General features: G+C 48.4%; 51 protein-coding genes, 3 pseudogenes and 1 riboswitch (2 of these 55 running past the window's edge). Of the genes and pseudogenes, 6 read left to right on the top strand and 48 right to left on the bottom strand.

All coding sequences use genetic code 11. The features are described from left to right. From DWZ61_RS01335 to DWZ61_RS01320, 4 genes and pseudogenes are all read right to left on the bottom strand, one after another. Nucleotides 1-311 (bottom strand): annotated as a pseudogene (locus DWZ61_RS01335) (hypothetical protein) (its annotated part extends 144 nt beyond the left edge of the window); the annotation flags it as partial. A gap of 287 nt (nt 312-598) precedes the next feature. Further along, nucleotides 599-1,045 (bottom strand): alkaline phosphatase, encoded by a 447-nt coding sequence (locus tag DWZ61_RS20030; protein ID WP_118503236.1) that lies wholly within the window; start codon nt 1,043-1,045, stop codon nt 599-601. Next, on the bottom strand, nt 1,042-1,284 hold the full coding sequence (locus tag DWZ61_RS01325; RefSeq protein ID WP_117922525.1) for a hypothetical protein: 243 nt from the start codon (nt 1,282-1,284) through the stop codon (nt 1,042-1,044). Before DWZ61_RS01325 ends, DWZ61_RS20030 begins: the two co-directional genes overlap by 4 nt. Nucleotides 1,285-1,413: 129 nt before the next feature. Continuing rightward, nucleotides 1,414-2,910 (bottom strand): glycoside hydrolase 43 family protein, encoded by a 1,497-nt coding sequence (locus DWZ61_RS01320; protein WP_118537182.1) that lies wholly within the window; start codon nt 2,908-2,910, stop codon nt 1,414-1,416. Between the two features lie 188 nt (nt 2,911-3,098). Between DWZ61_RS01320 and DWZ61_RS01315 the strand changes: the two are divergent. Further along, nucleotides 3,099-3,413: pseudogene (locus DWZ61_RS01315) on the top strand (DUF1003 domain-containing protein); the annotation flags it as partial. A 21-nt stretch (nt 3,414-3,434) separates the two neighbouring features. Here DWZ61_RS01315 and DWZ61_RS01310 read toward each other — a convergent pair. The 8 genes and pseudogenes from DWZ61_RS01310 to DWZ61_RS01270 all read right to left on the bottom strand — a co-directional run bounded on the left by DWZ61_RS01310 (nt 3,435) and on the right by DWZ61_RS01270 (nt 14,486). Further along, entirely contained in the window at nt 3,435-4,700 is a 1,266-nt protein-coding gene (locus DWZ61_RS01310; RefSeq protein ID WP_055264003.1) for a glycoside hydrolase family 27 protein, read from the bottom strand. Between the two features lie 104 nt (nt 4,701-4,804). Then, nucleotides 4,805-4,959 (bottom strand): annotated as a pseudogene (locus tag DWZ61_RS01300) (AAA family ATPase); the annotation flags it as partial. An 8-nt stretch (nt 4,960-4,967) separates the two neighbouring features. Continuing rightward, nucleotides 4,968-6,443, bottom strand: a complete 1,476-nt coding sequence (gene rlmD / locus DWZ61_RS01295; protein WP_118537181.1) for a 23S rRNA (uracil(1939)-C(5))-methyltransferase RlmD — start codon at nt 6,441-6,443, stop codon at nt 4,968-4,970. A gap of 3 nt (nt 6,444-6,446) precedes the next feature. After that, nucleotides 6,447-6,743: a DUF4366 domain-containing protein gene (locus tag DWZ61_RS01290; RefSeq protein WP_118502764.1), complete on the bottom strand. Its 297-nt coding sequence runs from the start codon at nt 6,741-6,743 to the stop codon at nt 6,447-6,449. A gap of 146 nt (nt 6,744-6,889) precedes the next feature. Further along, a complete protein-coding gene (locus DWZ61_RS01285; protein WP_117464879.1) occupies nt 6,890-9,274 on the bottom strand; it encodes a UvrD-helicase domain-containing protein in 2,385 nt (794 codons plus the stop codon). A 3-nt stretch (nt 9,275-9,277) separates the two neighbouring features. After that, nucleotides 9,278-12,139, bottom strand: coding sequence for an EAL domain-containing protein (locus DWZ61_RS01280; RefSeq protein WP_118537180.1), 2,862 nt, complete (start codon nt 12,137-12,139; stop codon nt 9,278-9,280). A gap of 21 nt (nt 12,140-12,160) precedes the next feature. Beyond that, complete coding sequence (locus tag DWZ61_RS01275) at nt 12,161-12,922, bottom strand: zinc ribbon domain-containing protein (RefSeq protein WP_022313486.1); 762 nt, start codon at nt 12,920-12,922, stop codon at nt 12,161-12,163. Nucleotides 12,923-13,127: 205 nt separating this feature from the next. Further along, nucleotides 13,128-14,486, bottom strand: coding sequence for an SPFH domain-containing protein (locus tag DWZ61_RS01270; protein ID WP_022313487.1), 1,359 nt, complete (start codon nt 14,484-14,486; stop codon nt 13,128-13,130). 192 nt (nt 14,487-14,678) lie between these two features. Here DWZ61_RS01270 and DWZ61_RS01265 point away from each other — a divergent pair, with 192 nt between their 5' ends. After that, entirely contained in the window at nt 14,679-15,176 is a 498-nt protein-coding gene (locus DWZ61_RS01265; protein ID WP_022313488.1) for a helix-turn-helix transcriptional regulator, read from the top strand. A gap of 31 nt (nt 15,177-15,207) precedes the next feature. On the opposite strand, the gene DWZ61_RS01260 is transcribed toward DWZ61_RS01265, so the two are convergent. The 4 genes from DWZ61_RS01260 to DWZ61_RS01245 all read right to left on the bottom strand — a co-directional run bounded on the left by DWZ61_RS01260 (nt 15,208) and on the right by DWZ61_RS01245 (nt 18,212). Then, a complete protein-coding gene (locus DWZ61_RS01260) occupies nt 15,208-16,221 on the bottom strand; it encodes an ABC transporter substrate-binding protein (protein ID WP_118537179.1) in 1,014 nt (337 codons plus the stop codon). Nucleotides 16,222-16,287: 66 nt separating this feature from the next. After that, complete coding sequence (locus DWZ61_RS01255; protein WP_118537178.1) at nt 16,288-16,707, bottom strand: HIT domain-containing protein; 420 nt, start codon at nt 16,705-16,707, stop codon at nt 16,288-16,290. 78 nt (nt 16,708-16,785) lie between these two features. After that, nucleotides 16,786-17,544 (bottom strand): phosphatase, encoded by a 759-nt coding sequence (locus DWZ61_RS01250; RefSeq protein WP_118537177.1) that lies wholly within the window; start codon nt 17,542-17,544, stop codon nt 16,786-16,788. A gap of 29 nt (nt 17,545-17,573) precedes the next feature. After that, nucleotides 17,574-18,212, bottom strand: coding sequence for a DUF1836 domain-containing protein (locus DWZ61_RS01245; RefSeq protein WP_022313492.1), 639 nt, complete (start codon nt 18,210-18,212; stop codon nt 17,574-17,576). A 329-nt stretch (nt 18,213-18,541) separates the two neighbouring features. Between DWZ61_RS01245 and DWZ61_RS01240 the strand changes: the two genes are divergently transcribed. Further along, the gene (locus DWZ61_RS01240; protein ID WP_022313493.1) at nt 18,542-18,850 is read left to right on the top strand and encodes a YerC/YecD family TrpR-related protein; all 309 of its coding nucleotides are present in this window, start codon (nt 18,542-18,544) and stop codon (nt 18,848-18,850) included. A 66-nt stretch (nt 18,851-18,916) separates the two neighbouring features. Here the strand turns inward: DWZ61_RS01240 and DWZ61_RS01235 are convergent, their stop codons facing one another. Next, nucleotides 18,917-19,465, bottom strand: coding sequence for a polymer-forming cytoskeletal protein (locus DWZ61_RS01235; protein WP_022313494.1), 549 nt, complete (start codon nt 19,463-19,465; stop codon nt 18,917-18,919). A 23-nt stretch (nt 19,466-19,488) separates the two neighbouring features. Continuing rightward, a complete protein-coding gene (locus tag DWZ61_RS01230) occupies nt 19,489-20,214 on the bottom strand; it encodes a peptidoglycan DD-metalloendopeptidase family protein (protein WP_022313495.1) in 726 nt (241 codons plus the stop codon). A gap of 262 nt (nt 20,215-20,476) precedes the next feature. Between DWZ61_RS01230 and DWZ61_RS01225 the strand changes: the two genes are divergently transcribed. Next, nucleotides 20,477-20,677: a cold shock domain-containing protein gene (locus DWZ61_RS01225; protein WP_022154906.1), complete on the top strand. Its 201-nt coding sequence runs from the start codon at nt 20,477-20,479 to the stop codon at nt 20,675-20,677. A 58-nt stretch (nt 20,678-20,735) separates the two neighbouring features. Here DWZ61_RS01225 and hisA read toward each other — a convergent pair whose 3' ends face one another. After that, nucleotides 20,736-21,515 (bottom strand): phosphoribosylformimino-5-aminoimidazole carboxamide ribotide isomerase, encoded by a 780-nt coding sequence (gene hisA / locus DWZ61_RS01220; RefSeq protein WP_022313496.1) that lies wholly within the window; start codon nt 21,513-21,515, stop codon nt 20,736-20,738. A 135-nt stretch (nt 21,516-21,650) separates the two neighbouring features. Between hisA and DWZ61_RS01215 the strand changes: the two genes are divergently transcribed. Then, nucleotides 21,651-22,097 carry a hypothetical protein gene (locus DWZ61_RS01215; RefSeq protein WP_022313497.1) on the top strand — a complete coding sequence of 149 codons (447 nt, stop codon included), beginning with the start codon at nt 21,651-21,653 and terminating at the stop codon, nt 22,095-22,097. A gap of 1 nt (nt 22,098) precedes the next feature. Here the strand turns inward: DWZ61_RS01215 and DWZ61_RS01210 are convergent, their stop codons facing one another. The 5 genes from DWZ61_RS01210 to DWZ61_RS01190 all read right to left on the bottom strand — a co-directional run bounded on the left by DWZ61_RS01210 (nt 22,099) and on the right by DWZ61_RS01190 (nt 27,675). After that, nucleotides 22,099-24,042, bottom strand: a complete 1,944-nt coding sequence (locus tag DWZ61_RS01210) for a fructose-1,6-bisphosphatase (protein ID WP_347475404.1) — start codon at nt 24,040-24,042, stop codon at nt 22,099-22,101. A 284-nt stretch (nt 24,043-24,326) separates the two neighbouring features. Next, entirely contained in the window at nt 24,327-25,091 is a 765-nt protein-coding gene (gene dapB, locus DWZ61_RS01205) for a 4-hydroxy-tetrahydrodipicolinate reductase (protein WP_118537175.1), read from the bottom strand. A gap of 164 nt (nt 25,092-25,255) precedes the next feature. After that, nucleotides 25,256-26,140, bottom strand: coding sequence for a 4-hydroxy-tetrahydrodipicolinate synthase (dapA, locus tag DWZ61_RS01200; RefSeq protein WP_118537174.1), 885 nt, complete (start codon nt 26,138-26,140; stop codon nt 25,256-25,258). Between the two features lie 59 nt (nt 26,141-26,199). Beyond that, a riboswitch (Lysine riboswitch) is annotated at nt 26,200-26,376 on the bottom strand. A 36-nt stretch (nt 26,377-26,412) separates the two neighbouring features. Further along, complete coding sequence (locus DWZ61_RS01195) at nt 26,413-26,910, bottom strand: cob(I)yrinic acid a,c-diamide adenosyltransferase (protein WP_118502776.1); 498 nt, start codon at nt 26,908-26,910, stop codon at nt 26,413-26,415. Nucleotides 26,911-27,021: 111 nt separating this feature from the next. Continuing rightward, nucleotides 27,022-27,675, bottom strand: a complete 654-nt coding sequence (locus DWZ61_RS01190) for a single-stranded DNA-binding protein (protein WP_022313502.1) — start codon at nt 27,673-27,675, stop codon at nt 27,022-27,024. Nucleotides 27,676-27,961: 286 nt separating this feature from the next. Here DWZ61_RS01190 and typA point away from each other — a divergent pair, with 286 nt between their 5' ends. Next, nucleotides 27,962-29,800 (top strand): translational GTPase TypA, encoded by a 1,839-nt coding sequence (typA, locus tag DWZ61_RS01185; protein WP_118537173.1) that lies wholly within the window; start codon nt 27,962-27,964, stop codon nt 29,798-29,800. 515 nt (nt 29,801-30,315) lie between these two features. Here the strand turns inward: typA and DWZ61_RS01180 are convergent. The 24 genes from DWZ61_RS01180 to xseA all read right to left on the bottom strand — a co-directional run. Further along, nucleotides 30,316-30,978 (bottom strand): InlB B-repeat-containing protein, encoded by a 663-nt coding sequence (locus DWZ61_RS01180; RefSeq protein WP_118537172.1) that lies wholly within the window; start codon nt 30,976-30,978, stop codon nt 30,316-30,318. Between the two features lie 182 nt (nt 30,979-31,160). Continuing rightward, nucleotides 31,161-32,264, bottom strand: coding sequence for a hypothetical protein (locus DWZ61_RS01175; RefSeq protein ID WP_022313676.1), 1,104 nt, complete (start codon nt 32,262-32,264; stop codon nt 31,161-31,163). A 12-nt stretch (nt 32,265-32,276) separates the two neighbouring features. Continuing rightward, nucleotides 32,277-33,776, bottom strand: coding sequence for an ATP-binding cassette domain-containing protein (locus DWZ61_RS01170; RefSeq protein ID WP_117464867.1), 1,500 nt, complete (start codon nt 33,774-33,776; stop codon nt 32,277-32,279). Between the two features lie 75 nt (nt 33,777-33,851). Further along, a complete protein-coding gene (locus tag DWZ61_RS01165) occupies nt 33,852-34,946 on the bottom strand; it encodes a galactose ABC transporter substrate-binding protein (protein WP_117464866.1) in 1,095 nt (364 codons plus the stop codon). Between the two features lie 303 nt (nt 34,947-35,249). Beyond that, nucleotides 35,250-36,233, bottom strand: a complete 984-nt coding sequence (locus DWZ61_RS01160; RefSeq protein ID WP_182426962.1) for a substrate-binding domain-containing protein — start codon at nt 36,231-36,233, stop codon at nt 35,250-35,252. After that, nucleotides 36,230-37,948 (bottom strand): sensor histidine kinase, encoded by a 1,719-nt coding sequence (locus DWZ61_RS01155; RefSeq protein WP_118537170.1) that lies wholly within the window; start codon nt 37,946-37,948, stop codon nt 36,230-36,232. Before DWZ61_RS01155 ends, DWZ61_RS01160 begins: the two co-directional genes overlap by 4 nt. A 3-nt stretch (nt 37,949-37,951) precedes the next feature. Further along, nucleotides 37,952-39,511: a response regulator gene (locus DWZ61_RS01150; RefSeq protein WP_118537169.1), complete on the bottom strand. Its 1,560-nt coding sequence runs from the start codon at nt 39,509-39,511 to the stop codon at nt 37,952-37,954. Between the two features lie 22 nt (nt 39,512-39,533). Next, on the bottom strand, nt 39,534-41,666 hold the full coding sequence (locus tag DWZ61_RS01145) for an ATP-dependent helicase (protein WP_243026327.1): 2,133 nt from the start codon (nt 41,664-41,666) through the stop codon (nt 39,534-39,536). After that, a complete protein-coding gene (locus DWZ61_RS01140; RefSeq protein WP_118537168.1) occupies nt 41,663-42,196 on the bottom strand; it encodes an 8-oxo-dGTP diphosphatase in 534 nt (177 codons plus the stop codon). The genes DWZ61_RS01145 and DWZ61_RS01140 overlap by 4 nt, the downstream gene beginning before the upstream one ends. Before the next feature lie 49 nt (nt 42,197-42,245). Beyond that, complete coding sequence (locus DWZ61_RS19555) at nt 42,246-42,383, bottom strand: hypothetical protein (RefSeq protein ID WP_182426961.1); 138 nt, start codon at nt 42,381-42,383, stop codon at nt 42,246-42,248. Nucleotides 42,384-42,454: 71 nt separating this feature from the next. Then, entirely contained in the window at nt 42,455-43,807 is a 1,353-nt protein-coding gene (spoIVB, locus tag DWZ61_RS01135; protein WP_182426960.1) for a SpoIVB peptidase, read from the bottom strand. Between the two features lie 110 nt (nt 43,808-43,917). Further along, nucleotides 43,918-44,661, bottom strand: a complete 744-nt coding sequence (locus DWZ61_RS01130) for a DeoR/GlpR family DNA-binding transcription regulator (RefSeq protein ID WP_118537167.1) — start codon at nt 44,659-44,661, stop codon at nt 43,918-43,920. Beyond that, nucleotides 44,655-46,307, bottom strand: a complete 1,653-nt coding sequence (gene ptsP, locus DWZ61_RS01125) for a phosphoenolpyruvate--protein phosphotransferase (protein WP_118537166.1) — start codon at nt 46,305-46,307, stop codon at nt 44,655-44,657. Before ptsP ends, DWZ61_RS01130 begins: the two co-directional genes overlap by 7 nt. A 37-nt stretch (nt 46,308-46,344) precedes the next feature. Next, nucleotides 46,345-46,602 carry an HPr family phosphocarrier protein gene (locus DWZ61_RS01120; protein WP_022313664.1) on the bottom strand — a complete coding sequence of 86 codons (258 nt, stop codon included), beginning with the start codon at nt 46,600-46,602 and terminating at the stop codon, nt 46,345-46,347. Between the two features lie 89 nt (nt 46,603-46,691). Beyond that, complete coding sequence (locus DWZ61_RS01115; protein ID WP_118537165.1) at nt 46,692-48,608, bottom strand: fructose-specific PTS transporter subunit EIIC; 1,917 nt, start codon at nt 48,606-48,608, stop codon at nt 46,692-46,694. Nucleotides 48,609-48,644: 36 nt separating this feature from the next. Continuing rightward, nucleotides 48,645-49,553 carry a 1-phosphofructokinase gene (pfkB, locus tag DWZ61_RS01110; RefSeq protein ID WP_118537164.1) on the bottom strand — a complete coding sequence of 303 codons (909 nt, stop codon included), beginning with the start codon at nt 49,551-49,553 and terminating at the stop codon, nt 48,645-48,647. Nucleotides 49,554-49,735: 182 nt separating this feature from the next. Beyond that, on the bottom strand, nt 49,736-51,424 hold the full coding sequence (gene recN, locus DWZ61_RS01105) for a DNA repair protein RecN (protein WP_117464858.1): 1,689 nt from the start codon (nt 51,422-51,424) through the stop codon (nt 49,736-49,738). A 15-nt stretch (nt 51,425-51,439) separates the two neighbouring features. Next, nucleotides 51,440-51,892, bottom strand: a complete 453-nt coding sequence (gene argR / locus DWZ61_RS01100) for an arginine repressor (protein ID WP_022313659.1) — start codon at nt 51,890-51,892, stop codon at nt 51,440-51,442. 31 nt (nt 51,893-51,923) lie between these two features. Continuing rightward, nucleotides 51,924-52,793 carry an NAD(+)/NADH kinase gene (locus tag DWZ61_RS01095; RefSeq protein ID WP_117568638.1) on the bottom strand — a complete coding sequence of 290 codons (870 nt, stop codon included), beginning with the start codon at nt 52,791-52,793 and terminating at the stop codon, nt 51,924-51,926. A 20-nt stretch (nt 52,794-52,813) separates the two neighbouring features. Next, nucleotides 52,814-53,695 carry a TlyA family RNA methyltransferase gene (locus DWZ61_RS01090; protein WP_117464857.1) on the bottom strand — a complete coding sequence of 294 codons (882 nt, stop codon included), beginning with the start codon at nt 53,693-53,695 and terminating at the stop codon, nt 52,814-52,816. A 17-nt stretch (nt 53,696-53,712) separates the two neighbouring features. After that, nucleotides 53,713-55,566, bottom strand: a complete 1,854-nt coding sequence (gene dxs / locus DWZ61_RS01085; RefSeq protein WP_117464856.1) for a 1-deoxy-D-xylulose-5-phosphate synthase — start codon at nt 55,564-55,566, stop codon at nt 53,713-53,715. Nucleotides 55,567-55,580: 14 nt separating this feature from the next. Then, entirely contained in the window at nt 55,581-56,504 is a 924-nt protein-coding gene (locus DWZ61_RS01080; protein ID WP_118537163.1) for a polyprenyl synthetase family protein, read from the bottom strand. A 43-nt stretch (nt 56,505-56,547) separates the two neighbouring features. Then, nucleotides 56,548-56,787, bottom strand: a complete 240-nt coding sequence (xseB, locus tag DWZ61_RS01075) for an exodeoxyribonuclease VII small subunit (RefSeq protein WP_227061530.1) — start codon at nt 56,785-56,787, stop codon at nt 56,548-56,550. A gap of 58 nt (nt 56,788-56,845) precedes the next feature. After that, a protein-coding gene (xseA, locus tag DWZ61_RS01070) for an exodeoxyribonuclease VII large subunit (RefSeq protein ID WP_347475399.1) crosses the window boundary here: on the bottom strand, nt 56,846-57,671 show its 3' portion. 398 nt of this gene lie beyond the right edge of the window; 826 of the gene's 1,224 nt are visible here — the last part of the coding sequence; the start codon falls outside the window, past its right edge; the stop codon is at nt 56,846-56,848.

Raw genomic sequence — 57,671 nt, 5'->3', positions numbered from 1 at the left:
CGCAAACACCGAAAAGATAATGCAGGCAAGCACGATGATTGCACCCTCAAGGCACACGGCACAATAACTCTTGATAAAGCTCCTGCCGACATTCTGGCTCGGCTCTCCCGCAAAGAAGAAAGAGGGACGGGAGCGATTGCGGTATAAAGGTACAGCTTGAAAAACCTGCCGTACACCGACATTATCATAATGAACGACAGCACTGTGATGAACAGCCCGCCGATGAGCGTCACCGCCCATAGGGGAATGCTTTCAAAAAAGCCGCAGTCCTCCACGGCTGTCACAATCTCCGTCGGCAACACCGTCTTTTTGCGATTTGACATAGATGCGTCCTCCTTTCGCATAGTTTTAGCCACTTTGTCAAGGTGGCTATGTAAACAAGTACAAGAGAACGCAAAAAACCGCCTACTCTTAAAATCAATAAGAATAAGCGGCTTTGTAATTTGCCTTAGACATATTCAATTTTCATTCTCTTGGTCGGTGCATTTATGACCTTAAAAATAAGCTCGTCAACAAAATCCGTATCTTTTCCTGACTTAATATCCTTCATCATCTGATTAAATGAAACTCTTCCTTCCCATAATATGAATACCGAATTTTAATCCAAGTTCATGTACATAAGAAGCAGGTGTGTAAATCCGCTTCCGTCTGCTGATGACGGAAATCTGCCGGGACTGGGCTGAAAACATGCCCAGTCAATCTTTCCACCTTCACACATCATAAAGAATCCGGTGCCATTATCCAATACTTCAATACCCTTTTGTACATAGTCAGATAATGCCCATTCTCCATCTGCACGATCCATATCATAATCCATAGCGTCGGAATCTGCCAGATGCTCATCCATCAGAATAACCCTTCCATCTTCAGCCGTAACCGCTTCTGCATCAGCCTGTGTATAGGTAACCTTGTATCCTGCTTCCGGTCCGTCCAGTACTGCTCCTCCACGGTCTTCATAGCTATTGCTCGGAAGTACCTTGACATAATCTTCATCTGCTATTGCTCCAAGATAGTCAGATGCTGCCTGAAACTGGGGATAGCTCATACCATCACCAATAAACAGAAAACATATTTCGGTGCTTTTGCTGTTTCTTCTTGCGTCTGCGTTTCTGCAGATACTTCTGTTACGATTGTTTCCTGCTCTGTTGCTGCTGTACTTTCTGTCTGTGCCGGTGACGGTGACTCAGAAGAAGTCTGGTCTGCTGCAGGTGCTCCGGAGCATGCTGCCATAGACATTGCCATTACAACAGCAAGCATACCCTTCATCATACTCTTAATTCTCATAATCGTTTTTCCTCTCTGAAACATGTTTTGTTTTTCCTCTGCTTCACTATACAATACCGTTGTAAAAACCAATGTCCAAAGTAGGAAAAATTGAGTAAATTCCGACACTTATTTTATGCAGTTCTATCTTTATGAGATTTCATCAACATCATAATACTTAAAATCCCGGAAGCAGGCACTTCCTCCTGTTTCCTCTGCCGCATAGCAGAACAGACCAAACCGGCAACCAGTAAAATGATCCAGTTTGAAGTACAGCTTATGCACGGTTCCGATGGGTAGCCAGTCTCCCTTATTTACCCGGTAATAGCAGCGTGCTTCATCCTTCATGTTACAGAAATCTGCTTCAAGACGAAAATCCATCTGGTGTGATTCAACAACAGTTCCTTCCGTCATATCCAATATACCATCTTCTTTTTTATCCAGCATAAGGACTTCATATTTTCCATGATGTTTTGTAATGCCAACTGCAACATAACAGCTCTGCAACGCACACAAACCTGCGACATCGCCCTCTTTCAATGCAGAAGCATCAACAGTAACCTCAGCTGCGCAGGACGGATAACTCATCCTTTGCGTAAGCGTATTTACTGCCTGTGTAAGCTCTGTACAAACTTCCCGTGTTGTAATTGTATAGGTTCCCTGCAATGCATCCAGATGATAGTACCGTGGATCTGGATCATGATTAAACTGCCAACGCGGAAGCAGCCCATTACAGAAATCATCACTTCCCACTAATGGCTGATAAATATATCCTGGTCTGGTACTGTGAACCTCTATTTCTTCCGGCACATGTCCGTTCTGTCCAAAAAACGGAAAATGATCCTTCCAGGTAACCGGAAGCAGAATAGGAATCCGTCCAACTGCTCCGGAATCCTGAAACAGCATTGCATACCACTTTCCATCCGGCGTATCCACTATTCCTCCCTGTGCCACGCCCTGTCCACAATATCCACGATCATCACAAAGTACATCTCCACCCGTGAATTCTCCTTCCAGAGAATCACTGTAAAAGCATGCTTCCGTCCGCATCCAGCGGTCTCTCAGGGAATGAATCAGAAAAATATAATAATAGCCGTTTATTTTTTGAATATGAGAACCCTCATAGCCTAGCTCCGGGTTCTTATGATCACTGACTAAAAGACGATGTAATCCGTCCTTCTTTGGTGCAGTCAAATCTTCATTCAATTCTGTAATCCAGATTTCATCATTTCCATATACAATATAGTTTCTGCCATCCTCATCAAATAATAAAGAGCCGTCATGATAAAAGCCTTCTATCAGCTGCTTTTTCCATGGACCATCTATTTTTTCCGAAGTATACAAATAAGTCTTACGGGTATCATTTGCCACAAAGCAGATACAAAATCGGCCTTCATGATAGCGCAGGGAAGCTGCCCACATGCCCTGTCCGTAAATATTCTGACCGCTTTTCAGTTGCTGCGCATCCGTATGATCCAACGTCTCATAGACATAAGTCACATGCTCCCAGTGCACCAGATCAAAAGACTGCAGAATCTCACAGCCCGGCATAAAGTGCATGGTTGTGGATACCATATAATAGGTGTCTTCTACGCGGATCACGTCCGGATCTGGATAATCCAATCTTGTTATAGGATTTACATTCATTGTTTATTCCTTTCTGTTTTATCTCCATATTCTTTCTTTGTTCTATTCTATTTTTACTATTTTATCTTTGTTTCTTATCCGTCTGCCTTTTCAACTCTTCTCTGCCCCATTTCACTATTGCTAATATCACAATCTCACAGTAAAATATAATAATCGAAAACGATCCTGCACCATGTTATTCATCAGAAATTTCCGGTTTGCACAGATTTACCGGGAATAAACAGAAGGAGACCAGCATGAAGGAAAACCGCAAACTATTAAAAGAAGTGCTTAAAGAAATTCGCCATGATATGACCAATGAGGAGGTTCTGAATCTGCTTGCCGTCAAAGCCTTTGATCCATTCCCTTTTATCCTGCTTAATCTCGTGCTGTCCTGTGTAGCTGCGATTCAGGCACCTCTTATCATGATGAGTCAGAACCGGCAAGAAGAAAAAGATCGCCAACGTGCTGAAAATGACTATAAGGTTAATCTCAAAACTGAGATCATGATTGAAGATCTCTATACATTAACAGTAGTATGCTTTTTAGTTGTACGTAAAATGATATGCCCTAGCACCATGACTCTTTAATGACACACTAAGGCTCTTTGGCTCTTCCACGTGCTCTCCGCTCCAAAGCTCCGTTCCATTTACTCCATCATAAATCTCCAGATCGGCAAGCGGTATGGATATGTCACTGTCTTTATCACCCAGATTAAATACCGCGACATAATATCCACCCTTTGTATCTGCTGCAATCCACAATGCATGCTCTATACCATCGATTTCACGTCTCCACACCTGATGCGAATGCCGTGCATTTGCATGCATGGCAAGTATTTCAGAATTGGTTACCAGATTCATAGTGAATTCGTCAAACCCTGTCAGCTCTCCTCCCAGCATCAAAGGAGAACGCATGATACTCCAGAGTGTCAGCATGGTGATCTGCTCATCCTGTGTGAAATTCGTCCAGTTATTCACATCATATACCTGCCGTATCGGTCCGACCGGAAGCATATCGGCATCCGGCCAGTGCCCTGCACCTGCATGGGTGCACCATTTTTCTGCTCTTGAAAACATATCATATAACAGTTCCCACTTATCCCAGAAATCATCGGTGATTCTCCACATATTGGAAATCTGCTTATAAAGCTCTGCCTTTTCTAAAAGAGCAGGTCCCGGCGACAGACTTAAAACCATGGGTCTTCCGCAACCATGCAATGCTTTGCTCAGCATAATCAGTTCGGATTCCTCATGTGGCAGTTCCCGTGCAATATCATCACATTTAATAAAATCCACACCCCAGGAAGCATATAATTCAAAAATACTGTTATAGTATTCCCGTGCCCCGTCTTTCTCAGGATCTACACCATACATATCCGTATTCCAGGCACAGATACTGTTTGTTTTGGCAATTTCCCGGGCATGTCTGTCACTGTTCATGATTTTTGTGTTCTGATGTACAGCCTGTCGTGGAATCCCTCTCATAATATGAATGCCGAACTTCAATCCAAGAGAATGGACATATTCTGCCAATGGTCCAAAGCCCGCACCGTTTGCTGCGGAAGGAAAACGATTTACTGCGGGAAGCAGTCTTCCATACTCATCCATTACTACATCCGCAAAAGGATGATACTCATTGGTTGCAGCATAAGGCTCATACCATTGGATATCCACCACAATATATTCCCAACCGTACTCCTTCAGATGCTCAGCCATAAATTCAGCGTTCCGTCGTACGATATCTTCTGTAACAGCCGCTCCATAACAATCCCAGCTGTTCCACCCCATAGGTGCTGTTTTCATCTTCATCTGTTTTATACCCTCTCGATATCCTGTTAATTCTGTCCGTAATATGCATCTGCACCATGCTTACGGAAATAATGCTTATCCTGTAATTCCTGCGGAGCAGGTGCTACCTGCGGATGAATCAGCTCGGTTCGATATGGGAATAACTCATATCTTCAAAGTTAATGGAAATAAACTGCATCGGACTGACACCGGACTCTGTAAGCTCCTGTTTAATCAGCTCCAGCATGACCGACTTTCCGCAGCGGCGGATACCGGTCATAACCTTGATCAGCTCCGTTCCACTTCGGTCCGCGCTGAGCAAAGGTCCACCGGACCTTTAGCGCCCTTGGAAAGCAAGACAACCGTCTCGACATTTGCGGTCCAGGGGAACTGGTCCACGGCCACGGCCTTGTCCACGCAGTAACCGTTCTCCAGAAACACTTCCAGATCCCGCACAAGGCTGGTGGGTTTGCAGGAGATGTAGACAATATGATCCACGCCGTAAGCAATGATCTTCGGCAGTGCCTTGGGGTGGATGCCGTCTCTGGGGGGATCCAGGATGATCATATCCGGCTTCTCTTCCACTTCGTCCAGAACCTTCAGTACATCTCCGGCGATGAATTCGCAGTTATCCAGTCCGTTGGCAGCGGCATTTTTCTTTGCTGCCTCTACGGCTTCCTCCACGATTTCCACGCCGATAACCTTTCCGGCCGCCGGTGCCATGAGCTGTGCGATGGTACCGGTGCCGCTGTAGAGGTCGAACACAGTCTTGTCACTGCCGCCCAGGTCGCCCACATAATCTCTTGCCGTCTGGTACAGTACCTCCGCACTGTAAGAGTTGGTCTGGAAAAAGGAGAATGTGGAGATCTTGAATTTCAACCCCAGCAGTTCCTCATAAAAATACTCCTGTCCGTATAACAGCTCCGTACGATCACTCTGCACCACATCTGCAATGGAATCATTAGTAATATGTAAGATTCCTGCGAATTTTCCGGCTAGCTTCCTATCCTGTTCCAGGGAAAGCAACAGATCCTTAAATCCTGTGATCAGCGCATCCACATCCAAGCTTCCTTCCACCGCCGTCTCTCCCTGCCAGGGATCCTGTGAGGTCGTCACCAGTGCCACCAGAATCTCTCCGGTGCGGGATGCCTTACGTACCAGCAGGTGACGTAAGTACCCCTCATGGCTCATTCTGTGGAAAAAGCTTACCTTCGCCCGGGCAAAGTAATCTCTCACTGTCTGTAAGATCAGGCGGTAATCCGCATCCACGATCTCACAGTCCGCTACGGTCACTATATCGTAGAAGCTGCCTCTCTTATGCATGCCCAGCGCCAGCGGTCCGTCCTTGTACTCGTCTCCGAAGGAAAATTCCATCTTATTACGGTATTCATAAGCCTTCGGGCTGCCCTTGATGCCCTCAAAAGCCCAGGCTTCCTCCTGCTTGTTTAACACACTGTCCAGCAGGCGTTTTACCTGTTCCTCCTTGACTTTCAGCTGTTCTTCATAGGGAAGAGACAGATAGGTACATCCGCCGCATAACCCAAAAAGGGAACACGTCCGTCCGGTTTCCAGAGGTGACTTCTCCGTCACCTCTAAAAGCCTTCCTTCCGCCTTCCCTTTGCGTACTTTATTCACTGAGAACTTGACTTTCTGTCCGGGCAGGCCGTTCTTGACTACAGCAGTCTCATCTCCCACACAGACGATCCCTTTGTTGGGAAAATCAACCCTTACAACAGATCCTTCATATACCTGTCCTTTTTTCATGGGTTAGTTCTCTCCTTCATCCTCGAAGAAGTCGTCATCCTCTTCCACGTCATCTGCTTCGTCTTCGAAATCATCCTCGAAGTCTTCCAGATAATCCTGTGCGAAGAAGAAACGATATACGGCATAAGCTACGGCTGCAACAGCTGCTACGGCGCCGATGATGGCCAGTACCCATAACAGGATATTGCGTTCCTTCTTCTCTTCTACTTCCTTGCCCAACAGCTTGTTAAGCTTCTTCAGTTCGCTGACTTTCAGCTCATTTAATTTGTCAAGATCTACCAGATTTTCAATTCTGTTCATATTATTTACCTGCCTTTCCTGCATCTATTCGTATTTATGGATACAAAGCATTTTGTTTTCATTCCTTTATATGATACCATATTTTCATCAAAAATACTATAGAAAAACCATATTTGAGGAAATACATTTCTTATTCTTATAATTTCCTACAACTGCTTTAGTTTTGCAAAAGACGCATACATGATCTTCTGTCCCGCTTGGTCAAACGCTACGGTGACTTTATAGTCTCTGGGTTCTCTCACGATATTTAGTACCGTGCCCTCGCCGTATTTGATATGGCGCACTCTGTCACCTACCTCGTAGTCCAGTTTCTCCGGTGCCTTGAACTCCGTGCCCTTCTGCAGTCCGGCCAGCTGGTTCAGTCCGCTGATGCCCTTGGAAATATAAGGTTTATCCGCCTTTGCCGTAACACGGGGTTTTAAGGTCGCCTTGGGTCTTGGATCAAAGCCGGTATTACCGAAGCCGCCAAAACCACTGTCCGAGCCGGATCCAGACCGGGGAGATGCAATCGCCTCCAGTCCCATGGCACGAAGAGCTGCTTCATTGGCTCTTCTCGCCTGAAAATCTTCCAGATCATCGTCCCGGTATCTTCTGCTGGGCGGCAGGGTATTATCCAATAATTCCTTCGGAATCTCCCTCACAAAACGGCTCACCGGATTGTACTGGGTCTCCCCACGCAGCATTCTGCTCTTTGCACAGGTCAGCGTCAGATCCTCCTTGGCTCTGGTGATTCCCACATAAGCCAGTCTTCTCTCTTCCTCGATCTCCAACGGGTCATCGGAAGCAATGGTCATAAAGCTGGGGAATAATCCATCTTCCATGCCGGCGAGATACACCACCGGGAATTCCAGGCCTTTGGCACTGTGCAGCGTCATGAGCAGCACCCGGTTGTCACCGTTCTCCACATTGTCAATGTCTGCCACCAGCATGATTTCTTCCAGAAATTCCGACAGAGAAGGCTCGTCGTGAGTCTCCTCATATGCGGCCGCCTTGGTGATCAATTCATCTACGTTCCCCAGACGATCCTCAGCGGATTCCTCATCCTGATCCCGCAGATATTCTGCATAATCGATCCGTTCCAGCAGAGATTTGATCAGATCCGGCAATGTATACGAAGATAATCCGCTGCGAAGTACCTCGATCAGATTCACAAATCCACGGATCTTGGGCTCCGCTCTTCCCAGTCCCTTGATCTGATCTGCTTCACACAATGCATCAAATAAAGTAATATCCTTCATCTGTGCATAGTCTGCTACCTTTTCCAAGGATGCCGCACCGATGCTTCTTTTCGGCACATTAATAATTCTGCGCAGAGCCACTTCATCCCTGCCGTTATCAATAGTTTTCAGATATGCCAGAATATCGCGGATCTCCTGTCTGGCATAGAAGTTCACTCCACCTACCACATGATAAGGAATGCCCTCCACTACCATACGTTCTTCCAGAAGTCGCGACTGGGCATTGGTACGGTACAGCACCGCACAGTCCGCATAGGCAATGCCGTCATTTTTCACCTTGTCGGCAATATCGTCCGCAATGTATTCCGCCTCTTCATAGGCATTGTCAAACTGCCTGAAATGTACCCGGCTGCCTGCTCCTTTTTCCGTCCAGAGGGCTTTTTCCTTACGACCTCTGTTGTTGCGGATTACCGCGTTGGCCGCATCCAGGATGTTCTGGGTGGATCGGTAGTTCTGTTCCAGCTTAATCACCTTTGCATCGGGATATACCTTCTCGTAGTCCAGAATATTACGGATATTGGCACCGCGGAATTTGTAGATGGACTGGTCATCATCACCTACCACACACAGATTGCGATAACCGTCCGCCAACAGACGGATCAGTTCGAACTGCGCTGTATTGGTATCCTGGTACTCATCCACCATGATATATTTGAAACGTTCCTGATAATTATAAAGTACTTCCGGGCAGCTTTTGAACAGTTCCACAGTCTTTACAATAATATCATCAAAATCCAGTGCATTACTCTTTTTCAAGGTCTCCTGATACTCTCTGTAGACCTTGGCGATCACGGATTTCTTGTAATCTCCCACGGATTTTACTTCAAATTCCCGCACATCCACCAGCTCGTCCTTGGCGGAGGAAATTTCCGATAACAGCGTCCGCTCTTTGTACATCTTCGTGTCGATGTTCAGGCGCTTGCAGATCTGCTTTATCACAGATTTCTGGTCATCCGTATCATAAATGGTAAAATTCGTATCATAGCCCAACCGGTCAATATGTCTTCTGAGGATCCTCATGCAAGTGGCATGGAATGTCGCTACCCATACCTGATCCGCACCGAAACCTGCGATCTGATCCACACGCTCCCGCATCTCCTGGGCTGCTTTGTTGGTAAAAGTGATGGCCAGAATGTTCCATGGATTTACTCCCATCTCATCGATCAGATAAGCCACTCTGTGGGTCAGGACACGGGTCTTGCCGCTTCCTGCGCCCGCCAACAGAAGGAGCGGTCCTTCCGTATGAAGCACCGCTTCTTTTTGTTCTTTATTTAAGGTATCATAAATACTCATGAATTATGCATTATCCCTTTCATTAAATTCCTGCAAAAACTTTCGGAAATCATCGATTGGCATAGGCTTTGCATAAAAATAGCCCTGTACGATGTCACAGTCCGCCAGACGCAGCATGTCTAACTGTTCCTTCGTCTCCACCCCCTCTGCCAATACCTTGAAGCCGAGATGCTTCAACATTTTAGTCAGATATTTGATAATTGTCAATGCCGTTTCTTCCCGTTCGCTGTTCATGGTGTCATCCAGGAACTGCTTGTCCAGCTTCACCGTATCCACCGCTACCTTGGACAACAGATTCAGGGATGAATAACCGCTGCCGAAATCATCTACTGAAATCTCTACCCCTTTATCCCGGAGAGTCTCCAGATTGTTGGTCAGTTTATTTAGATCCGACATGAAAACAGATTCCGTCACTTCCACTTCCAAAAGTTCACTGGGTACTTTGTAGTCTTTCAGGCGTTTTAAAATATTCGGTACGAAGTCTGTATATTCATTATGCCTTCTGGAAAAGTTCACCGAGATCGGCACCACTTCTTCTCTCTGCACCAAAGCATCCTGCAAATATTCCAGTACCTGATCCAGAATGGCAAAATCCACCTTGGTCACAAATCCGTTTCTCTCAAAGACATCAATAAATCTCCCCGGCATTACCATAGAACCGTCAGCCCGGATCCATCTGACCAGTGCTTCAGCACCCACTACTTTTCCGGTGTGCAAAGAAACTTTCGGCTGCAGATACGCCCGAAATTCCTTATTATTATATGCAGCTACCATACCAGATACGATCTCTCTGGTATTCTCCAGATTCTTACGGATCTTCTCTGTATAGATTTCCACCGCACTGTCTACCTTCTGGGTCTTGCACTGTTTTCTGGCCTCATTGGCATTATCCATCATGGAGGACACCGACCAGTCATTCTCCAGGATTTCATACATTCCCGTGGCAATGACCAGATTGCACTGGTCGTAGCGGCTGTTGGTCTTCTGCACAAAAGTATTGGTGAATTCCAGATATTTGTCTCTGGCCTTCTCCACCGTATCTTCCTTCAGCACTCCCACGAAATGATCCGAAGTTACACGACAGAACAGTACGCCGTTCTGGCACTTTTCCTGCAAGGCTATCGCAAAATCATGCAGGATCCTATCTCCCACTTCATAACCGTACATTTCGTTCACATACTGGAAATTTGAAAAATCAGATGACACAAAAAACAATCCTGATTTCCCGTGGGCAGCCATATAGGCCTCCAGCTTATCCACAAACTTGTTATATATCGGCAGTCCGGTCAGAGCATCATAATTCAGTTTCCGGTTCAGCTCACGCTGATCCTTCTCCGCATTCTTCAGCGTGCGCAGTCGGTTAAAAATCTGGTGAGAAATTCTGCACAGTGCATTTTTCTCCTCCTGCCAGCTTCTGTCTGTGTGGCGATTTGAGAAAATAACGCTGGCCTTTAATCCCTTAGCGGCCGTGGACATTACAATCATCACGGACTCCGCCTCTTCCTTGTAGACATCCGGAGTCTCTGACTGCCGGTAGATCACAGCACCGGATTCATCGGCCTTTTTCCGGATCCTGTCCCATTCGAACACGCCGGGATTCAGGATTCTTCTGGCAAAATCTTTCTTCTCTTCACGATTCCATTGATAACGGATCGCAGGTCCAGCCTCGTTGACTTCCACACAGATCATGTCATCAATTCCAAAAAAGCTACAGGTCCGCTCACAGATCACCTTTAGTGCGCTGGTCAGATTCGGCACATTTTCCAACAGATCCATGCAAAATAATACCAAATCTTCCGCACTCTCAAACTGTGCCTCTTTATGGGCAATCTCGTCCTCCTTGTTCTCTTCACTGTCCAGATAACTCTTGCCGGGCAATGCCACACCTTCCTTGACATCCAGCAGGTAATAAGCACCCTTTCCTTTGCTCTTTACCTGATACAGGGCTGCATCTGCCCACTGGAACAACAGATTGTAATCCGTCACCGTGCCGTCTGTCACCGCCGCGCCCAGGCTACAGGAAATGTGCAGCCCTGTCTTGTCATCATCATAACGGTCAGACATGCAGCGGTTCAGCTGTTTTAATTTCTCCTCCAGCTGTTCTCTGTCCATGCCCTCCACATAGAAGACAAATTCATCCCCACCGATCCGGCCTTTTAACGCCTCGGGGAAAATATTACTGAGTTCATCCGCAAAGGAACACAATACCGCATCCCCAAACAGATGGCCGTTGGTGTCGTTGATCTTCTTAAAGCTGTCCACATCCTGTACGACCAGATACCCAGTCTGCCCGCGTTTCAGGCTCTGTAGCCTGGCACCGATCTGTTGTTTGATGGTAGAATTGTTCAGCAATCCGGTCAGGGAATCTTTCTGAGATTTTTCCCGCAGTTCCCACTCTTTTTTCTTCTGGTCATCAATGTCACAGACCTTTCCCAGAACCCGCTCCGGTTCTCCCTTTTCATCATAAAAAGTCTGTCCGATGACCTTCACCCACCGGGGCTTCCCCTGCGCATCGGTCTTGCAGAGTTCGATATAAATATCCGGCTTGCCACTGCGCAGTGCTTCTGCCAGCTGTTGTTCTACCGTTTCTGTCCGGTTCCCGGCTTCTTTGAGCAGCTGATCTGTATACCCCTCCGTGATCTGCCGGGAATACAGAATTCCCTCTCCCGGACCGGCATAATACATCTTGTCATTTACAATATCATATTCGAAAATCAGATCTCCGGACATACGGATCACAGCCATCAGCTTTTCCCTCTCCCGGTGCAGTTCTCTGGTGGTCTCATCCAGCTGTCTGTCCACATCCCCTGTCTGTTTTTCCTGCAATGCAACCTCTTTTTTCAATCCCATACATTTTTCTTCCATGCAGACCCTCTTTTGCTTTCTCTATACCTCTTCCACCCGGCTGAAATTCCAGACACGGAGATTGTATTCCACGATCGGCGTGTCACAGTAAATACATTTCTTGGCTCCCAGTCCCGGAAGCGGTGCTCCACAGTTCGGACAGTTCAGTCCCAGACCGGCATCCTCCTGATTCTCGATCATATCCTGATCCTGGATATAGACCAGTTCCACGTTATACTTGGCCTGTTCTTTATGCTCTTCACTGCCTCTTATTACTTTTCCGTTCTCTTTTAATGCATGAAAATACTCCACTGCCGTCTGCAGGACAATACTCTGTCTTCCCCTCTGCTTCCGGTACTGGTGGATCTCCGTTCTGTGAATATGGATATTTTCAAAGCTCTCCTTCTGGGACTGGTTCTGTAGCATTTCCAGCCGCAGTCTGAGCTGTTCTTTCAATTCTCTGGTTCCCTCCGACAACAGGGCCGGATTCTGTTTCGTAATACTCTGCAGATAGGAGGTCAGCACATTCTCCGCTCTGCTCTTCATCTCATCATAATGAAATTCCGGGAAATCCCGCATAATGGACGGCATGTACAGGTTGGTTGCGGAAGAGACCGACTTCGGTGTCATTTCCACTTCCTTTTCTCTCTGTTTCATTCCCTCGATCATGGAGTCCGTTCCGAATAACATCCGGGAGGTATCCCGCAGTTTTTTCCTGATGTTGCAATAGGCATAATAAATGATTCCTGCAAGCACCAGAAGTAATACCAATATGACGATAATTGCAATCAGATTTCCGCTCATTTATGTTTCTCTCTGTTTTTCATTCTGTTGTAATGTTTGTATAGCATAAGTTCAGGAACGCAGGTGCCAAAGTTGCACCACATAGCTGAACTGTTAACAGTTCAGCGCGCCATTCGCAAAGCCGCACTGTTACAGCAAAGTACAGCAAACGCCTAAAGGCATCCGCTGTACTGCTGTTTTGTAGAAATATTCTGCTGAGTATGTATTATACTCTGTCGTTCTCGTCAAAAGGATCACCGCACTCCGGGCAGAACTTGGGAGGATGTGCAGGATCTTCCGGCTCCCAGCCACACTTGTCGCATTTATAGATCGGTGCGCCGTCCGGCTTCTTTGCTCCGCATTCGGAACAGAACTTGCCCTGGTTTACTGCACCACAGCTGCAGGTCCAACCTGCATCGGAGGGTTTAGGTGCGCCACACTCGGAACAGAATTTGCCCCGGTTATCCGCAGCACCGCAGCTACAGGTCCAGCCTAGTACCGGTGCCTGCATCTTAGGAGCCTGCCCCTGCACAGGTGCTGCCTGTGCCTGCTGCATACCCATACCATTCTGCTGTGCATCCATCTGGTACAGTTGGCCGGCATTAATACCACCTACCATATTCGCCATGTTCATACCGGCAAATGCCATCATAGGTCCTGTGGAAGTATTGGATGCTGCCATCTTCATAGCTTCGGCCTGTGCAGCAGTCATGGTAGCTGCAGCCATTCCGGTATTGCGCAGTACTGCGGTTCTCTGCAGATCAGCAATAGTCTTCGCATCCTCATCGGGAATCTTTGCAGAGTTGATATTGATAGTAACGATCTCGATACCGCGAAGCTTGGTCCACAGATCGGAAAGTTCATCTTTTAAAGCCTCCGTCAGTTCCTCAGTGTGTGCGGGAATCTCACTGGGACGGACGCCTTTTGCGGAGATCTTGGCCAGTGCGGGCTGCAATGCAGTCAACAGTTCTGCCTTCATCTTCGCTACCAGTTCACTTCTGGTGTAGGACTCTGTTACGTTACCACATACATTCTTGTAGAATAACAGAGGATCTACCAGATGGAATGAATATTCACCGTTACAACGTAAAGAAGTATCCAGATCCAGTCCGATATTCTGATCGATCACACGGAAAGGAATGGGGCTTGCAGTACCAAAGAGATTGTTCATGATCTCCTTAATATTAAAAAAGTAGATTCTCTGATCCTTTGCCGCATTACCTCCGAAGGTAAAACGCTTCCCGATATTGGAAAATGTATTCTTAACGCTCTCACCAAGATTTCCGTAGAACAGGCTGGGCTCGGTGGAAGAATCATATACGAATTCACCTGCATCGGCACAGAACTCTACAATTCCGCCCTGATCCACGATGATCATACACTGTCCTTCGTTGACTGCCACGATAGAACCGTTGGAGATAATGTTCTCCACACCCTTGGTGTTACTGTTACGTCCATTGGTTACACGCTGCTGTCCTTTTACTACCAGCACATCATTGGAAAGGGAATCACAATAGAAATACTCTCTCCACTGGTCAGCCATCATGCTGCTGACTGCATCTTTCGCTGCTCTGATTAAACCCATTACCGCACCTCCGTTTTTATATGAAAAATCTGTTCTTTTTCACATCTCTTATATTTTAGCAAATTTTACACATTCCCTCAACTGCTTTTCGTAAAATATCGTCATTTTTCCTTTACAATGTGCCGTTTTTCTACTAAACTGTGATACTAGAGATGTTTGATTAAACTATAATATAAAAGGGTTGAAAGAAAAATGGGTAAAAAAGCTACAAAAGCCGCTGATAATATGTACTATCTCGCACGTTGCGAAGCCGCTGAGACGAATGCGGACTTCAGCAGCCGGGAAAAAGCCGCCGAACTGGTGGACATCGACCGTACCAGACTGGCCAGGATCGAACTGGACACCATTGTTCCCTATCCCGAGGAAGTCAAGGCCATGGCCAAGGCCTACAATACACCGGAGCTTTGCAATTCCTTCTGTGCCAGGGAATGTCCTCTGGGCCGCAGCAGTGTATCGGAAGTCGACATTGTGGACTTTGACCGGCTGGCATTGAAGGTACTGGGTTCCTTAAAAGATATCGACACCCTGCGGGCTTCCCTGATTGCCATCTCCGAGGACGGCATCATCTCCGAAGATGAGCGCCCGGCCTTCCAGGATATTCTGGATTCCCTGGAGAAGATCAGTACCAATGCCAAAGCTTTGAAATTATGGGCCATCAAAAATATACACATCAAGGAGGAGGACGTCTGATCCTCCCCCTTTTTATCCTATTTTATTCTGCTTATCTTGCCGTTGCTTTCTCTGCGAATTCCGTAGTTACCAGTGCCTCGTAAGGTACTCTCTCTTTCAGTACATCCGAGTCCTCCAGAATATTCTGCAACAGGTCAAAGGCATCTTTATGGAAGATCAGATCCTCTTTCCAGGTATCCTGTTCCTGATATCTGGCAACAATAGCTGTCAATGTGTCACTTTCGGTCTCGGCAAACTGGGGTGCAATACACTTGGCAATTTCCTCCGCACTATGCTCCTGTACATAATCCATACCCTTTTGCAGAGCATCGGTAAATGCCTGGATAATCTCCGGATTCTTTTCCAGGTAACTCTTCTTTGCTGAAAAAGAGGTATAAGGAACATAACCGGACTCCTCCCCCAGAGAGGCCACCACATAACCGTCACCCTTTTGTTCCAACAATGTGGCATGAGGCTCGAACTCAATGGTAAAATCTCCCTGTCCACCGGAAAAAGCTGCTGCCGTGGATCCGAAGTCAATGCTCTGGTCAATGGACAGATCCATGTCCGGATCAATATTGTTCTTCGTCAGGATATATTCAAACACCATCTCCGGCATTCCACCGGCTCTGCCACCCAGAACCTTGGACCCCTTCAGCATATCCCAGGAAAAATCATCGATGGGTTCTCTGGCCACCAGGAAATTTCCCGCCCGCTGGGTCAGTTGGGCAAAGTTCACCACATAGTCTTCCGTTCCTCCGGCATAAGTGTATATGGTGCTCTCGCTGCCCATAAAGCCGATGTCTGCCTCCCCGGTCAATACCGCCGTCATGGTCTTATCCGCACCGAATCCCGTCACCAGTTCCAGATCGATCCCGGCATCCTCAAAGTATCCTTCTTCGATAGCCACATACATCGGTGCATAAAAAAGAGAGTGGGCTACCTCATTGAGCACCACTCTGGTCTTCTTTGGTCCGTTCGTCTGCTGTGTGCTGCCGCAGCCCGTAATCGTAGCTGCTGCAAGCACTACAAACAATACTGCTACCGTTACTTTCCTTCTTTTCATAATCGTTCATCCTCCCTGAAATTACATATTTATTCTATGTAACCTCAGGGAAAACGTTCCGGGTAATTACAGATTTTCCTTGATCTTGTCGATCATCTCCTGGTACTCCACATCAGTCAGAAGGGTCTTGCCGGGGTTCATCTCAAAGGTTCCGCCCCACTCGAAACCGTCCTTGTACTTCGGGCACAGATGCATGTGCAGATGACAGCCGGTGTCACCGTAAGCGCCGTAGTTTAATTTATCGGGATGGAATGCTGCATGAATAGCTTTGGCTGCATGAGCCACATCCTCGAAGAATAATCTTCTCTCTTCCTCGCTGATGTCCACGACCTCGCTGACATGGTCCTTATATGCCACGATACATCTGCCGGGATGGCTCTGCTCCTTGAACAGGATCAGGCTGCTTACCTTCAGATCACAGATAAAAATACCGAACTTGTCTAACAGTTCTCCTCTCATACAATATCCACAATTTGCGTCTTTCATTTGTTCTCCTATCTGCCCTCTTACGGGGCCTGCCGTCTGTGGCTTGAATTCTTGTCCGGTCTTGCCGGGCGGAATCAGCTATAATGTTATGTTGATCAGCTTACGGATGTTCTCCGGATCATAGTTCAACACCAGTTCCTTCGGAAATTCCAGTTCCCGCATCAGCTGCTCTGCATCATCAAATGCTCCGATGGCAAAGCACATATGGCTGTCCGTTCCCATTATAACAGGCTGATCATACTTCATGCAAGTCTTTAACAGCTCTGTAATATTTTCTCTGCCTCCTTGTCTGGCAGACTGGGGATTCAGGGATGAATTGTTCACTTCCAACACCGCCTGTGCCTGTCTGGCCTCTCGCACCAGTTCGTCATAATCCAACGGAAATCTGCCGTCATCGGGATGCCCAAGTATTTTCACATAAGGATTCTGAAAAGCTCTGACAGATGCCAGTGTATTCTCCTTGCGGCTTCCCGCAGTAAAGGCAAAGGGATGAATGCTGGCAATGGCATAATCCATTTTCTGCAGATAGCGCTCTTCCAGATCCAGTTCACCGTTTGTACTGCAGATATTTGCTTCTACGCCGCATAGCAGGCGCAGACTTCCATCTGGCTTCGGTATTACCCGGCCGGTGTTTTCTTCTCTGCCATATGTTCTGGGGATTACTTTGTAATTACTGAAAAAAAATTCATGAGGTCCTCCCGGTGAAGTCGGTCCGTGCTCACTCATTCCCAGGTACTGTAAGCCCATTGCCAATGCAGCATCTATATTCTCCAATAAGGTACTATACGCATGCCCTGCTGCCAGAGTATGCGTATGAAGATCCATGATTGCTTTCATTCTATTGTCCTTTTACTTTCCAAAACGGTCTAATTCTTTTTCTTATGAGCTTCCTTCTCCGGTTCCTGTGCTTTCATCGTATCTGCCAGATCCGCTACCAGCTGTTCCACAATCATCTTCTTCATATAGACATCAAAGCTCAACAGGCAGATCAGGGCAAATTTCTGTAAAAACTCCTGCTCTTCTCCGGTCACTTCGGTAAAGGAATCCTCTGCTCTGCGGAATTTCTCCACAACATCCTTTTTCAGATCCTCCAGCTGTTCCTTCTCCAGCACCACCACTTCCTTGTAGACGCTCTCTAGGTCAAAGACCTGTCCGTTCTGAAAATAGCGGTCAGTAAGGGGCTTAAGCAGCGTCTGGATCTCATTCATGGGAATGATCCCTTTATAATAGTAGATAAAAATAAGAAGCAGCACATGCTCTTTGGAATATTTCTTCTTCACCGGCGGCGGCAGCAGATCATTCTTCGCATAATTATTGATCATGGTCTTGGTCAGGATGCGGTCTTCGGTCTGGGGCCGCACTGCGGAACGCAGCTTACGATCCATAAAGGTCAGTACCTGATCCATATACAGATCAATATTCGGAATGTCTTCCGACTTGATATATTCTACTTTCTCCAGACTCTGTAAGATCATCTGAAGTAATTCTTCTGTTGTTGCTGCCATAATGTTCCTGCTGTCCTTTCCGTGAGGTAGTTTCCAAAAATATTAACTCGAGAACCCGTGCTTCGCACTCCACTGTCTGCTTCGCAGACGGTTCTCTCGTTAATGCATGCAAGAAAACAAATGCTCGCTCTGCGAGCGCTTGTTTTCTTGCATGCATTCATTATATAGTATTCAAAACTACATGTCAACAGTTGCACCTTTTCTCTGTTCTCTGAATTTATGAAGATTTTATAACTATTTTGTTTCACTCCTTTACTTTACAACTTTAGTATGCTAAAATACTAATAGTTGCGTTGTATTGATTACAACTATGGAAAGGTGTGTCGATAATGAATAAAAAAATCAAAACGGACGCTGTAGATTCCCTTTTTGATGCGGTGTTGTGTCTGCAGTCCCGTGAGGAATGCTACAGTTTCTTCGAAGATCTGTGTACTGTCAACGAACTGTTGTCTCTGTCCCAACGGTTCGAAGTGGCTGCCATGCTGAAGGACGGCAAGACATATCTGGAGATTGCCGAGAAGACCGGAGCTTCCACCGCCACCATCAGCCGCGTAAACCGTTCTCTGAATTACGGCAACGACGGTTACGAGCTGGTCTTTGGACGTATGGAGAAAAAGGAAACGGAACAGAATTCTTAACTTAATGAATAAAAACAGGAGCACTCAAAAACGGCGCTCCTGTTTTTATTTTATCTTTTATTCTTCTTATGCTTCGCTTGTATTGGCTGCTGTTGTTTCCGCAGCTGGAGTTTCTGTCTTCTCCACCGTCTCTGCTGTCTGTGAAGTCTCCTGATTTTCTCTCTTTTCTTCCTCTTCCACTTCCTTCAGAGCTTCTGCGATGGCTGCCTTGGCACTCTTGCGTCCTGCCCGGACCGCTTTGGCCGTTCTGGCTTTACCTTTTCTGTCAGGAACTGTCTGGTTCATATCGATTTTTCCCTGGAATACGGCATGTTCATCAATAACGATCACCTTTGTGGCAATGTCCCCCAGCACTTTGGCCGAAGCTGTCAGTTCCGCTTTCTCCGGTGCAGTGATATTTCCGGTCACTTCCCCGCCGATCAGAACAGATGCAGCCTGTACATCTCCTGTGACTATGCTTCCGGCTCCCAGGATCAGGTTGCCTGTCACCGTCACGTTACCACCAATCTTACCGTCAATTCTTGCGGAACCGTCCAATGTAAAATCTCCGGTCAACTCCGCTCCGGCACCGATCAGTGTGCTCATTTTTGTATCTGCATTCTTTTTTCCTAACATGTATCTTCCAAACCTTTCCGCAATCAACCACTGATTGCCAGCATATCCATAGGATTAATATAACTTCCGTCTTTCTGCATCTGGTATCCCAGATCCGCGTTATCTTCGCCAATGACAAACAAGGTAGTTCCCTGTACTACGGAATCCCCCACATTCACTGTGGTATCTCCTTTATTCCGATAGATGGTGACATAACCGTTGCCATGATCCACCCACACGCTGTGTCCGTAGATCTCGTCATCATTTATGGCAATGACCGTACCGCTGGCTGCCGCCACAACCGTAGTTCCCACCGATGCATGGAATATGCACATGGGATCGCCCTCACTTACTTCCTCCATGGATGCAGAACCCGTCAGAGGGAATTCCGTAGGAAGGCTCTGCTTTTCCAGAGTTGCTGATAATTCGCTCTCACTCTGTACCTTCTGGCTTACGGTGTCGCTTAAGATCTGTATCTCTTCCGCCTGTTCCGTCACCTGCGCTTCCAGCTTACTGTTCTGCTCGCTCAGTGTCTTGTTCTCTTCCTCCAGTGCCATAACCTGTTCATGGCTCCGTCTGCTGGCGTTCTCCCAGAGCTGTCCCTCGTAGATAAAATAGCCGATCACTCCGCCGATCAATACACACAACAGAAGTACCACGACTTCCACGATCCATGCACGTACACGGAACTGCTTTACATTGGCATCTGCTGCGTCTGACGTAAGAATCAGCACATGGTTCAATCTTCGCTTATGTTTACGTCTTTTCATAGAGTCACCTCCGCTAAATATCAACCCATTTTACCACAGGAAAGCTCTTACAGCAATCATTTCTTAACATTTTTGTAATATTTTCCCAAGATTTTCTTCATTTATTCGTATTTAAAAGGGAATTGCCTATAAATTTTTGTGCAATTTTACAGAATCGTCTATTTACTTTTACTACCTGCTGTGCTATGATGCACTTGCTGAGACAATGTTGTATACATTGCAAAAAGTAAATGACAGCAAAGAATTTGTGGAGGTATCTATTATGAACAAAGGTACAGTTAAGTGGTTCAACAATCAGAAGGGTTATGGTTTCATCTCCGATGAATCCGGCAAGGATGTATTCGTACACTACAGCGGTCTGAACATGGACGGTTACAAGACCCTGGAAGAGGGCGCAGCCGTTTCTTTTGATATCGTAGATGGAGAAAAGGGACCTCAGGCTGTTAACGTAACCAAACTTTAATCATAAACGAAAAATAAGATCCGCAGGCGCTATCACATGATGGTTCCTGCGGATCTTTCTATTTTTCTCTGCACACTGTCAGTACATCTTCCCATTTCATGCTGCCGCCGAAGAGATCCAGTGCACTCCCGATGGTCACATTCATCCGGTTCTGCCCCAGTTTTTTTAACAAATACAGATCTTCCATGGAGTGAACACCACCCGCATAGGTGATTGGATTTCCGGTATAATTTCCAATAAACTTTACCAGTTCCTGTTCAATTCCCCGGGCCTTGCCTTCCACATCCACGGCATGGATCAGGAATTCATCACAATAGGCAGATAATTTTTTAAGTAGTGCCTCATCCACTGCTTCTTCTGTCAGCTTCTGCCAACGGTCAGTCACTACCAGATACTGCTCTCCCGCACGCTTGCAGCTTACATCCAGCACAAGGTGCTCTTTTCCGATGGACTGGACCAGTTTGTCCAGTCTGTCATAGTCGATCCGTCCCTCCCTGAACACATAGGACGTCACGATCACATGGGAGGCCCCTGCTGCCAGATACTCTGCCGCATTCTCCGCCGTGATGCCTCCTCCGACCTGCAATCCTCCCGGATATACACGCAGGGCCGACAATGCCTGTTCCTTCGTTGCCTCATAATAAGGGCTGTCCGAGGCATTCAATAAAATAATATGTCCGCCTTTTAAACTGTTTTTCTGATACAGTTTTGCATAAAAGGCAGCGTCCTGTTCTGAGACAAAGTTCTCCTGCGCCCGATCACCAAGATCTTTTAAGCTTCCACCGACAATCTGTTTTACTTTTCCGTTATGAATATCAATACAGGGGCGAAATTCCATCTTTTTCCTCGTTTTCTTCCAAATGATTTTTATTTTTTTGAATTATTTTCTAAAATCCGCACATACTACCCTCAAGCCGACCATCTTTGGTTCGGACTGAATATCCCTGACGGGCATCTTGAAATGGAGGACATTATGAAAAATAAGACAAATAACGTAACATCCCACATCGGGAAAAAATTACTGGTTCTGGGCATCATCACAGTCTACCTGTGTATGGCGACCGCCTGTGGCACCAACAAGAACAACAATAACTCCGGCAGCATGGCTGCCTCTCCTTCTCCGTCCACCTCTCCTGCTGCTCAGGGGAGCACAGAGGCGCAGACCACAGAGACCGGAACTGCCGCTACCGACAGCACTATGGGTGACATGAACGGCAACGGTAACACCGTAGGAGAAAATGATTCCATGCTGGACAATGCAGGCAATGCCATCGGAGAAGCCGGTGATACCGTAGGCAATATCGTGGACGATGCCGCAAACGGTGTCTCCGATATCACCAACGACCTGGTAGGCAACGGTAATGATACTGCAGGTAACAACGATTCTACCACTGCCACCACCGGAGCCGGCCAGAGATAAGTTATACCTCTTCCATGATCGTACCTTCCCGGTAAGCCTCCAGGAGTTCTTCCAGATAGAAGATATTCTCCTGGATCTCCTTGCCGGTATCGGTATCGGCCACCAGTTTTCTGCGGGGGAAATTCTCCACCACCACGGAATCCGAGAAAATATCCGATTCCTTGATGATCGCCGCTTCCGTAGATTCAAAAGGTTCATGGGCTACCAGACGCATTCCTCTGGAATTACATACCAGCGTATATCCCGCAATTCCCGTCTTTTTCTGATATGCTTTGGAAAAGCCACCGTCGATGATCAGCAGCTTACCGCCGCATTTGATGGGTGATTCCCCATGGATCTGTTCCACGGGCACGTGACCATTGACGATATGGGCATCGGCCTTGTCCAGACCGAATTCCTCTAAGATTCTGCCGATGACTTCCTCATTTTCCAACAGCTTATAGTAACTGTTTTTCTCTTCTATATGAGTCTCCTTATCCTTCAGGAAATACCGCTCAAAGGTAGCCATTTTTGCCTTGCCGAACACCGGGGAACCGGGGCCTGCCCAGATGTACCAGATCATATCCTGTCCCAGAGCGCGCTCTTTGGCTTCCTTGGCATAATAACCTCTTCTGGCGTAATATTCCAGAATGTCGTACAGTGCTTTTCCGCAATACTCTTTTCCGCAGATCTCCACCTGCATGAAACTGCCGTCCGGATTCAAGGGGACACAGCCGTGATACAACAGATTGCCGTTGTAAATCTTGTACATGCCGCCCTTGGAAAACAGAAATTTTACATGGCGCTGCAGTTTCTCACAGCGCATGAACACCTGCTGCAGGCGCAGCATGACCTTGCTCTCTTCCTCCGTGAGTTCGTAAGGATGTACAGGATCCACCGTAGGGAAATCCACGTCTTTCATGGGATATTCTTTGCCGTCCACGCAGATCGTCTTTTTCTCGAAATCGATCCGATGCAACAGCATCCGGTCTTCCATATGGAACTCCGGGTGTCTCATGATCAGCTGTCCTTCCAGCTTGAACTGCAAGATAGCAATTGCTTTATGCATCTTGGTGTCCAGCCCGAGATCCTTGGTATTGTAATCGGTATTGAACTTGATGGTAAAGACATCGCAGTTGGTATTCTCATAAGTTTCCAGTGCAAATGTAGCCAGAGGCAGCAGGTTGATGCCGTAGCCATCCTCCAGAGTGGCGAGATTACCGTATCTGGCAGACATTCTGACCACATTGGCGATACAGGCCAGACTTCCGGCCGCCGCGCCCATCCACACCATGTCATGGTTGCCCCACTGGACATCCACGGAATGGTATTCGCACAAAGTATCCATAATAATATGAGGGCCGGGACCTCTGTCGTAAATATCACCGACGATATGCAGATGATCGATGACCAGCCGCTGGATCAGGTGGCTTAACGCAATAATAAACTGCGGCGCTCTGCCGATGCGGATGATAGTATGGATGATCTCATTATAGTATGCCTCTTTGTCCTGGATTTCTTCCTTCTCCGTGATCAGTTCTTCGATGACATAGGCGAAATCCTTCGGCAATGCCTTTCTGACTTTGGAGCGGGTGTATTTGGAAGAGACACGTTTGATGACCTGTACCAGACGATGAAGGGATATTTTGTACCAGTCCTCCAGATTGTCCTCTTCTCTTTCCACGATCTCCAGTTTGCTCTCTGGATAATAGATCAGGGTTGCCAGGCTTTTTTTGTCCTTGTTGCTGATGGTGTTGCCGAATTCCTCGTCGATCTTGCGGCGTACGGAACCGGAACCGTTTTTCAGGACATGGTTGAACTGTTCGTATTCTCCGTGGATATCCGTCAGGAAATGTTCCGTACCTTTGGGGAGGTTCAGGATGGACTGGAGGTTGATGATCTCTGTGGAGGCTGCCGCTATATTTTTGTATTGGTGTGAGAGGGTCTTTAGAACCTTCTGTTCCATTTCGTTCATGAAATTCACCTTTCTATGTTACTTCACGAAGCGTACGGATACCATGCCTCGGTGTAAGGTCTCCGAGTGTGAATTTTCTAGGAAAAGTGATTCATTTGTTCTACTTAACACGGGCACGCCTACACGCACCATCCGTAGTGCGGATCGGCTGTCGCAAACATCGTGTTTGCTCCACCCTGTTCTTCAACACTTTTCAAGAAAATGTCAACACTCTGCGACAAACATCATCGCCATGGCATCCATCCACTTCGTCAGTTCATGACTTTACCCGGTAATTACATCGCTGCATCGATCACATCAGACATGTTGTACATGCCGGCGGGCTTGCCTGCCAGGAACTTGGCTGCCTGTACGGCGCCTTTACCGAAGACAGCTTTGGAGTAGGCGGTGTGGGAGAAGGTTACCACTTCGTCTGCCCCGGCGAAGATCACATCATGGTCACCGACGATGGTGCCGCCTCTGACAGAGCTGATGCCAATTTCTTTCTTCGGTCTCTGCTCTCTGCGGTTGCTGCGGTCATAGACATATTCATACTCACCGTTAAATTCCTCGTTGATGGAATCTGCCAGTGCCAGTGCGGTGCCGCTGGGAGCGTCTACCTTCAGATTGTGGTGCTTCTCCACAATCTCCATATCGAAGCCTGCGTTGGCCAGCACTCCGGCAGCTTCTTTCAAAAGCTTTAACATCAGGTTGATACCTAAGGACATATTGGCGGATTTTAAGATGGCCACCTTTTTCGCTGCTTCGTCTACTTTCGCCAGCTGTGCCTCGGACAGACCAGTGGTACACAGCACGCAGGGAAGCTTTTTCTCCACGCAGTAATCCAACAGCTTGTCTACTGCCACGGCTGCGGAGAAATCAATGATTGCATCTGCAGCCACATCACATTTGTAAATATCTGTGAATACAGGGTAGGGATTGTGTCCATCGTCTCTGGCATCAATTCCCGCCACCAGTTCCATATCGGGGTCCGCTGCGATCAGTCCGCTGATCACCTGTCCCATTTTACCGTTACATCCATGCATGATTATTTTTACCATTTTTCTTTTCTCCTATCTATCATGATTTTTGTAATAACGATCCAGCAGCCCTCATATTCATTTGCAAAAGCGCACTATGAATCGTTACTTTTTGAAAAAAGATCCCGCCCATGACAAAAATTTCACAGGCGGGATTCTTCCACTCTTGCTCTCTATTTTCCAGCCTACAGGATACCATAATCCTTCAGGGCTTTTTCAAGCCTCTTGGCATTGGCCTCTTCCATTTCACACAGAGGCATACGGAACGCACCGGCTCCCATTCCCATCATGTTCAGTGCGGTCTTTACAGGGATCGGGTTCACTTCACAGAACAGCGCGTTACACAGATCCATGGCATCTAACTGCATCTGACGGCTGCCTGCCACATCTCCGTCAAAGAACTTCTGGCAGATCTCGTGGGTCTGTGTAGGTGCTACATTGGAAAGTACGGAGATAACTCCGACTCCGCCCAGGGCCAGAATGGGTACGATCTGGTCGTCATTACCGGAATAAATATCCACAACGCCCTGTCCGATGGCTGCCAGGTGAGCGATCTGGCTGATGTTGCCGCTGGCTTCCTTGACACCTACGATGTTCTCCACGTCCTTACACAGCTTCACTACGGTCTCCGGCAGAATATTGCAGCCGGTACGGCTGGGTACGTTATACAGAATAGCGGGAACCTTCACAGAATCCGCAACGGTCTTGAAATGACGATACAGTCCCTTCTGGGTTGCTTTATTATAGTAGGGACTTACCAGCAGAATGCCGTCCACGCCGTATTTCTCCGCTTCCTGAGACAGGTATACTGCAGTCTCGGTACAATTGGAACCGGTACCTGCTACTACGGGGATTCTCTTTGCAACTTTGTCCACACAGTATTTGATAGTATCCAGATGCTCCTCATGGGTCAGGGTAGATGACTCACCTGTGGTACCGCATACGATAATAGCATCTGTGCCGTTTGCGATCTGGAATTCGATCAGTTCACCGAATTTCTCATAATTGACGGATCCGTCCTCGTTCATGGGTGTGACGATTGCCACGCCTGCTCCTTTAAAAATAGCCATATGCTTCCTCCATTTGCAAAACGCCAGCGCACAATGGCGCCGGCGCTGATTATCCAAGCTTATTTGATAGCGCCCCATCTGCTCACGAGATGACAGTCATACGCTTCTTAAACGTATGCCCAAGATAACATATACAGGATACCTTATCTTTCGGCGTGTTCCCCTTTCTTCTTCCCTCATCGGTACCTGTTACCTCCGAAAAAATACTCTTGAAAAACGCAACCTCTATCTTTTTAAATATAGTTTTATGATAGCATCAACCCATGTGACTGTCAATCCCAGACCTTGAATTTTACCGTTTCAATCTTGGACACTTCATCCGCCAGAACACAGATCTCATCGTTCAGGGTGATTCCCGTCAGAATCACATCCGTATCTCCCCTGCATTCCAGTAATGCCTTCAGGTCATCTTCCGTAATAATATCCTTCTCCACCAGTCCCAGCACTTCGTCCAGGATCAGCAGATCGCATTCTCCAGTCGTCAGTACTTTCTTGGCAAAGCCGATCCCGTTACGGATGTTCTGGATCTCCTCCTGCTTCTTTTCCTCCGGTAATTCCACGAAATTACCGTCCGATTTCTCGAAACGGAACAGCTTGATCTCCGGCTCCATTCTGCGTAAAAAATCGGAATCCCCCAGTCCCTTTCCCTTCAGGAACTGAATAATAACGACCCTCTTGCCTTCTACCGCTGCCTGTACCGCTCTTCCAATCGCTGCCGGTGATTTGCCTCTGCCATCGCCGGTATAAATATAGATGCATCCTTCTGCCATTCCACACCTCATGGTCTATCTGCGTATCTGACGCTCCCTAGCTGTACACAGTTACTAATATCTATGCATTCTTTTATACCATATATTGTCACTTTTTGCAATCTTTTGTCGTTAGACGATGGATTCCTGCACCTGTGCCTCCTCCAGAAGTTCCAGTTTGCTGACGGATACCTCGAAAGCTACTCTTTTCTCCACATGCTCTTCATCCAGTTTTTTCATATATTCACGGCTCTGGATCCGTCCCCAGATCGCACAGCGCTCTCCTACCTTGAAATGCTCCGCATAACGGGCGTTACGTCCCCAACAGATACAGGGAATATAATCGGATTTTCCGTACGGACGGTTTACCGCCAGCAGCAGATCCGCTATTTCTCTTCCCAACGGTGTCTTACGATACACCGGTTCCTTACATATATATCCATCCAGATAAATCTGGTTCGTCTTCGAACTTTCTTCCATTTCTTCAATAAATTTCACTTCTCTGGCAAACACAGACAACACCAGTCTGTTCTTGCGCTCCTCATGACGATTGTAGGAACGAAACTGTCCGTTCACACACAAAAGCATTCCGACATAGCTGGCTGTCACGTCCAGTAATCTTTCTGAGACCATCACTGGTATAATGTCAAAACTGTCGCTCAGTCTCGTACATTTGATGTCCACCATGTAGAATCCTTCCCCATAGATCTCATGGCTGTAGGAAAAATTGCTTACCACTTCCCCCATCACCGTTACCTGATTGTTTTCAATAACCTTATCTGTCATTTTTGTTCTCCCTTCTACATCTTCTGACTCTTCTACAACAATCTTTATGTATTGCACTACTATTTATACTCTAAAATCCATCGTTTGAGTACTAAAACTCATCGCACAAAAGGGCAAATTACGCACAAAAGGGATTTCTTTTCCATACTTTTTCATATAGAAAACCACCAAAAGCGTTGATTTTCCACGGTTTTTTCTTGCGTCCGGAAATGATAAGTGCTATACTGAAACAGTTTGAAAAAAGATTGAATCAGTTGCACGCATTTTTAGAAAGGCAAGGATTTTTATGAGACAAAAAAGAGAAGATGTCAGAAACGTTGCAATCATTGCTCACGTAGACCACGGTAAAACCACTCTGGTGGATGAGCTGTTAAAACAAAGCGGTGTATTCCGTGAAAATCAGGAAGTTGCTGAGCGTGTCATGGACTCCAACGATATCGAGCGTGAGCGTGGTATCACCATTCTGTCCAAGAACACTGCCGTTATGTATAAGGGTACCAAGATCAACATCATCGACACCCCGGGCCATGCGGACTTCGGCGGCGAGGTAGAGCGTGTCCTGAAAATGGTAAACGGCGTTATCCTGGTGGTGGATGCCTTCGAGGGTGCCATGCCCCAGACCAAATTCGTGCTTCGTAAAGCACTGGAATTAAAGCTTCCCGTTATCGTATGTATCAATAAGATCGACCGTCCCGAAGCAAGACCCGATGAGGTCGTAGACGAGGTACTGGAACTGTTCTTAGAGCTGGATGCGGATGATTCTCAGCTGGATTGTCCTTTCGTATATGCTTCCGCAAAGGCCGGTATTGCCTCTCTGGATGCTGACGAAATGGGTACTGATATGGAACCTCTGTTTGAGACCATTTTAAACTACATCCCCGCTCCCGAAGGAGATCCGGATGCGGCTACCCAGGTACTGATCAGTACCATTGATTATAATGAATATGTAGGACGTATCGGTGTCGGTAAAGTAGACAACGGTACCATCCGTGTAAACCAGGATGTGGTCATCTGTAACCACCACAACCCCGACAAGATCATTAAGACCAAGGTCAGCAAGCTGTATGAGTTCGACGGTCTGAATAAAGTAGAAGTCAAGGAAGCAGGCATCGGTTCCATCGTTGCCATCTCTGGTATCAGCGAGCTTCACATCGGTGACACCATCTGCTCTCCGGAAAATGTGGTACCCATTCCTTTCCAGAAGATCAGTGAGCCTACCATCGCCATGCAGTTCATGGTCAACGACTCTCCCCTGGCAGGCCAGGAAGGTAAATTCGTTACCAGCCGTCACCTGCGTGACAGACTGTTCCGCGAGTTAAATACCGATGTATCCTTGCGTGTGGAAGAGACCGATTCTCCTGACCGTTTCAAAGTATCCGGCCGTGGTGAGCTGCATTTGTCCGTACTGATCGAGAATATGCGTCGTGAAGGTTTTGAGTTTGCAGTAAGTAAGGCTGAGGTTCTGTATCATACCGATGAGAACGGCAAGAAGTTAGAACCTATGGAGCTGGCTTACATCGATGTTCCCAATGAATTTGCCGGTGCTGTTATTGAGAAGCTTGGTCAGAGAAAAGGTGAACTTCGTAACATGGGTTCCATTTCCGGCGGCACTTACACCCGTCTGGAGTTCTCCATCCCCGCAAGAGGACTGATTGGTTACCGCGGTGAGTTCATGACCGATACCAAGGGTAACGGTATTCTGAACACCGTATTCGACGACTACGGCCCTTACAAGGGAGATATCCAGTATCGTAAAATGGGTTCCCTGATCGCATTTGAAGCCGGTGAAGCTATCACCTACGGTCTGTACAATGCGCAGGAGCGTGGTACTCTCTTCATCGGACCCGGTGAAAAGGTATACTCCGGTATGGTCATCGGTCAGACCGGACGCAGTGAGGACATCGAGATCAATGTCTGCAAGAAGAAGCAGCTGACCAACACCCGTTCCTCCAGTGCTGACGAAGCTCTGCGTCTGACACCGCCCAAAATCCTGTCTCTGGAGCAGGCTCTGGACTTCATCGATACCGACGAACTGTTGGAAGTAACTCCTACCAACCTGCGTATCCGTAAGAAGATTCTGGATCCGACCATGAGGAAACGTGCCATGATCAATAAGAAAGCTTAAGAAGATTTATAAATAGAACCACCTTCGTGTACTGCCTGCAGTATGTGAAGGTGGTTTTTAACTGGGTTAACAAAGAATCCCAAATGCCCACGGCGAACGGAACATCCTTCCTCGATGTAAGGTCTCCCGGTGGGAATTTTCTGACGAAAAGTGAGTAGCGGTTCTAACCCGTCCGTGCACGGCTCCAGTTGCCATCCATGGCAACGTCCGCCTGTCGCGAACGTCCTGTTCGCTCCACCCTGATGTTCAACACTTTTCGAGAAAATATCACCACCTCCCGACAAACATCTTCGGAAGGACATTCCATCCGCCGCGGGCATTCTGCGTTTTGGAAAGCCTGCGAAAAAACAGTAGCCCGCGTTGGGGTAAGGACAAGCAGACTCTAAGCAGCCGTCGGTACTTAGCGAGGGTACTTTCCTCGCTTATGTACCGCTACGGTCTGCATCCGAAGTGGAAACGGGTCTGCGGTTCTTAGCCCCAATACGGGCTACGGGGATATTTCACTAACTCTTCAGTTAATTCCAGGTGGCTGTCAACACATGCTCCCCGGTCATCTGGACGACGGTGTCTGCAGTAATAGTCTGTCCGCTGTACTCCCAGCCAGCGAAGGTACTCCCTTCTTTTACCGGGGTGGGAAGTTCGCCATAGGTCTCGCCGAAGGTCACCTGTTTGGATTCCACGGCGGAACCGTCGGCACCGGTGCCGCCGTCATAGTCGAATTTCACGGTGAACTGTGCGGGAACCCAGTGAGCGGTCAGAGTCATATCGCCGGTGACTTTCTCCGACTGGAAATACCACAGCACTGTCTCTCCTTCTTTTTCCGTATACCACCCGTCAAAGGTGTAGCCGGGCTTATAAGGGGTCTCGGGCTCTGTAAGGAATTCACCGTAGCGTACCTTCCGGGCTGCCACTTCACTTCCGCCGTCCGTATCGTACACAATGTTGAATCCACCGCGTACCGCGAAGAAAATAATCATTCCCACGATCACCACGATCAGGACACCGATCAGGCCATCCAGAATGCGGATGGGAACATCCTTGCTTCCGTAAATGCCGCGGCCGAACCATTTTCCTTTCGGACGGATTGCTTTCTCCGGCTGCTGCGTCGTTTCCGACTGCGTGGTGACTTCTGCTGCCTTTTCTTCTGTATTCTCTGTTGTCACTCGTTCCTGATTCATAATTTTTCCTTTTCCTAATCTATCATAAGCAATTTCTATGTGCTGCGCACTCTCGAAATTGCAACCAATATTCGTATTCCGGACTGTCGTCCTTCATACTCATATTGTTTTACTACCCACGTAGAAAACATCCTTTACCTGCAAGCAGTCACGGATGTTTTCTATGGGGGAGTCTTATGTCATTACTTTCTTACCAGGTACTTTCTCATATCGATCGCGCAGGCAACCAGAATGATGAGTCCTTTGATCACATACTGCATGTTCATGTTGATGGACAGGAAGTTCAGTGCTACGAAGATGATTCTTAAGAGAAATACACCAAGTACGACACCACTGATCTTACCGGTACCACCTACGAAAGAGACACCGCCGATAACGCAAGCTGCAATGGCATCACACTCGTAGTTCAATCCGGTATTTGCTGTGTTGGAACCGATACGGGAAGACTCGATGAAACCGGTCAGACCGTACATGGCACCTGCCAGTGTATGTACTAAAATGGTGGTTTTCATTACGTTAACACCGGATACCTTTGCTGCTTCGGGATTGGAACCTACTGCAAACATGTTCTTACCGAAGGTGGTCTTGTTCCAGATGAACCACATGATAACAACGATCAAAGCTGCCAGCCATACATAGTTGGGAATGGCGATTCTCGCGCCGCCGGCATTGAAGGAGATCACGCTTCCCTTTACCACATCGTTGAAGTGCTGATCCAGACCGGACAGAGGCTGACCGTTATTGCCGTTGATCATGATGTACATTAACAGTAGGCCGTATACGATCAACTGGGTAGCCAGAGTTACGATGAAAGGATGCAACTGGAATTTCGCTACGAAGAAACCGTTGACCCATCCCACGATACCGCCGACCAACAGTACGATCAGGATCACCAGAGGGATCGGAAGTACCGGAAGGTTCGGGAACATCTTGGTGGCATAAGTCACGGACTGCATCAGGGATGCCGTGATACATGCGGTCAGTCCTACCACACGTCCTGCGGACAAGTCGGTACCTGTCAATACGATACATCCTGCAATACCACAGGCAATGGGAAGGTTCGCCGCGGACAGGCTGATGATGTTGACAATGGAAGCCGCCGACAGGAAATTGGAGTTCTGGATGTAAGTGTAAATAATTGCTACGATCAGCAGGATGTATAAGGCATTGTTAAGTAAAAATTCTTTCCAATAGGTCTTCTTGTCTCTGCTGTCCAGCTTCTTGTAGTCTGCAAAATTTTGCTTTACGCCGTTAATTTTATTCTGAATTGCTTTGCCGGGATTCATACGCATATCCTCCTATACATATTTTGCAGCAAGAGACATGATCTCTTCCTGTGTCGTATTTTTGGCATCTACTTCTCCTGCCAGCTTACCGCCGCTCATGACAAGAATTCTGTCACATACACCCAGCAGCTCCGGCATCTCCGAAGATACCATCAGGACAACTTTGCCCTTATTGGCCAGATCGATGATCAGCTGGTAGATCTCGTACTTTGCACCTACGTCGATACCTCTGGTAGGCTCATCCAGCATCAGCACCTCCGGCTCTGTGAGAAGCCATCTGCCGAGGATAACCTTCTGCTGGTTACCACCGGACAGTGACCGGATCTTCGTCTTCTGGGAAGGTGTCTTGATATGCATGGCATCAATGGCCCATGCAGTGTCCTTCTCCATGGATTTATCACTCAGATAAAATCCTGCTTTTTTATGTTTCTTCAGACTGGAGATCACCGTGTTCTCCCGGATATTCAGGATTCCGAAGATACCGGTGGCACGACGTTCCTCCGTCAGAAGTGCAAAACCGTTTTTAATGGACTCTCTGGCATTGCGGTTTCTGACCTCTTTGCCGTCCAGTTTGATCACACCGTCTTTTCTGGTGGCCACACCGAAGATATTCTCCAGTGTCTCCGTTCTGCCGCTGCCGTCCAGTCCGGCCAGACCTACGATCTCACCCTTTCGAGCCTTAAAAGATACATCCTGCAGCAAGGAATATCTCGCGCTTAAGTGTTCTACCTCCAATGCCACTTCACCGGGCTTGTTGGTCTTGGGCGGGAACTGGTTGGTCAGTTCACGGCCTACCATCAGTTTGATGATCTTGTCTGTAGTCAGGTTCTGTGCAGGCTCTGTTGCGATCCAGGTACCGTCACGCATGACGGTGACTTCATCTGCGATCCGCAGGATCTCTGCCATCTTGTGAGAAATATAGATAATACCGCATCCTCTGTCACGAAGCATATTGATGATCTTGAACAGATGCTCCACTTCTTCTTCCGTCAGGGATGAAGTAGGTTCGTCAAATACAATGATCTTACTGTTGTAGGATACCGCTTTCGCGATCTCTACCATCTGCCTTTGTGATACCGGCATCGTACTCATGATTCTCTTGGGGTCTACAGCGATCCCCAGTTCTTCAAAAATCTTGTTGGTGTCTTCCAGCATCTTGTGCTCGTTGACCATAATGCCTGCTGTCATGGGATAACGGCCCAGCCAGATATTATCCATGACATTTCTTTTCAGTGCCTGATTCAGTTCCTGGTGAACCATGGCCACTCCGTTATTCAGTGCTTCTCTGGAATTTTTGAAATTGACTTCCTTGCCTTCCAGTTCGATCTTGCCTGCATCCTTACTGTAGATGCCGAACAGACACTTCATTAAGGTGGATTTACCGGCGCCGTTCTCTCCCATGAGCGCGTGTACCGTTCCTTTTTTTACGGTAAGGGATACATGATCCAGTGCCTTTACGCCGGGGAATTCCTTGCATATGTCTGTCATCTGAAGTAATACTTCCTGTCCCATACGCATCCTCCTATACATAAAGAGCGGCCGCTGCCAGATGCAGCAGCCGCTTCTTTTATTTACTTGTTATTCAGATCATTCTCCGGTGTAAGTAGCGTAAGGGATGTAGATCTTGTTGCTAACCTTCTCAGAGATGTTGAAGCTGTCGGTATCTGCCATCAGATCCTTGCCAGCCTGGATGTTCTTAGCCAGGTAAGCAATACCGTTTGCCATACCTTCTGCATCCTGCTTGATGGTACCGGTCATCTTGCCGTCTGCGATCAGCTGCTTGGCTGCGTCAGTTGCATCAACACCGAATACAGGAATGGTGGTGCAGTTGCCATCGCCTAAGTTGTAGCCCTTGTCATTCAGAGCGGAGATAACGCCTTCAGCCATACCGTCGTTGTTGCAGATAACCAGCTCGATCATGTTACCAGCGGACTCATTGTACTGAGACAGGTTGGTGGTCATGTAGTTGTTAGCTGCGGTTGCGGACCAGTTACCGTCCTGGTCAACCTGATACTTATCGGTATTGGATGCATCGAAGTACTCCAGAGCGGGCTTGCCTGCTGCGGTGATCACTGCATCTGCATCTTCTACGCCGTACTGGGTACGATAGATTGCTTCTACGTTACCTAACTGACCCATGAACATTGCGTAGCTGATCTTGCCATCGCCATTCAGATCAATAGCATCGAAGTTGTCTACTACATACTGACCAACCATCTTACCCTGCATATGACCTGCTTCGGGAGCATCGGTTCCAACGAATGCACACTTGTCATAGCTGCCTAATACCTTACCTTCATCCTCATCGGATTCTACCGCACGGTTGAAGAAGATAACGGGGATTCCTGCTGCGCTTGCCTTGTCAACGATGGCCTGGGAAGCGTCTACGGAACCGGATGTTACGATGTTGACGATCAGAAGGTTGGTACCCTGTGCAATAGCGGTATCGATCTGCTCGTTCTGGGTGGTCTGGTTACTGTTGCCGTCATAATTCTGGAACTTGATGCCTGCTTCGGTAAGCGCATTATCCAGTGCAGTACGCACGCTGGAGATGTATGTATCACTGTAGGTGTAATAGAATACTCCTACATTCAACTCTCCCTTTCCTCCGCCGCTCTTTCCGCACGCTACGAGGCTGAGCATCATAATGCCGACCAACAGTAGTGACATGAACTTTTTCATATAAAATACCTCCTTGTTTTGATGAAAATGTATGTGTTTCATCTCTTGATGAGGTAATTATATGGCATCTTGTACATAAAAGATATACAAAATCTTACGCATGGGGTTAAAAAATATACTATTCTGTACACATTTTGTTCATGTTCTGTACATAATTTGTAACTATTCAGAGCCGAAAAGCATTACATAATTTCGTCGAACGCTTGCATTCGTAAGAATTATGTAATGCTTATTCGGCGAAGTAACCACATGAGCAAAAGAATAGCTCTGAAAGAGCGGTTTTGCGAGTGGGGTTCTGAATAGTTACTTTCTCTCTTCAAAAGAGAACAATATCTTCTGGCTCTCCCGCTCGTACATGTTCTCTCTGGTCACAATAGTGGTGGCTGTGTCTATCACGCTGGGGCCGCCGGTCTGTCCGTTGATCAGGTTCGCTGCCGTCTCCACTCCCAGATACCCCATGGCATAGGGGTTCTGCACGATCAGGGCATCCACCTCCCCGGTCTCCAACATTCCCACAGAGACCACATTGGAGTCAAACGCCACCACCTGCGTCCTGTCTCCCCGGTCCAGATCCCGGATGGCCCAGCCCACACCGAGGCTGGTCCATTCGTTAAAGGTCACCACCACATTGATCCTGGAATCCGACAAAAGCATCTCTTTTGCTCCCGCTCTGGCATCCTCCGTGGTGGAAAGGACATTGATGGTGGTAATATCCTTTACTCTCGGGTCCTGCTCCACCGTCTGCCGGAATCCCAGTTCCCGTTGCTGCCCGTTGGCGGAATTCACATCATAATTCACGATACCGATATACAGTTCGTCTTCTCCCACCGCCAGAGCTGCTTCCGCCGCCTTCACACCGGCCTGCAGGTTATTGGTCCCAATGCGGCAGCTTACCATACTGCTGTTGACATCACTGTCAATGACAACGATCTTAATTCCTCTCTGGGCTGCCTGACCGATGATCTCCGCATTGGCATTGTAATCCACCGCAGAGAAAACGATCACATCCACTCCGTCCTCCATGGCCTGCCGCACCATCTCATTCTGGGTCACATAATCTTCTTCCGATTCCGGGCCGTTAAACGTAACATTCAGATTGTATTCCGTAGCCGCCGCCCGGGCACCCGCAAAGACACTTTTAAAAAAGGCGCTCTCCGTGGACTTCACGATCATAGCCACCTGGGTTTTCCCTGTCTCAGCTTCTTTTCCGCAGCCACTCATGCTCATAAGAAGCAGGACACCCGCAGCCAGCAGGGACAGTATTTTTTTTATTTTCTGTTTTCTCATACTTTCTCCCATCCTGCCGCTGCATTTTCTTCCACCTTTGGCATCCGTATGATCACAGTAGTGCCTTCATCCAGTTCGCTTTCTATGGAAAGACCGTACTCTTTTCCGAAATAAATCTTAATCCTGTCGTTGACGTTCTTGATGCCGATGCCAGAATTATCTCCCGGCTCCTTATGAAGGATCGACCGACACTGTTCCTCTGACATACCGACACCGTTATCCTCCACCCGGAAGACCACATCTTCCCCTTCGCTGTAGATGCGGATCAGAATCCGCCCTTCATCCACCATGCGGTCCAGTCCGTGATAGATGGCATTTTCGATAATGGGCTGCAGGGTGATCTTGTTACAGTAATATTGCAGACAGTCCTCTTCCACCTGAAACTCATAGGAAAACTGATTCTTATAGCGGAAATTCTGGATCTTTAAATAGCTTCTGGCATGCTCTACTTCTTTTTCAATGGTGATCAATTCGTGCCCCTTGCTGATACTGATACGAAACAGTTTCGCCAGAGCATTGACCATCTCCACGGCATCCTGACACCTTTCTTCCTCGCAGAGCCACCCGATGGCATCCAACGTATTATATAAGAAGTGGGGATTGATCTGGGCCTGCAGAGCCTTTAACTCCGTTTTGCGCAGGGAAATCTCTTCCTGACGTACCTGCTTCATCAGTTTCTGGATCTTTCTTACCATGTGCTCGTAGGACTGTGACAGTGCCTCGATCTCCGTGGTGCCTTCCACAGGCTGATAAACATATCCCGCAGCATCCTTTTCGAACTCTTCCATAGCCCGGATCAGACGCTGCACCGGATTGGTCACCAGTCTGGATACCAGAACACTGACCACCATGGTCGTCAGCAGAATGATTGTCAGCATGACACAGATGTTTCCCACCAGTTCCATCTCTTTGGCCGTCACCAGTTCACTGATATAGCTGACACCCACCACCTTCCAGTTACAGTTATCCAGCGCCCGGACACTACAGATCAGTTCTTCGGTCTCAAAGGAACCGTTGTGGCTCAGATCCAGTCCCTCCGTGGCTTCCGTCTTAAGACCCGAATACAGCAGCTGCTGTTGGGGATGATAGATGATCTCTCCGTTACTGTCTGTGATAAAGCAGTAGCCATGCTGTCCGATTCCCACATCGTCCACATAATCCGATATTTTGGAGAAACGGATATCAATGACTACCCGCAGCTTCTGTCCGTCTGCTCCGGGAATCTCCTGTAAGACCGATACCACCCAGGGATAATAGTCCTGCAACATAGATTCCACATGGGGTTCCGACAGATAGAGTACCCCGGGGCTGTAGGAATCCAGTTCGATATAAGACAGATCCTTCAGATAATGTCCCTTCAGAGTATGAGTTCCCGTATGGGAATCCACCAGCTTCCCCTGCTCATCATAGATATAGACCGCCACCAGATCCGACCGGACACTGCAAAGAGTCTCCAGTGTCTGCCCGGTACTTCCGCCGCTCTTTGTCAGATCCTTCTCGATCAGACTCATGATCTCCTGCATATCTCCGATGTAGTTAGAAATGGTATTGGAAGCCTGAGTCACCGCCTGTTCACTGCTGGTATGTGCCGCCTGTTTCATACTTCCGACATAAAGAGAAAAAAAGTAAAAAGTGGACCACAGCAAAAACAGGGTAACCAGTCCCACCACTAATGTCGTAATGATAAAAGAAAGGGACGTTTTTTGCTTCTTCATATCTTATTCTTTCTCCTGTCGCATGGCATTGGGAGATACCCCGCAATACTTTTTAAAGCAGTAGCTGAAATAATGCTGATCGCTGTAACCGCAGCGCTCCGCAATCTCCCGCATCTTCATGGAACTGCCCAGTACCAGTTCCCTTGCCGTTTCGATCCTCTTTTTCGTCAACAGATCCACGAAGCTTGACCCGGTCTCCTTTTTGATCAGGGCACTCAGGTAATTGGGGCTCACATGAATGCTGTTGCTGACGCCCACCAGAGACAGGGACGGATCCCCATACTCCTTGTCGATGATCTGCATGGCCTTTTCACACAGGATCTGGCTGCTCTTTTTCTTGCCCGCATTGACCAGTTCCCATACTTCCAGGCAAAGTGCCGTGAAACGATCCCTGGATTCCCGTATCGGACCTTCCAGCATGGCAAAACGCTGGAACAGGGCGGAATCTTCTGTCACCGTATAGGCAATGCGGATCAGCGCCGAGGACATCCGGAAGATCAGGAATTTGCATTTCAGGGCAGCATCCTGCTGCACCTCCAGTTTGCCAAATGCATCCTTCAGATAGTTTTCCAGTTCCTCTCGGGAACCACCACGGATCAGATTCTCCATCTGAGTAACACATTCCGCCGCCAGCTCCATGTCCATGGTGTTATCCCGCTCTTCATCGGCAATATAATGGATGTTGCTCTCTCCCGGAGTGCAATATCCCAATGCACTCATAGCTCCTCTGTAGGCCTCGTGGCATTCTCCCAGATGTTCTCTGATACGGCTGACACCGATATGACAATGCATTTTCAGAATGCGTTCCGTACTCTGTACCATCTCTCCCACGGCAATATGCAGATACCGGTCGAAGGTCGACGTGGTGGCCGCCAGCACTGCAATGATCCTGCCGTCCATGGCAAAAGAATAATGCTTCATATATTTTTGCAGTATCATATCCACGGAATGTACCAGTTCCGGTCTCGTACGGTTCTTCCCGTTGGTATCCTCCACCGTGATGGCCAGCACCACATACTGAAAGGCATTATTACGATCCTTCAAAAAGCCGTTGCCAACCGCCTGTTCCTGTAAAAGTTCCTCCCGGTCCTGCCCCTCAAAGCTGGCATAATCATCTAGCAAAAGGGGCAGAAAAAACTGTTGCAGATCCGGATTATCATGTTTTCTGGCATCAAATTCCGCAAAGATTCCGTCGATCTTAAGCTTGATCTTCTTCAGTTCTTCCGTCAGATCCACCATAGTGATAGGTTTCAACATATAACTGATGATATTGTACTGGATGGCCTGCTGGGCATAAGAAAATTCATCGAAGCCGCTTAAGAAGGCGATCTGTGTGGTAGGACGTACCTCTCTGACCTGTCTTGCCAGCTCGATTCCGGAGACAAAAGGCATCCGGATATCCGTAAGCAGCAGATCCGGTTCCATCCTCTCCACCAGTTCCAAAGCTTCGATGCCGTTCTCCGCTTCCCCCACGACTTGAAATCCGATGCTCCCCCAGTCGATCTTCCTTATGATTGCTCTGCGTAATTCCTCTTCGTCATCTGCCACTACGATTGTATACATCGCTGTCCCTCTCTGGTATGTATTATTTTAAGGTAAGTATCTTCCCGGAAAACGCAATGGGAAGGGATATTTTTCTGGTACTGTTTTCGCCTGCAAACAGAATCTGGGCAATGCCGTCAGCCGATACGGACGCAATCCTGCCGGTTCCGTATTTCTGATGCTGTACTTCCCGTCCGGACTCACAGGCTGCGATGCAGGCCTCCACTTCCCGTGGCGGCAGCTTCTGCACCTTTTTGTCCGGTGTCTTTAGCAGCGAGCCTCTGATCCCGACAGCCGTACCGGTCTTTCTTACAGCGTTTAACGGCTTCGTTTTCTCAAACACTTCTCCTGAAAAAGCAGAGGTCAGATTCGGTCCAAAGGTAAATACATACAGCTGTTCCTTCGCTCTCGTCATTCCCACATAATAAAGCCTTCTCTCTTCCTCATAGGCATTTGCCTCCGGGGAATCCGATACACAGCCCCTCCCCGGAATCTGGGAAGGGATCACTCCCGCCAGCATATCCGCCAGATACACTCTTGTGTATTCCAGTCCCTTGCTGGAATGGATCGTGGACAGGATAAACTTACTCTTCGGATCCCCGCAGCCCTCTCGCATCATCTCCTGCAGCTTCTGTAATCTTGCAGGGAAATCAAACAGGCTGTTCTCCTGATCTCCCAGGGCCTTTAATATCTCCGCCTTGCCACTGTCCAACCCGTGGGTATCCATGAATTCCTGATATCCCATATAATTCAGGATCCGGTAGATAGCTTTTCCTGCTGACTCATACCGCATATTGTCCAGATGGGTAGCCAGTGCCTTGCACTGTTTTCTGGTGTAAACGGATACCTCATCCATTTCCGCCACCGTATCCAACAGTGTCAGTCGTCTGGTATTGGCATCCACCGCCTCCATGGCCGCCTTTTTGCTGATACCGGCTCCCATTTTGTAATAGATCCGAAGAAATGCCTCCCCATCCCATGGATCCAGAGACAACTGAATAAAATCACAGATATCGTTGACCACCGGATGGGAAAAGAAGGTCATATCCGAATTTTTCACCCGGTAGGACAATCCTTTACGTTCCAACAGATCAATGATGGGAAGTGCACTTTCGTTATTCCGGTATAATACTGCCGTCTCCTGTTCACAGTCCTGGGCTACTTTCAGCAGATAATTGTACTGTCCCTGTCTGGATACTGCCTTGATCTCTGTAACGCAGCCACCACCTTCTCTGGCCGCGGTCATCTTCTTCGGATGTCTGTTTTTATTCTTCTGGATCAGAGTATCCGCCGCCCGGACGATCTCCTGCCTGCTGCGGTAATTGGTCTCCATGAGAAGGATCCCTGCTCCCGGGTGTCTGTCCTCAAAGGAGACAAGTGCCTGCGGGTAAGCTGCCCGGAAGCCGTAGATACTCTGGTCTTCATCTCCCACCATAAACAGATTCCGGCTCTGCGCCGCCAGCAGGTCGATCATATCATGCTGTATTTTCGAAGTATCCTGCGCTTCATCCACACAGAAATACCGATACTGCTCCCTGAAATGTGCAAGTACCTCAGGATACTGTTCCAGAATTCTGAGGGCGTAGATCATCTGATCATCGTAATCGATCATCTGCATCTGCCTGAGTTTCGCATTATAAGTACGGAATATCTCCGGGAATTTCTCCACATCCGTGTCCATATCCCGGATTTTCTCCGGTGTCAGACGCATATTTTTCGCATAGGTGATATCCAGCTGGGTCTCTTTGATATCATTTTCCGTGGCGTATTTCCCCGTTACTTCCAGAAAAGACTGTTTGACGGCCGCCGAGGCTTCCTTGTCTGCCACCTGAAAAGGCGTTTTCCCGGTACGGTAGGCAAAATATTGCAGTACCTTCTGGGAGATGCCGTTGATGGTGCGAAACTCCAGCCGCTCTGCATCCGCTTCTCCAAACATCCCCGCAAACCGCCTGCGCATATCATTCGTTGCCGCCACCGTATAGGTCACTGTCAGGATCGACTCCGGTGTTATTCCCAGGCAATAGATCATATAGCCCAGTCTGCTGACCAGTACGGTGGTCTTACCGCTTCCTGGAACCGCAAGAAGCAGTACCGGACCTTCCGTGGCCTGTACCGCCTGCATCTGCTGTTCGTTTAACTGTATGTGATAGTTCCGTACAAATTCCGTAAAATTCAATTCATTGTCCCACTTTCCGCCTCTGGCGTTTTTCTGCCTTCCTTTGTCGCTATCGGCTCACCGTCCAGTACTGCATCCAGAAGGATACCATTCTCATCGTAAGACAGTTTTAAGGAGAAAAAGGGGCGGTTCTCACGAAGCAGCCGGAAAAAGATCTTGTCCCCTTCCCAGAGATCCAGTTCCTCCACCTTATTGATCTCCACCCATTCCAGCGTTCCTTCGTCACACTCCCTCGGTTCCCCCGTAAATCCATCCGCCGTATACAGGCACATATACTCACAGACGTCCCGGTATAAAAAGGTGATGATTCCCCGGAACCGGTAGGCCGTCAGAGTATACCCTGTCTCTTCCTTTACTTCCCGGAGCACACAGTCCTCCGGGCTTTCGTCCGCCTCGAAATGACCACCCACGCCGATCCATTTGTCTTTGTTAATGTCATTTTCCTTCTTCACCCGGTGAAGCATCAGATATTTTCCGTCCTGCTCGATATAGCAGAGCGTTGTCAGATTTCTGAGCTGCTGTATACTCATTTTCTTTCTCCTCTATATCCCTATCCTCTGAAAAATCTGCCCAAAATTATTATTTCTTACAATGTTCCGCAATGGCTGCGATCGCTTTCTCCATCTGGAACGGTTCCGCCAGATGTGCATTCATTCCGGCGGTCAGACATTTCTTCGCATCTTCTTCATACGTCAGCGCATTTTCCCTATTCCTCACATTACAAATCCATTTTTGCATTTGAATGCATACTTAATTTATTTTACCATATTGACTGCCGGACGGCAACCTTATTGCTCCAGCATATTCTCAATAAAAATCCCATATCCTCTGGTACTGTCCTGCACGAGAACATGGGTGACGGCCCCTACGAATTTACCGTTCTGGATGATAGGTGCACCGCTCATTCCCTGGACGATTCCTCCGGTCAGGGCGATCAGGTCAGAATCTGTGACTTTCAGTTCGATTCCCCGGTTCACGTTGTCATGATCGAGATGAATGTCGGTGATCTCGATATCATAGTATCTGGTGGTGCCGTCTACGGTACACAAAATCTGCGCCGGTCCCTTTCGGATCTCCTGTTTTAATCCAATGGGCATCGCCTCTTCCGTTCCCAGTGCCAGTGCTTTGTCATTGCACTTGCCGAAGATTCCCCGGACACTGTTGCTGGTAATATCCCCCAGAATCCTGTCATCAGAATAGACGATCATTCCCGTCATTTCCCCCGGATGACCGGCCGTTCCCTTCTGAATGGAGATGATCTCCGTCTGGTACAGGGTTCCGTCATTCATTTCCATCAGGTTGCTGGTGTCCACATCATTGATTCCATGCCCCAGTGCTCCGAAATTTCCCTGACTGTCAATGTAGGTCATGGTTCCCACACCCTGGGCATTGTCCCTGACCCAGACACCGATCTTATATTTTTTCGTCTGATCCTGTACCGGATCGATTTTAACATCAAAATATTCTTCGCCCCGCCGGATCGTCAAAATCGCTGCTTCTCCATTACCGTTTTCGATCCGGGTGATCAGATCATCCTTGTCCGCCACTTCCGTGCCGTTCAGTTTCACCACATAATCGCCGCTTTTCAAAATATGTTCCGCCGGAGCCACCTTCTCCCCGTTGACAGAACGGAACTCTCCGGTACCTATGACCATTACCCCTTCGGTCTTGACATAGATTCCGATGGGAACACCTACCGGGATCAGCTGCTGATCCTCGATCACCCGGATCCCCACCTGCTTAAAAGGCAGGATCCCGAACAGCTTCACCTGCATCTCAAGGCTGTCCGTCATTCCGGTCTTCATAGTCACCGGCTGACTCAGATCCAGTGTCACGGCACCTTGGGGAATATTACTGGTTCCCTGTTCACTGACACTTAAAATCTCACCTTTTGCGGGAATATCCAGTGCCAGTGATTCCTCCGATTCCGCCCGCATATAAATAACAGAGGGAATACTGCTGTCCACCAGATAATAGCTGTAGCCAAAGAGTCCCATACCGGCCAGGATAAGGGCAGCACAAAGGCAGGCCCGGTAAATCCGCAGTCTGCGCACCTTCTGTTTCCAGAGCTGCAAAATGATGACTGCATCTTCTCCTGCCTGCCTTTTTACTTTTTCCGTTTCCGTAATCCATAGCTTCATACACATTCCCCCACTGAACTTCTGCCATTGCTGTATAGGGTATAGTGTACGTCACATTCCTATTTTTAATCTGTGATCACCGGGATTTGCGGTTTACAGTTTTCTCCAGTTTAACCACAAATGACCACATTCCCACTGCTTTTATATTCCTCCGGGCAGTCGTCCGTCAGAATCGTTCCGCTCTGAAACGCCCCGAAGGTCACAGAGCTGACATTTCCGAACTTAGAATGATCTGCCAGAATAAAACATTCTCTGCATTGTCCCATGGCAGTCTTTTTCACCATGGCCTCATTCATATCCGGTGTGGTCAGGCCACTCTGCCTGCTGATCCCGTTGGTTCCAAAAAAGCCTTTGGTAAAATGATAGCTCTGTAAATTCATCAGTGCCTGATTGCCTACCACAGCCTCCGTGGAGCCCTTCAATTCTCCGCCGACCAGATACACGCGGAATCCCGCTGCTGCCAGCGTCTTGGCGTGAGCTACTGCATTGGTCACAAAGGTGGCACTTTTCTCCGTCAGAAAAGAAAGCATGCATGCCGTGGTGGTTCCGGCATCCAGATAGACGAAATCCTCCGGCTGGATCAGTGCTGCCGCCTTGGCAGCCACCAGCTGTTTGGCTTCCACATTGACTTCTGCCTTCTGTTCCACCGTGGGTTCATGTGTTATCACCGTCCGGTCACATGCCACAGCACCTCCAAAGACCTTTACCAGCTTCCCGGCATTATGCAATGCTGTGATGTCCCGGCGTACCGTGGATTCCGACGTATTTAACAGATCTTTTACCTCGGCCACCGTAATGCTGTTTTTTTCTTCCAATAATTTCAGAATGATCTCATAACGTTGTTCTGTCAGCATAAATTGTTATTTTCTCTTTCCTTTGTCACATCTGTCTCCAGTATGATCTTACGCACGGGAAGAATACTTCCGGGAGACATGGATAATTCATCCACACCCATTGCAAGGAAACGTCTGGTCAGTGTCTGGTCTGCTCCCAGTTCTCCACAGATGCCCGCCCAGATACCTGCCTTGTGGGCATTCTCCACGACCATCTGTATCATGCGAAGCACTGCTGGATGGTGCGGATCGTAAAATGCATCCAGCTTCGGATTCTGCCTGTCGATGGCCAGTGTATACTGGGTCAGATCATTGGTGCCGATACTGAAGAAATCTACTTCCTTCGCCAGCTCTGCGCTCATCATGACGGCAGCCGGTGTCTCGATCATAATACCCTGCTTCGGTTCTCCGAAAGCCACCCCCTGTTCTGTCAGTTCCTGCTTTACCTCTGCCACGATTTCCTTGATCTGATGTACTTCCTCCACACTTATAATCATAGGATACATAATGGAGATATTACCAAATGCGCTGGCACGGAACAATGCACGGAGCTGTGTCTTGAAGATCTCCGGTCTGGTCAGACAGATACGGATGGCACGGCATCCCATGGCCGGATTTTCCTCCGGTTCCATTTCGAAGTAATCGCACTTCTTGTCTGCACCGATGTCCAGTGTACGGATGATCACAGGCTTTCCCGCCATGGTCTCCGCCACAGTGCGGTAGATCTGAAACTGTTCTTCCTCGGTAGGGAAGGTTTCTCTCTCCAGATATAAAAACTCACTGCGGAACAGGCCGATGCCGCCGGCATCGTTCCGCAATACGGCCGCCAGATCCTTGCTGTTACCTATATTAGCATAGAGCATGATCTTCTTACCGTCAATAGTGATATTTTCACGTCCCTTTAAGGTCTGGAGCAGTTCTTTCTTCTCCTGCTCCTCCTGCTTTAGCTGCTGCATTTTCGACAGAGTATCTTCATCGGGATCCACATAGATGCAGCCGTTTCGTCCGTCCACGATACCAAGTTTTCCGTCTATGGCATCGGTCAGAGGGATATCGGTGCCGATCAGTGCCGGAATACTCATGGTGCGGGCCAGGATCGCCGTATGGGAATTCACAGATCCATGTACCGTTACAAAGGATAATACCAGATCCTTGTTCAACTGTACCGTCTCGGAGGGTGCCAGGTCGTCTGCCACAATGATCACGGGTTCTTCCGATGCCGCCATGCCTGCCGTTCTGCCACCCAGCACGCTTAATACGCGCTCGGAAATGTCTTTGACATCCGCAGATCTGGCTCTCATGTAGTCATCCTCCATAGAGGCAAACATCTGTGCAAAATTGTCTCCGGTGGAAGCCACCGCATACTCTGCATTCACCTGCTGCATATGAATGATGTTCTCAATGGACTCATTGTAATCATCATCCTCCAGCATCATCTGATGAATCTCGAAAATAGCTGCATTGGCTTCTCCCACTTCTTTCAAGGCTTTCTGGTACAGATTCTGCAGCTGCTCCATGGCGGTTTGTCTGGCCTGTCTGTAACGGGCGATCTCCCGGTCGGGATTCTCGATCTTCACACGCTTTACCTGCTGCTCATCCTTCTTATGAACACTGATCCTGCCAATGGCAATTCCGCCGAATACACTTTTTCCCTGGTAGACTTCCATGACTTTTCTCCTCTCCTGACGATAATATTATGATTACTTAGAGGTTTGCTTTCACAAATTCCGTAACAGCTGCATAAGCTGCTTCCTCATCCTCACCGTCGAAGGTCAGGGTGATCTCGTTGCCGGCCTTAACAGCCAGACCCATGATGCCGAAGATTCTCTTGCAGTCTCCGGTCTTGCCGTCCTTGGTCAGAGTGATGGCACTCTGGAATTCCTTTGTTGCCTTTACCAGTTCTCCTGCGGGGCGGGCATGGATACCTTCGGGATCTGTGATAACATATTTAAATTCTTTCATTTTCTTATCTCCTTTTCTGATTTTTTATATTACGGTAACTATTCAGCACCCACATTCGTAAAACCGCTCTTTCAGAGCTTTCCTTTTGCTCATGTGGTTACTTTTTTCTTCAATACACCCAACAGCAGTGCGGACACTACCGTACCTGCCACCAGTGCCACCAGATACATCACTGCGTTACCTACTACAGGGAATACGAAAATTCCGCCGTGAGGTGCCATCAGTGTGCAGTGGAATGCCATGGACAGGGCGCCTGCCAGTGCCGAACCGATGATGCAGGAAGGAAGCACATGCAGAGGATCGGATGCTGCAAAAGGAATCGCACCTTCGGTGATGAACGCCAGGCCCATGATGAAGTTGGTGGGACCTGCGTCTCTCTCTTCCTTGGTGAATTTATTCTTGAATAACAGGGTTGCCAGTGCAATGGCACAGGGAGGAGTCATACCTCCGATCATAACAGCTGCCATGATATCGTAGTTGCCTGCGGTAATTGCTGCGGTTCCGAATACATAAGCTGCCTTGTTGAAGGGGCCACCCATATCGATAGCCATCATGCCGCCCAGGATCAGTCCCAGTACGATCCGGCTGGAATCACCCATACCACTCAGGAAATTATTCAGTCCTGTATTGATGCCACCCATGATCGGTTCTACCACGAAATTCATTGCCAGTCCCATGATCAGGATACCCACTACCGGGTAGATCAGTACCGGTGCCAGCTTTTCAATGGCATCGGGAAGCCTATCGCAGATCTTGCGAAGTCCCAGGATCAGATAGCCTGCCAGGAAACCTGCTGCCAGTGCACCCAGGAATCCGGACTTTCCGTTGGCTGCCATCATGCCACCTACAAAGCCAAGTGCCAGTGCCGGTCTGTCACCGATTGCCATACCGATGAAGCCCGCCAGTACCGGAAGCATCAGTCCGAATGCCACGCCGCCGATATTCTTGAACATTGCCGCTACCGGAGTGATCGTACCGAAATTGCCTCTCTGATCTGCCGGAAGTGCATTGATGTCAATGCTTAGGCCATCGATCAGGAAGGCAATGGCGATCAGGATACCACCGCCGACTACGAAAGGAAGCATATGGGATACGCCGTTCATCAGCTGGGTATAGATCTTATGAGCTGCGCTTTCCTTACCGGTTACGGCTGCCTTTGCCTCTCCGTTCTCACCGTGGAAGACTTCCACATTACCGTTTACTGCCTGTTCTACCAGCTGTTCTGCCTTGCCGATACCGTCGGATACCTGACAGCTGATGACTTTCTTGCCGTTAAAGCGGTCCATGGGTACTTTGGCATCAGCCGCCACGATGATGCAGTCCGCCGCTTCAATCTCTTCTGCAGTCAGTACATTTTTTGCGCCTGCGGAGCCTCTGGTCTCGATCTTGATCTGGCATCCTGCTGCTTTTGCTGCCTTTTCCAGAGCTTCCGCTGCCATATAGGTATGAGCGATTCCGGTAGGACAGGAGGTCACTGCCAGAAGCTTAACGCCCTTATTCTCTTCGGTGGTAATACCGGTATCACTTAATCTGTCATCAATGCTCTTGGCACTTTCATCTGCTGCATCAATGATCTGTAAAAACTCATCTACGCTTTTTGCGTTTCTCAGGGAAGTGGTAAAATTTTCATCCATCAGCATCACGGACAGTTTGCTCAGCACATCCAGATGTACATTATCCTTTGTATTCGGTGCTGCGATCAGGAACAGCAGTGTCACCGGTTCCCCGTCCAGAGATTCATACTCCACACCGTTTTTGATCACCATGGCTGCCAGTCCGGGGGCCTTTACCGCATCACATTTTCCGTGAGGGATCGCAATGCCCTCTCCGATTCCCGTGGTACTCTCTTCCTCTCTTGCATAGACCTGTTCACGATACTTCTCCACATCAGACAGCTTTCCGCTTTTTGCCATCAGTTCCACTGCCAGATCCAATGTTTCCTTTTTGTCAGCCGGTGCCGCATTCAGGGAAATACTATTTTTGTCCAAAAGATCTGTAATTCTCATGTTGTGACCCATCCTCTCTTTTTATATTTATCATTGTTATTGTTCTACCTGCTGTAATACCTGCAAGACTTCTTCTCCGGTGGCCAGATTCTCGGAAAATGCACTGGCGCTTCCTGCAGCAATTCCCATATGGAACGCATGTACATAATCTTTCTTTTCCATCCATCCGGTCAGGAAACCTGCCACCATGGAATCACCTGCACCTACACCGTTCACCAGTGTTCCCTTCGGTGCCGGAGCTTCCATGCCCTGTCCGTCCGCTGCGATCAACACCGCACCTTCCCCTGCCATGGAAATCAGTACATTCTGTGCTCCCATCTCCTGCAGTTTCCTGCCGTATGGAACCACCTCTTCCCTTGTGGAGAGCTTCACACCGAAGATATCCCCCAATTCATGGTTGTTGGGTTTTACCAGAAAAGGATGATACGGCAATACCTTTACCAGCAGGTCTCTGGTGGCATCCACTACGGTGAGAACACCTCTTCCCTGAATTCTCTCCAGAATTCTCTGATAAATGTCATCCGGCATGGTATAAGGAATACTTCCTGCCAATACCAGGACATCTCCGTCTCCCAGTCTGTCAATCTTTTCCATCAGCTGTTCCAAAGCTTTTGCATCAATATCCGGGCCACAGCCATTGATCTCTGTTCCGTCAATACTTTTCAACTTCAGATTGATTCTGGTCATTCCGTGATCGATTTTGATGAAATCAGCACTTACGCCAAACTCGTTCAATCTTCGGATCAGTTCCTCTCCGGTGAATCCCGCCGCATATCCCAGGGCTGTGGAATCCAGTCCCAGATTCTTCAGTACGATAGATACATTGATTCCCTTTCCTCCCGGAAGAATCAGCTCTGATGAGGTTCTGTTCGTCATCCCCAGCTGAAAGTCATCCACGGACACGATGTAATCCAGTGACGGATTGAAGGTCACGGTACAAATCATTTCTATCCCTCCTGTCTGTCATCTTTCTTGTTCTTATGATGTTATTATATCTTCATATTCAGTCAAATTCAATCAATTTAATTCACAAATATGGTGCTTTATTTTGGTTGAATTTGCACAAAATAAAAGGATGAAGTATTTCTTCATCCTTTTTCAATGTTTCTTTCACTATAGCATTTCCCTTATCTGGCTTCTTTAAACCCGTTTGCCTGTTCTTTCATTTCCTTTGCATTGGAAAGCGCCGCTTCCGTCAGTGCATCACTGCCTAACAGTCTTGCCAGCTCCGCCAGGCTTTCCTCTTCTGCCACCTTGTGAATGTCCGTAATGGTCATATCATCGGTACTGCTCTTTTCAATAATGAAATGCACATCCGCCATGGCTGCGATCTGAGGCAGATGAGTGATACAGATGACCTGATGGGCTCCTGCCAGAATACTCAGCTGCTCCGCTACTTTCCATGCGGTTCTGCCGCTGATACCGGTATCGATCTCATCAAAGATCAATGTATCAATGGCATCTTTCCCTGCCAGTACCGTTTTGATCGCCAGCATCACCCGGGACAGTTCACCGCCACTGGCCACCTGGTTCAAAGGTTTCAGACTTTCTCCGGGATTGGTGGAAATCAGGAATTCCACATCATCATAGCCTTTTGCTGTAATGGCCTGACCGGGTCTGACTGCGATGTCAAATTCCACCGTCAGGAAATTGAGACCTATCAGCGCATCTTTCAATTTCTGCGTCAGTACCGCTGCGTTTTTTCTGCGGATCTCAGACAGTTCTTCACAGGCTTTCTTCAGTAACGCCTGCTTTTCCTCCCACTCGGCGTTCAATTTCTGCATATAGGCATCATAATCCGCTAGTTTTTCCAGATAAGCTTCTTTTTCCTCTTTGTACCGCAGGATCTCTTCGATCGTGTTGCCGTATTTTCCCTTGAGGTGATTGATGGTATTCAGACGATCCTCTGTACTGCGAAAATCCTCTTCATCAAATTCCAGATCCGACATATATTCGGAGACATCATGATTGTAATCTGACAAAAGACTTTCCACCTCTGCCAGCTGTTCCTCCATCTGTTCCAGTGCAGGATCATACATGGTCACACTACGCAATGCCCGCAGTGCCCTGCTCAAAGAATTCCCGGCACCGTCTTCCGCATCATTGCCACTGAGTTGATAGCTCTCCGCCAGGCTTTCCGCAATTTTTCGGCTGTTGGACATTTTGCGGTACGCCTGTTCCAGTTCCTCATCTTCTCCGGGCTGCAGGGAAGCATCCGCGATCTCCTTTTGTTCAAATTCCGCCAGAGACTGTTCTCTGCTTCTGGAGGTATCATCCAGAGTTTCCTCTGTGATCTTTTTCTCCAGGGCAGTACATTCATGATAAAGTGCAGCCACCCGCCCTGCGCATTCTGCAAATTCCGCTCCCGCATAGGCATCCAGGATCTCCATATGTTTTTTCTTGTTTAGCAGAGACTGGTGCTCATGTTGTCCGTGAATATCGATCAGCAGCTCCGAAAGTTCCTTCACCTGCTTTGCCGTCACGGTCTCTCCATTGATACGGCAGATGCTTTTCCCGGAGGAAAGTTTTCGGCTCAGGATCACGGTTCCGTCTTCCGAAGGTTCCAGATCCATGCTCTTTAATTTTTCCGCCAGCCTTTCTTCCTCGCAGTCGAAGACCAGTTCCACCAGACCGTTCTCTTCTCCCCGTCTGAGCATGTCTTTCTCGAACTTTCCTCCCAGTGCCAGATTCACTGATCCAATGAGTAATGATTTACCGGCACCGGTCTCACCGGTCAGTATATTCAGTCCTTCTCCGAACTCTACCTCTGTCTCCCGGATAAGAGCCAGATTTTTCACGCGTAAACTACGAAGCATGTATTTCCCCCTGTCTTACCTTTCTATCATCAGATGGATCTTGTCCATAAGGATCTGGGTATCTTCCACGGTCCGCACTGCCACCATGATCGTATCATCTCCGGCGATACATCCCACCACTTCGGAGAATTTCAGGGCATCCAGTGCCGCCGCCACTGCCATGGCCATGCCGGATACGGTCTTGATCACCAGAATATTCTGTGCCATATCCATGGAGATAAAACCGTCTCTGAGGACGCGGATGTATTTATCTCCCATATGACTGTCATCCTGTTTTAAAATGACGTATTTCTGTTTGCCGCCACCGGTGGGTACTTTGGACAGCTTCAGTTCTCTGATATCTCTGGATACGGTAGCCTGTGTCACAGCAAAACCGGCTTCCTTCAGATAGCCCGCCAGTTCCTCCTGGGTCTCCACATCTCTTTTTTCTATAATCTCCACGATCTTGCGATGTCTTGTTTTCTTCATCTTGACCTCATGCCTTTCTCACAACAATTCGTCAGGAATCTCTCATTTTCCGATGCAATACATCCAGGAAGCTTACCTGATTCAGCTGAATAAACTCGGTGATCTTCTCCGACTGCACAATACGGATCCGGTCTCCGGTACACATGGTCACTTTGTGGCTGCCGTCATAATTGGCTTCCACGGTCTGGCTTTTGCCCTCTCTGCCACCGGGAATCTCTATAACGATCTCATCTTCCGGGGACAGGATAATGCTTCTCTGGTTCAGGCTGTGGGGGCAGATCGGTGTCAGGGTGATCAGTTTCGCCTTGGGCTCCACCAGCGGCCCGCCCGCCGACAGATTATATCCCGTGGATCCTGTCGGTGTAGTCACGATCATTCCATCTGCCTTGTAATGATTCAGAAGCTGTCCGTTGACATAGATGTTGAATTCTATGATCTGCAGGGATCCGCTTCGGGAAATGACGATGTCATTCAAAGCCCAGCCTTCCGACACGGTTCCATCCGCACAGCAGACTTTACCGTTTAACATCATTCTGCGTTCTTTCTTAAAGTCATCCCGGATCAGGCGGTCCAGGGATTCCTCTAATCCAGACAGTTCGATCTCCGTCATATAACCTACGGTTCCCAGATTCACTCCGATGATGGGGACAAGGATCTTCTTCGTCTCTCTGGCTGCCTGCAGCACCGTGCCGTCGCCGCCCAATACGATCATGCAGTCCACATCTAACGGAATGTCCGTTGCTTCCTCTTCCGCCACGGAATCCGCTTCTTCCTTCCAGTCGGATTCCTTGACCTTTAATTTCACCGTACAGCCTTTGGTTTCCAGATAATTCTGGATTCGTTTCGTGGTCGCAAGCTTCTGATCCTTATGCTTGTTGGTATATATCAGAAAATGCTTCATAGCTTCGCACTCCTTGTCTGTTACAGGGTATGAGAGTTGTCTACGATACCTTTGATTACGGCATCCCATTCAGGGGTATAGGACAGTCCGGTCTTTTCCTCTATAATAGTCTGTAAGGCGCTCTCCGCTTCATGCTCGGTCAGCGCCAGCTTTTCTTCGGAGATCTCCTCCGGCTTACGGATATGCAGCAGATATTCGATATTGCCCTCCGGTCCCTTGATGGGGGAATATTCCAGATGCAGTACTTCGAAACCGATGCTGTCCGCATAATCGATGATCTTGCGGATCACTTCCTCGTGGATCTGAGGCTCTCTCACCACACCGTTCTTGCCCACCTTGCCTCTGCCGGCCTCGAACTGGGGCTTGATCAGACACACCATCTGTCCGCCGGTCTTTAACAGATTTCTCGCCGGGATCAAAATCTTGGTCAGAGAAATAAAGGACACATCCACGCTGGCGAAATCCAGAGCATCCGGGATATCCTCCGGGGTCACATAACGGAAATTGGTCTGTTCCATGCATACCACCCGCTCATCATTCCGCAGTTTCCAGGCTAACTGCCCCTGTCCCACGTCCACGGAATACACCTTCGTGGCTCCGTTCTGGAGCATGCAGTCCGTGAAGCCTCCGGTAGATGCACCGATATCCATGCAGATCATGCCGTCCAGCAGAAATCCCCACTGTTCCATTGCCTTTTCCAGCTTCAGGCCTCCGCGGCTGACATATTTCATGGTATGATTTCTGACTTCCAGTTTGATCTTGCTGACATCAAATCCGGTGCCGGCCTTGTCTTCCTTCTGTCCGTTGACATAGACATTGCCGGACATTATGATGGCTTTTGCCTTTTCTCTGGAAGGAGCATACCCCTGCTCTACCAGAATCACATCCAGTCGTTCTTTCATCTTCGTCTCCTAATTATTTATAATCTTTCCAGAATTTTCTCCGTGATGCTTTCCGCATCCAATCCGATCTCCTTTTTCAAAAGCTCTACATTTCCATGTTCCACATAAGCATCGGGAATAGCTGCCATGACACATTTGATCCGTTTCTCGTGGTCATTCAGACAGTCCAACACCTTTTCTCCGAATCCTCCGCTTTGGACATTTTCTTCCATGGTCACGATCATCTCATGATCTTCACAGGCCGAAAGTACTGCCTCTTCGTCAATGGGCTTGATAAATCTGGCATTGATGATACTTGCCTTGTAACCCTTTTCATGCAGAAGCTTCTGGACTTCCTCCGCTGTCTTTACCATACTGCCTACGGCAAACAATGCGATACCGCCCTCTCTTGCGATCCACTCCGCCTTGCCCAGTTCAATGGGGGCACGGTGTTCGGCAAGTCCGGCATAAGCCGTTCCTCTGGGATATCGCACCGCAATGGGCGCATCCAGTGCCACGGCAAACTTCATCATATCTGATAATTCCCATTTGTTCTTCGGCGCACAGATATGCATATTGGGAATTCCCGACAGATAGGTATAATCAAAAATACCCTGATGGGTCTCACCGTCACTCCCCACCAGCCCTGCACGATCTATAGCAAACACTACCGGCAGATTCTGAATACACACATCATGCAGGATCTGATCGTAGGCTCTCTGTAAAAATGAAGAATACACCGCAACAATAGGCTTCATGCCTCCTGCTGCCAGTCCTGCTGCGAAGGTCACCGCATGTTCCTCCGCAATTCCCACATCAAAGAACCGGTCCGGGTACATATTCCGGAAGCGCTTTAAGCCGGTGCCGTCCGGCATGGCTGCCGTAATTGCCACTACCCGTTCGTCCCGCTGGCCCAGCTTGCACATAACGGTGGAAAACACATCCGTATAATTGGCCACGGTGCGGGGATGGGAAGGAATTCCCGTCTCGATGTCAAAAGGCTCTGCCCCGTGGAATCTGGCGGGATGTTTCTCCGCCGGTCCATAGCCCTTGCCCTTCTGGGTAATCACATGCACCAGCACAGCTCCCTTGACTCTCTTGGCTTCCTCAATGACCTTGATCAGGCCTTCGATATCATGTCCGTCTACCGGGCCTAAATAAGTCACTCCCATATCCTCAAAAAACATCCCGGGGATCACCAGCTGTTTGAAGCTGCTCTTGGCCCGGCGGATACTGTTGACAATACCGTCGCCACCGGGTTTTCTCTTGAGAGCGTTGTATATGCCCTCTTTCAGATCCAGATATCCGGTCGCCGTACGGATATTGTTCAGATATTTGGAAACACCGCCCACATTTTCGGAGATGGACATATTGTTGTCGTTTAATACCACAATAAAGTTCGTCTCCAGTTTGGCTGCATTGTTCAAGGCCTCGTAAGCCATGCCTCCTGTCAGAGAGCCGTCTCCGATCACGGATACAATGGTGGTCTTCTCCCCTTTGAGATCTCTTGCCTTCACCAGTCCCAGTCCTGCGGATATGGAGGTAGAACTGTGTCCGGTATCAAATGCATCATAATCACTTTCTTTTCTCTTGGGGAACCCACTCATGCCATGGAACTGGCGTAAGACATCGAAACCGTCCTTGCGGCCCGTTAATATTTTGTGGGTATAAGACTGATGACCTACATCCCAGATGATCTTGTCCTCCGGGAGATTCAGAGCAAGATGAAGTGCCATGGTCAGTTCCACCGCTCCCAGGTTCGAACCCAGATGCCCCCCGGTCACACTGATCTTTTCGATCAGGAACTGCCGAATCTCCTCCGCCAGTTCCCCATAGTCTGATTTATCTATTTTTTTGATATCGTTTGCTTTCTCGATCTTATCCAGTAACATTGGCTTTTCCTCTGCTATTTCGTTCTATGGACCAGGTGCAGCAACAGCTCCTTCAGGAATTCATGTTCTCCCGAAAAGCTGTCCAGAATCGCTACCGCTTCCCCGGTCAGCCGTTCCACTTCTCTGCCGGATTCTTCCAGTCCGTGTAAAGTCACATAGGTCTGCTTATGATTCTGTGCATCACTTCCGGTAGCTTTTCCCAGCTCCTTGCTGTCCCCTATCACATCCAGAATGTCATCCTGGATCTGGAATGCAATGCCGACATTGTAGGCACACAGTTCCAATGCCGCAATCTCTTCATCGGTTGCCCCTGCCAGCGTAGCTCCGATAGTCATGGCCGACTGGATCAGGGCTGCCGTCTTGTTGGCATGGATGAACAGGATCTGTTCTGTGGTCAGAGGTTCTGCCTGTTCCTCCGCTTCAATGTCTGCGTTCTGGCCGCCGATCATCCCATAGATTCCTGCCTTGCGGGCTAAAATATTCAGTGCCGCCGCCACTCTCGGGTAATTCGGATCTACCGGTTCTCCCGAGGTGCATGCCGGAAAAGCACGAAATGCAGTCTCAAAGGCATAATTGAGCAGTCCGTCTCCTGCCAGAACTCCCATTCCGTCTCCGTACACAGACCAGGTAGTCTTGCGGCCTCTGCGGTACTCGTCATTATCCATGGCCGGCAGATCATCGTGTACCAGAGAATATGTATGGATCATCTCGATCGCCACCATAAAAGGCTCTATAATATCACCGTCGCCGCCGAACATCTTATAGGTCTCCTGCATCAGCATGGGACGCAGACGCTTTCCGCCTGCCATAAGGCTGTAATTCATAGCTTCAATAACGGTCTTCTGGTATCCTTCCTCCGCCGGAAGATATTCCTTAAGCAATTCTTCGATTGCTGCCGTTCTCTTCTGCAATTCCTGTCTGAATAATGTTTCTTCCATGTCTGATGCCAACCTTCCTCTACCTGCCGGTATACTTGTATGCTTACTGGGGATCCAGCGGTTCCAGTCCGCCCTCTTCGTTCAGCTTCATGACCTGTTTTTCCACCCGGTCGATCTGTTCGCTGCACTGTTTCAGCAGCTTCATGCCCTTGCTGTACGCCGTAAAAGCTTCCTCCAGGGAAATATCCTCTGCTTCCAGCTGTCCGATCAGTTCTTCCACTGCGGAAAAATTCTCTTCCAGGCTCTGTGGTTCCTGTGCTTCCGTTTTCTTTTTTCCTGCCAAAATAGCACCTCCGTCTGCTGCCCGCATCTATCTGCATCCCCCCGGATACCGGTAAATGCTATCCGGGAAGTCTTTCTTCCTTCTGTATCTGTTCCACCCGGGTATCGATCACGCCGTCACTCACCCGGATCCGCAGGCGCTCCCCTGCTTCCACCTGGGTCACGGAACGGATATTTTTCCCATCGGTATCCTCCACATAGGAAAAACCACTGTTTAACTTTTCCAAAGGAGAGACCGCTTTCATTCTCTCAATATACAATGCCAGATTATGTCTGCGTTCCCGCAGGATCGCCTGCAGCCGGTTCTGCAGCCGGTCTTCCAGCTGTATGCTGTAAGTCCTCTTCTCCCGTATCCGGCTGGCGGGGCTTAAATATTTCAGGCGCATTTCCATCTGATCCGCCTGCTGCCTCTTATGCTGAAGCACTCGTCCCATCCGCTGATACAGCCTGTCCTGTCTGTCCAGAATCTCATTCTCAATATCACTGACCTGTGTCACTGCCAGTTCTGCCGCTGCCGACGGGGTCGGTGCCCGCAGATCCGCCACATAATCAATGATCGTGGTATCCGTCTCGTGTCCAACCGCCGAAATAATGGGAACAGAGCAGTCGAATACTGCCTGTGCCACCATTCTCTCGTTGAACGCCCACAGATCCTCAATGGAGCCGCCGCCGCGTCCCACGATCATGACATCCACGCCCTGTCTCTCCAGTGCATGGATTCCGTTCACAATGGAAGGAGCCGCCGAAGCCCCCTGTACCAGCGCCGGATACAAAATAATCTGCACATAAGGATTCCGTCTGGAGGCGATCTGTATGATATCCCGGACAGCAGCGCCGGTATCTGCCGTGACTACCCCAAGGGTATGGATATACTTCGGAATCTGC

Source organism: Clostridium sp. AF34-10BH (assembly GCF_003478095.1).
Taxonomy (GTDB): Bacteria; Bacillota; Clostridia; order Lachnospirales; family Lachnospiraceae; genus Acetatifactor; species Acetatifactor acetigignens.
Note: the sequence above shows the minus strand (reverse complement) of the source record. Positions and strands in the feature narration are given on the sequence as shown.

Coding starts and splice junctions, on each gene's coding strand:
- DWZ61_RS01245 (WP_022313492.1), bottom strand. CDS start 18,212: ATGGCAGCAACAACAGAAGAATTACTTCAGATGATCTTACAGAGTCTG.
- hisA (WP_022313496.1), bottom strand. CDS start 21,515: ATGGAATTTCGCCCCTGTATTGATATTCATAACGGAAAAGTAAAACAG.
- DWZ61_RS01270 (WP_022313487.1), bottom strand. CDS start 14,486: ATGGGTTTAATCAGAGCAGCGAAAGATGCAGTCAGCAGCATGATGGCT.
- DWZ61_RS01115 (WP_118537165.1), bottom strand. CDS start 48,608: ATGAGAATTACAGATCTTTTGGACAAAAATAGTATTTCCCTGAATGCG.
- DWZ61_RS01325 (WP_117922525.1), bottom strand. CDS start 1,284: ATGAGAATTAAGAGTATGATGAAGGGTATGCTTGCTGTTGTAATGGCA.
- dxs (WP_117464856.1), bottom strand. CDS start 55,566: ATGTTACTGGATAAGATCGAGAAAGCAAACGATATCAAAAAAATAGAT.
- DWZ61_RS01320 (WP_118537182.1), bottom strand. CDS start 2,910: ATGAATGTAAATCCTATAACAAGATTGGATTATCCAGATCCGGACGTG.
- DWZ61_RS01280 (WP_118537180.1), bottom strand. CDS start 12,139: ATGGAAGAAAAATGTATGGGATTGAAAAAAGAGGTTGCATTGCAGGAA.
- DWZ61_RS01160 (WP_182426962.1), bottom strand. CDS start 36,233: ATGAGAAAACAGAAAATAAAAAAAATACTGTCCCTGCTGGCTGCGGGT.
- DWZ61_RS01240 (WP_022313493.1), top strand. CDS start 18,542: ATGAATAAAAAAATCAAAACGGACGCTGTAGATTCCCTTTTTGATGCG.
- DWZ61_RS01310 (WP_055264003.1), bottom strand. CDS start 4,700: ATGAAGATGAAAACAGCACCTATGGGGTGGAACAGCTGGGATTGTTAT.
- DWZ61_RS01140 (WP_118537168.1), bottom strand. CDS start 42,196: ATGAGTATACAGCAGCTCAGAAATCTGACAACGCTCTGCTATATCGAG.
- DWZ61_RS01290 (WP_118502764.1), bottom strand. CDS start 6,743: ATGAACAGAATTGAAAATCTGGTAGATCTTGACAAATTAAATGAGCTG.
- DWZ61_RS01095 (WP_117568638.1), bottom strand. CDS start 52,793: ATGAAGCATTTTCTGATATATACCAACAAGCATAAGGATCAGAAGCTT.
- rlmD (WP_118537181.1), bottom strand. CDS start 6,443: ATGAAAAAAGGACAGGTATATGAAGGATCTGTTGTAAGGGTTGATTTT.
- DWZ61_RS01195 (WP_118502776.1), bottom strand. CDS start 26,910: ATGGCAGAAGGATGCATCTATATTTATACCGGCGATGGCAGAGGCAAA.
- DWZ61_RS01210 (WP_347475404.1), bottom strand. CDS start 24,042: ATGGAACAGAAGGTTCTAAAGACCCTCTCACACCAATACAAAAATATA.
- DWZ61_RS01120 (WP_022313664.1), bottom strand. CDS start 46,602: ATGAAAGAATTTAAATATGTTATCACAGATCCCGAAGGTATCCATGCC.
- pfkB (WP_118537164.1), bottom strand. CDS start 49,553: ATGATTTGTACCGTGACCTTCAATCCGTCACTGGATTACATCGTGTCC.
- DWZ61_RS01250 (WP_118537177.1), bottom strand. CDS start 17,544: ATGAAAGCAATCATGGATCTTCATACGCATACTCTGGCAGCAGGGCAT.
- DWZ61_RS01265 (WP_022313488.1), top strand. CDS start 14,679: ATGGGTAAAAAAGCTACAAAAGCCGCTGATAATATGTACTATCTCGCA.
- ptsP (WP_118537166.1), bottom strand. CDS start 46,307: ATGGAAGTCTACCAGGGAAAAAGTGTATTCGGCGGAATTGCCATTGGC.
- DWZ61_RS01080 (WP_118537163.1), bottom strand. CDS start 56,504: ATGGAAGAAACATTATTCAGACAGGAATTGCAGAAGAGAACGGCAGCA.
- DWZ61_RS01190 (WP_022313502.1), bottom strand. CDS start 27,675: ATGACAGATAAGGTTATTGAAAACAATCAGGTAACGGTGATGGGGGAA.
- dapB (WP_118537175.1), bottom strand. CDS start 25,091: ATGGTAAAAATAATCATGCATGGATGTAACGGTAAAATGGGACAGGTG.
- dapA (WP_118537174.1), bottom strand. CDS start 26,140: ATGGCTATTTTTAAAGGAGCAGGCGTGGCAATCGTCACACCCATGAAC.
- DWZ61_RS01155 (WP_118537170.1), bottom strand. CDS start 37,948: ATGAAGAAGCAAAAAACGTCCCTTTCTTTTATCATTACGACATTAGTG.
- recN (WP_117464858.1), bottom strand. CDS start 51,424: ATGCTTCGTAGTTTACGCGTGAAAAATCTGGCTCTTATCCGGGAGACA.
- DWZ61_RS01180 (WP_118537172.1), bottom strand. CDS start 30,978: ATGAATCAGGAACGAGTGACAACAGAGAATACAGAAGAAAAGGCAGCA.
- DWZ61_RS20030 (WP_118503236.1), bottom strand. CDS start 1,045: ATGAGCTATCCCCAGTTTCAGGCAGCATCTGACTATCTTGGAGCAATA.
- DWZ61_RS01215 (WP_022313497.1), top strand. CDS start 21,651: ATGAAAAATAAGACAAATAACGTAACATCCCACATCGGGAAAAAATTA.
- DWZ61_RS01260 (WP_118537179.1), bottom strand. CDS start 16,221: ATGAAAAGAAGGAAAGTAACGGTAGCAGTATTGTTTGTAGTGCTTGCA.
- DWZ61_RS01170 (WP_117464867.1), bottom strand. CDS start 33,776: ATGGGACAGGAAGTATTACTTCAGATGACAGACATATGCAAGGAATTC.
- argR (WP_022313659.1), bottom strand. CDS start 51,892: ATGAAGAAAACAAGACATCGCAAGATCGTGGAGATTATAGAAAAAAGA.
- DWZ61_RS01175 (WP_022313676.1), bottom strand. CDS start 32,264: ATGAATCCCGGCAAAGCAATTCAGAATAAAATTAACGGCGTAAAGCAA.
- typA (WP_118537173.1), top strand. CDS start 27,962: ATGAGACAAAAAAGAGAAGATGTCAGAAACGTTGCAATCATTGCTCAC.
- DWZ61_RS01165 (WP_117464866.1), bottom strand. CDS start 34,946: ATGAAAAAGTTCATGTCACTACTGTTGGTCGGCATTATGATGCTCAGC.
- spoIVB (WP_182426960.1), bottom strand. CDS start 43,807: ATGAAGCTATGGATTACGGAAACGGAAAAAGTAAAAAGGCAGGCAGGA.
- DWZ61_RS01230 (WP_022313495.1), bottom strand. CDS start 20,214: ATGAAAAGACGTAAACATAAGCGAAGATTGAACCATGTGCTGATTCTT.
- DWZ61_RS01275 (WP_022313486.1), bottom strand. CDS start 12,922: ATGAGCGGAAATCTGATTGCAATTATCGTCATATTGGTATTACTTCTG.
- DWZ61_RS01150 (WP_118537169.1), bottom strand. CDS start 39,511: ATGTATACAATCGTAGTGGCAGATGACGAAGAGGAATTACGCAGAGCA.
- DWZ61_RS01285 (WP_117464879.1), bottom strand. CDS start 9,274: ATGAGTATTTATGATACCTTAAATAAAGAACAAAAAGAAGCGGTGCTT.
- DWZ61_RS01130 (WP_118537167.1), bottom strand. CDS start 44,661: ATGCTGACAGAACAACGTTATGAGATCATTCTGAAATTATTGGAAGAA.
- DWZ61_RS01235 (WP_022313494.1), bottom strand. CDS start 19,465: ATGTTAGGAAAAAAGAATGCAGATACAAAAATGAGCACACTGATCGGT.
- DWZ61_RS01255 (WP_118537178.1), bottom strand. CDS start 16,707: ATGAAAGACGCAAATTGTGGATATTGTATGAGAGGAGAACTGTTAGAC.
- DWZ61_RS01090 (WP_117464857.1), bottom strand. CDS start 53,695: ATGAAAGAACGACTGGATGTGATTCTGGTAGAGCAGGGGTATGCTCCT.
- DWZ61_RS01225 (WP_022154906.1), top strand. CDS start 20,477: ATGAACAAAGGTACAGTTAAGTGGTTCAACAATCAGAAGGGTTATGGT.